Genomic DNA, 57,671 nt, shown 5'->3' with positions numbered 1-57,671 from the left:
TGATGCACAAGATTTACCACGTTTACAGCCGAGTAAGTTTGCTCAAGAATTATTGAAAACAACAAATATTAAAATTGAAAACCCAGATTTAATTCGAATGTTTAATGAAACGACAATTTCGAATGCACCGCTTGCAGTAGGGTACCGAGCGAAAATTTATTTAGGGCAATGGGCATTAAATTATGAGTCAATAGACACATCGATTAATTGGGAATATAAGCAAGTAAATCGAAATGTATATGATAATCGCGGAGGGGATCGCTTATACCCACTTCGCTATAAGCAAGAAACCCAAAAGACAATCGAAGGTGATTTAACAGCAGATATGAAAGATACTACAGATGTGAAAAAAATGATGCTTCTAAAAGCGCTTGAAAAAGTACAATTGCCACTTTCATTTAAAACAACCATTGGTTATGGTACCGGACATGAGCGTGTTTATAATATTAGTCCAAGTCAACTTGGATATTTATATGCGTATACACCAGCAGTAAATGAAAAAGGAAAAGTAACATTTGGAGAAGTCTACCTTGTGTTAAAAGGGAATCAAAAAAAGCTTGTCGTGAAAAATATTACATCTCAAGGAATCGGAGCTGCAATTCCAATTCATGATCATTTATTTTTTAAATTTGTTTCTTCATCGCATGCACAATGAAATAAAAAACGTCAGCCTATAAGCTGACGTTTTTTATTTATAACATAATGTTTGATGTTTTTGATAAGAAATCTTCTTTTGGATAGTAGCTATTTTTTACAAGAACATTCGGTCCAAGGCATTTCACAGCAGGACAATGGCAACTTAATGATTTTGCTGTTTTTGAGTCACACCATTTGTCGTAAGCTTCTTGTAGTGTATTTGTTTGTACATTACCTAGAAGCGGGACATCACCGAAGTCGGTCACGATAATATTTCCATCGAAAATATTTACGTTCAAACGAGAACGACCATCTGGATCATTGCGGACAGTTACATTTTTACTTTCATGTAATTTCTTTAGTGTAGCTAAATCGTGTTCATTATCACTACATGCATAGAAAGGTAATGTTCCGAATAACATCCACACATTTTCATCACGGATCTCTAATAAATGTTCAACTGCATTTCGAATTTCTTCTTTTGTTAAAATTTCAAGTGTGCTAGCGAAGTCACTCGGATACATCGGGTGCACTTCATGACGTTTACAGCCCATTTCTTCAACGATTTGACGGTGAATATGTTCAATATGTGGTAGAGTTCGTTTGTTTAACATAGTTTCGGCTGATACGAGTACACCTGCCTCTGATAGAGCTTTACTATTTGTAATCATTCTTTCAAATAATTTAGCGCGCTGTTCATAAGTAGGCTTACGCTCCATCATTGCAAATCCGCCTTCAACGAAGTCATCGATTGTTCCCCAATTATGTGAAATGTGCAATACATCTAAGTAGGGAATAATTTGTTCGTAACGTGCTAAATCTATAGTTAAGTTTGAGTTGATTTGAGTGCGAACGCCTCGTTCATGGGCGTATTTTAAGAGTGGTGTTACATAGTTGTCGACGGATTTTTTTGAAAGCATAGGTTCTCCGCCTGTAATACTTAAAGAACGTAAATGAGGAATCTCATCTAATCGTTTTAATAAAAGCTCCATCGGAAGCGGGTTTGGATCTTTCGGCTGTAATGTGTAACCAACAGCGCAATGCTCGCAACGCATATTGCATAACGTCGTCGTTGTAAACTCAACGTTTGTTAATAGTAGTTTGCCGTACTCTTCAAGGTCCATATACGCTTCCCATGGATCGTAAGAAGGAGTAATCGGCTTCATTATTTGTGATATCGTCATATGAAATACTCCTTTGACTATTGAAATAACAATTTGTCCATTCTCTATAATAGAAGAATATGTGCTTTTTATAAAGTGAAACTTTTTTGTGAAAAAAGAGAGAGGGCTTACATTATAATGAATTACTGCGACAAAATTGATGAAATTACATGCCCATAGCAATCATTTTTGCGGTATAATAAAAGCAACTCGAATTAAAAGGAGAGTGCCTTCATGGGAAAAGCAATTCAAGGTAAAGATTCACAACTAGTATATTTGAAAGAACGTTTAAATATGTTCATTGAAGTAATTGATACGATTGAACCAGAAGAGGTAGAATTAGAAGATGTAGATCGTCTTCTTGCAATGTTAGATGAATTAGAACTGAAATGTGAGCAATTTAAAAAAGACGAATAATATATTAAAAAGGCTGCCACTACAAAATTGGCAGCCTTTTTCTGTACGGATAATAGAAGGAATATAGAAAAAAAGGTATAATCAAGTTGTGAAAAATTTCATTTAACCTTTAATGGCGTGAAATAAAGTGAAACTTTACTCAGTGGGGAGTTCATTCCCCACTGAGTATTAGCCTTCACCAATCGGGCGTTTACGGGCAGTTGATCTCCAACCTAACTTCTTTGCTCCACCTGAATTTTGAGGTGGGAGTCTTACTGCCCGCAAATAGCGGGATAAATAAACAGCTGAAGAGTATAACAATGGAATTTTCATTTCATAACGTTTTGGTAGCGTTCACAATTGAGGGGGAAGTAACAATGGAAAAGCTTCAAGAAAGCATGTATCAACTAATTGTTGAAACGTCAACGAACTTACCGAAAGATGTTCGTCGCGCAATTCAACAAGCGAAAGAACGAGAAAATGCAGGGACTCGTTCAGCGATGGCACTTGGCACAATTACAAATAACATTAAAATGGCAGATGATAATATCTCGCCAATTTGCCAAGATACAGGGATGCCAACGTTTAAAATTTATACACCAGTTGGTGTGAATCAATTAAAACTGAAGGAAGCTATCTATAGTGCGCTTGAGCGGGCGACAAAAGATGGTAAACTTCGTCCAAACTCTGTTGATTCTCTTTTTGGAGACAATAGCGGAAACAATTTAGGACCAGGTACACCTGTTATTAAGTTTGAACAATGGGAAAAAGATTACATTGATGCACGTTTAATTTTAAAGGGCGGCGGTTGTGAAAATAAAAATATTCAATATAGCCTGCCTTGTGAAATAGAAGGACTTGGACGAGCTGGGCGTGATTTAGAAGGAATTCGTAAATGCCTTCTTCATGCAGTATATCAAGCGCAAGGTCAAGGGTGTAGCGCAGGAGTAATCGGCGTCGGTATCGGGGGAGACCGCACATCAGGTTACGAATTAGCAAAAAATCAATTATTCCGTACATTAGATGATGTAAATCCAGTTCCAGAATTACACAAGCTTGAAGAGTATGTATTAGAGAATGCAAATAAGCTTGGCATTGGTACGATGGGATTTGGCGGAGAAACAACTTTATTAGGTTGCAAAGTTGGAGTATATAATCGTTTGCCAGCAAGCTTCTACGTATCTGTTGCGTATAATTGTTGGGCATATCGTCGTCTTGGCGTAACAATTCATCCTGAAACAGGTGAAATTATGGATTGGTTATACCAAGAAGGTGAAGATACACTTCAACAAGACGCTGCGCAAGAACAAACAGAGCAGCGTGAAATCGTATTACAAGCTCCAATTACAGAAGAGCAAATTCGTGAACTTCGTGTTGGTGATGTTGTTACAATTAACGGCATGATGTATACAGGACGTGATGCGATTCATAAACATTTAATGGATAACGATTGTCCAGTAGATTTAAAGGGACAAATTATTTATCATTGTGGTCCAGTTGTAGTGAAAGATGAAAATGATAATTGGCAAATTAAAGCGGCAGGTCCAACGACAAGTATTCGTGAAGAGCCATATCAAGGCGATATTATGAAAAAGTTCGGTATTCGTGCTGTAATTGGTAAAGGCGGTATGGGTGCTAAAACATTAGCAGCTTTAGAAGAACACGGTGGTGTGTACTTAAATGCAATTGGTGGTGCAGCGCAATATTATGCTGAATGTATTAAAGAAGTGAAAGATGTTGATTTCTTACAATTCGGTATCCCAGAGGCAATGTGGCATTTACGTATCAATGGTTTTAAAGCAGTTGTAACGATGGATTCTCATGGTAAAAGTTTACATGCTGATGTTGATAAAACATCACTTGAAAAATTGGCGAGCTTTAAAGAACCTGTATTTAAGTAAAGAGAAGTGCATCTCGAATTATTCGAGGTGCATTTTTTGGTATATATAGAAAAACATGTTCAGCATGAAAGAAAGCAGGGAAACAGAAACTACAGGTACGATTATATATGGAAAGGAGACTATTTATGAAATATAAATGGTTATATATAGGTCTCATTTTTTCAATTATGATGGCACTTGTTCCAGTTTCAACATTTGCTTATACGAATACATCACATAGCTGGGGAATCCCACGCCCTAAAAATGAAACGGTGCCAGATGCAGGGAAACTATATACAGAATTACTACAAAAAAATGGTGGGTTTTATTTAGGAGATACGAAGAAAAAAGATATTTATTTAACATTTGATAATGGATACGAAAATGGATATACAGGAAAGATTTTAGATGTATTAAAGGAGAAAAAAGTACCAGCAACTTTCTTTGTGACGGGACATTATATAAAAACACAAAAAGATTTATTATTAAGAATGAAAAATGAAGGACATATTATTGGTAATCATTCTTGGAGTCATCCAGATTTTACAACAGTAAATGATGCAAAACTTCGTGAAGAATTAACGAGCGTAACGGAAGAGATTAAAAAAGTAACAGGGCAAAAAGAAGTGAAATATGTACGCCCTCCGCGAGGTGTATTTAGCGAAAGAACGTTAGCTCTTACGAAAGAAATGGGATATCATAACGTGTTTTGGTCGCTGGCATTTCTTGATTGGAAAGTAGATCAGCAAAGAGGATGGCAATACGCTCATAATAATGTAATGACTATGATTCATCCAGGATCTGTTTTGTTACTTCATGCAATATCAAAAGATAATGCAGAAGCACTTGCGAAAATCATTGATGATTTGCGCGAGAAAGGGTATCATTTTAAAAGCCTAGATGATTTAGTAAAAAGCAATCAACCGTAAGCATGTATGCTTGCGGTTTTCTCATGCTATAATGATGTGTAAAAAGGATGGGGAAACGTATGTGGAGCGAACATGTTACGTTAGAATATCCGTACCATTTTGAGGAAGTACTAAAGCGTTTATCTTTCGACCCGTTAAACGTTATTCAATTAGACGAGAAAGTAATTTATGTCCCGCTTTTTATAGACGAAGAACAGATTGTTGTTCGTTTGCAAGGAATTGGTACTATTCAAAATCCACAGTTTTGGATCTCTAGTCAGGCAGGAGATCAAGAGAAAGTAATGAAACGAATGAAATCCATTTTTCACTGGAATGAACCGTTTCAAAATATACAAAATCATTTTTTAAACACATCATTACGTCCACTATTTGAAACATATGCTTATACTCCAATTATTTTAGAATTTGATTATTTCGCTTGTCTTCTTCGCTGTATTATTCATCAACAAATAAATTTGAAATTTGCTACTGTGCTAACAGATCAATTTGTAAAACGATATGGGACAGAGAAGAACGGCGTTTTCTTTTTCCCAACACCAGAAAGAGTAGCAAACATTTCAATAGAAGAATTGAGAGAGCAGAAGTTTAGTCAGCGAAAAGCCGAATATATAGTAGGATTAGCAAAACATGTTGTAGGCGGTACATTAGATTTAGCAAGGATAGAAAACGAAACAGAAGAAGAAGTATCAGCACAATTGTTACCAATAAGGGGTATTGGAGCATGGACAGTGCAAAACTTTTTAATGTTTGGGCTTGGTCTGAAAAATATGTTTCCAAAAGCAGACATTGGAATTCAGCGCGCAGTACAAGGTGTATTTCAATTAGATAATAAGCCTGATGATGCATTTTTAGAAAAAGTGAAACAAGAGTGTGAACCATATTGCAGTTATGCAGCGTTATATTTATGGAAAAGTATAGAGTAGAGGTGTAATAATGATACAAGAGCAACAAGAGAGTAAGTTGGAAGTTGGTCAAACGTTTCCTGTGACAATTAAACGTCTTGGGATTAACGGAGAAGGCGTTGGTTATTTTAAGAGACAAGTTGTTTTCATTCCAGGGGCATTACCAGGAGAAGAAGTTGTTGCTGAAGCAACGAAAATTCAGCGTGGCTTCGCTGAAGCGAAAGTGAAAAAAGTTCGTAAATCATCACCACATCGTGTGAAAGCACCATGTTCAGTATATGAGGAGTGTGGTGGCTGTCAATTGCAGCATCTAGATTATAAAGAACAATTAAATCAAAAGCGTGATATCGTTGTACAAGCATTCGAGAAGTATATGAATGACAGTCTAGAAGAGAAAATTCGCCCGACGCTTGGTATGGAAAATCCATGGCATTATCGTAATAAAAGTCAATTGCAAGTGGGGCGTAAAGACGAAAAGGTTATTACAGGGTTATATAAGCAAAACTCACATCAGTTAATTGATATTTCTCATTGCATGATTCAACATAAAGCAACGAATGAAGCGACAAAAGTTGTAAGACGTATATTAGAAAAATTAAATGTCTCTATTTACAATGAGAAAAAACAAAAAGGTTTAGTACGCACAATTGTGACACGTACTGCAGTTCAAACAGGGGAAGTGCAAGTCACACTTATTACAACAAAAGAAGAATTACCAAATAAAGATCAATTTATCGCAGAAGTACAAAAACAAATGCCAAGTGTTAAATCAATTATGCAAAACGTAAACTGGCGTAAAACATCTGTTATTTTCGGTGATAAAACATTTAAATTAGCTGGAAAAGAAGTAATTCAAGAAACACTAGGTGATTTATCATTTGAATTATCAGCACGCGCATTCTTCCAATTAAATCCAGAACAAACGGTTGTTTTATACGATGAAGCGAAAAAAGCAGCTGCTTTAACAGGAAACGAGAAGATTGTGGATGCGTATTGCGGTGTCGGTACGATTGGACTTTGGCTTGCGAATGATGCAGCGGAAGTACGTGGTATGGATGTAATTCCAGAAGCGATTGAAGATGCAAAGAAAAATGCAAAACGCCACGGATTCACAAATGCAAAGTATGAAGCTGGTAAAGCGGAACAATGGTTACCAAAATGGGTGAAAGAAGGCTGGAGTCCAGATGTCATTGTTGTCGATCCACCGCGTACAGGTTGCGATGATAAATTACTTGAAACGATTTTAAAAGTGAAACCGAAACAAGTTGTTTACGTGTCTTGTAATCCATCCTCATTAGCACGTGATGTGCAAACATTAATGAAGAGTTATGAAGTGGAGTATGTGCAACCAGTTGATATGTTCCCACATACAGCTCATGTAGAAAATGTAGTGAAACTTGTTAGAAAGTAACATTCAATAAGGATATGTCCCTCACAAAGCAGGAGCTATGTGAGGGTATATTTTATTTAGCGAATGGAAGTAAGGAGAATACGATGAACAATTATAAATTGACGATTCAATATGACGGTGCGCGTTATAAAGGGTGGCAACGTCTTGGGAATAATGACAATACGATTCAAGGGAAAATCGAAAGTATAATATCTGAAATGGTCGGAAAAGAAACTGAAATTATCGGCTGTAGTAGAACGGATGCTGGTGTACACGCTTTGAACCAAGTAGCTAACTTTCAAAGTGATGAGAAGTTAGTAGAACATAAAGTGAAAAAGTATTTAAATCAATATTTACCAAATGATATTAGTATTACGAGTGTAGAAGAAGTACCAGATCGTTTCCATGCTCGTTACAATTCTAAAGCAAAAACATATCTTTATAAAATTTGGAATGAAGAGCATACGAACCCATTTATGCGTAAATACAGCATGCACGTGAATAAACAATTAAATGTGAAAAGCATGAAAGAAGCTGCGAAACATTTAATTGGTTCACATGACTTCACTGCTTTTTCAAATGCAAAGTCTAAGAAAAAATCTATGGTTCGAGAAGTGTATACACTTGATGTTTCCGAAGAATCAGGATTTGTACAAATTAGAGTAAGTGGTAACGGATTCCTTCATAACATGGTGCGGAAAATTGTTGGAGCATTAATTGAAGTTGGATTAGGACAATTAGAGGCGGACGCAATTCCAAACATTTTAGAGGAAAAACAACGTAATCAAATTAATTGTCTTGCTGAGGCGAGTGGATTGTACTTGGAGAAGATTGAGTTTTAGAAAAGATATGAATAAGAAAAAAGCACTCATTTGAGTGCTTCTTCTTTTATGCTGATGCAGTAGTCTTATCTTTTCGGAAAATCCCCATTAATCCGCCGATTAATAATAAAACACCTGGTAATAAGTAAACAATAGAAATACAAATAAATCCACCAATGGCAGCGATAGTCATCATAATGCCACCTACTTTAGCTTTGCTCTTAACCATAACACATCCAACAATCCCCAATATTGAAAGAGCTACAGCAGCCCAGCCTAATCCAATAATTTGATTAGCTCCGTCAGCTTCAACTGCTGCTCCTATGCCTCCGATAAATAAAGCAATGAATGCACATAAAATCCCGAATATACCACCAATTAATCCTAATACAAATTCTGCTGTTCTTTTCATAGTAACCACCTTTTAGAAAATATTTATTAGCTTTTTCATCCAACTCACAATTTGTTAGTTCAACAAAATGAACTACATGTTATTAACATAAGTGAAGTTTATATAAACAATCTTCAAAGATGTTGAAATGTCAGATTTAGAACTTACATGATAACAAATATAATGAAAACAGAATGTCGAAATTTGTCGATTTTACTAAAGTACATTTTTTCAGTATATAACTAATTTTGAGTTAAATTTCAAATCATTGAGATAAAGAGAGTAGAATGAAAAAACACGAGAGCGGTAACCGTCTCGTGTTTTTTTATGATAATTAACTTTGTTCGTTTAAGAAGATTTTTCTCTTTTCATACGTAGCTTCAAATTCCAAAAAGCAGCAAGCATAATAGCTGCAAAGGAGCCGCTAATTGTGGCTAATAGCTTTGCATAAGGAAAGCTGTTCATATCAATATTAATGAATAACATCATACATAGAACGGCAGGAAGAAGGTATAAGTATTGTAATAACTTTAATTTTTTATCATTACTCATATATATCGCCCCTTTCTATCATGTCACATGTAAATTATAACATATTTTTCCAAATAGTTACTTGTACTTGGAGAAATATTCATTTCATATGTGTAAGTGCAATTTTTTAATTCGATATTGTAAGTTTTGTCTGCTCAATCCTAAAAACTTTGCGGCTTGTGAGATATTACCTTTATTTTCTTTAAGAATTTGATGGATATATTTCTTTTCCATTTCTTCGATTATACGTTTTAAATTTTGTGGCGTATCAGTATTGTGACTAGTTAGTGGAGTCTGCATATTGAGTTCCTTTTTTGCTAGTTCACGAAAGTGCGTTGGCATATGGAACGCTGTAATGATATCTTCATCTTCTATTAAGTTCATGGATCCTTCAATTATATGTTCTAGTTCTCTCACATTACCAGGCCAATCGTATTTATAGAAGAAGTTATTTACGCTTAAATCTACATCTTTTACGCTAAGATCAAATTGGATATTGTATTTTTCAATAAAGTGTTGAACAAGATATGCAATATCTTCTTTTCGTTCCCGTAAAGGTGGAAGACATAAAGTAACAACGCTTAATCGGTAATATAAGTCTTGCCTTAATCGATTGTACGCTATGGCTTCAAGAGGGTCTTCATTAATAGTTGCTATAATACGAACATCAATTTCTTTTTCTTGCGCGCCCCCAATTCTTCGTATTGTTTTTTCTTGTATAGCACGCAATAGTTTAGCTTGAAGTGCTGGGCTTAATGAGTTGATTTCATCTAATAATAAAGTTCCCCCATTTGCCTCTTCAAATAAACCAGGTTTATCTATTGCTCCTGTAAAAGCACCTCGATTCGTACCAAATAGTAGGCTTTCCATTAAGGTTTCTGGTATGGCGGCACAGTTTTGCGAAATAAATGTCTTTGTTGAACGCTGGCTTTCATTATGGATGCTTTGCGCAAATAGCTCTTTACCAGTCCCTGTTTCTCCGACAATAAGTATGGAGGAGGATGTACGTATTACTCTCTTTGCTTCTGCAATGACCGATTGAATAGCTCTAGAATCACCAATTATGTGATCAAAGGTAAACTTAGTATTTTGTTTTCGAGAAAGGTTCGTTTTCATTGTTTGCTTTAAATGACTAATCTCTTTTGAAATTTCAATAGCGCCTTTAATTTTTCCATTTTCTATTATAGGAAAAGTATCGTTAATCGTCGTAATTTCTTGTCCTTTATTGTTAAAATAAGTTTGTTTTATATTTTTGTTTGTTTTTCCAAGTTTTAACGCCTCTATAAGAGTACTATTTTTATTTTCTTCGAATGCAAATACTTCTAAAGGATTTTTATCTAGCACATCTAAGCGGTCCATTGATTCAATTTCCATCATTTTGCGGTTATAGATAATCGTTTTACTTTCCTCATTAATAATATGAATCCCGATATCGAGTTCATTGAGTAAAGTTTCATATAGCATATTCATTTCAATAATCTTTTTAAAATTGATTTCTTCTGTATGCATGCATTATCTTCTCCTCGTTATACCCTAATGAAGACTGACTTTTTATAATTTTATTAAAATTCATATAAAATCGCAAAATTTTTTTGCTATTTTCTGCTTAAAACTTTTCAAATGATAGAAAAATTTTGCGGTTATGCCGATTTTTTTTGTGCGAAATCCTAATTTTACATAGATATTGAGGTTGGTACGTATCTTGCATGAATAGTAGTTGAAATCTCTAAATTTAAAGAGTAGGGGGATTATGAATCTTTATAGGTTATGCAACGTTTCAGTGCCAATTAATAAAAGGGGGAGTTTATAAAGTGAAGACGGTTATAGAAGGCGTGTATAGTCCTTGTTACGGGAAAGTAGAGAAATTATTTGTTACTGAAAGTTCTTACGTATATGAGTGGGAAAAATTAGCGTTAATTGAAACGATAGATAAACAGAAAGTAGAAATTAAAGTGGGAATCAGTGGTTATATTGAATCATTAGAAGTGGTAGAAGGACAAGCTATCGCTGATCAAAAATTATTAATAACAGTGAGGGATGACCTTTTAATAACAGGTAGTGATTAATAGTAGTAATATGTATTTTGCACTTTTTAATAATTATTTTTACTATGAAGGGTTTTAAAAACGCTTACATTAAAAGGGTTTACTAAGTGAAAAGGGGGGATTTATATGATGGATCAAAACCAGGGATTAAAAAGGGAATTGAAAAGTCGGCACATATTTATGATTGCACTCGGAGGGGTTATTGGTACTGGGCTTTTTTTAGGATCCAGTTATACAATTCATGAAGCTGGACCTGGAGGAGCGATTGTAGCGTATCTTGTCGGTGGATTTGTTATGTATTTAACGATGCTCTGTCTTGGGGAGTTAGCAGTCGCGATGCCGGATGCAGGATCGTATCAAACATATGCTACAAAACATATTTCACCTGCAGCGGGTTATGTAGTGGGATGGATGTCGTGGCTAAACTGGACGGCTACGATAGGCATTGAACTAATTGCAGTTAGTATTTTGATGAAACGATGGTTTCCTGATGTACCGTCATGGATTTGGTGTGTAGTGTTCGCAGTGTTGCTCTTTGCTATTAATGCATTATCTTCAAGAAGTTTTGCGGAAGTTGAATTCTGGTTTGCAAGTATTAAAGTAATTACAATCATTGCATTTATTATTTTGGGCGGGGCAGCAATGTTTGGTTTTCTAGATATGAAAGGAAATGAACCAGCGCCGATGTTTTCTAGCTTTACTGATTATGGTGGATTGTTCCCAAATGGATTATCAGCCATTTTAATTACGATGATTGCAGTTAATTTTTCCTTCCAAGGAACAGAACTAGTTGGTATTGCAGCTGGTGAGAGTGAAAATCCAGAGAAAACTATCCCGAAGGCAATTAATAATACAGTTTGGCGCATACTTATTTTCTTTGTACTATCTATTTTTATTCTTGCGGGACTATTTCCTTGGCAGCAAGCAGGAGTTATAGAAAGTCCATTCGTAGTTGTATTTGATAAAATTGGTATTCCTTATGCGGCTGATATTATAAATTTCGTTATTATTACAGCGGTACTATCAGTTGCGAATTCAGGATTATATGCAACTTCCCGTATGCTATGGTCTATGTCTAATCAAGGAATGATTAGCCCGATTTTTGGTAAGTTATCTAAAAACGGTGTTCCTATTTATGCATTGATTGTAAGTACGTTTGTAGGGTGTCTCTCATTACTATCAGGTATTTATGCGGAAGATACAGTTTATTTATGGCTTCTTTCTATTGCTGGGTTTGGAGCGATATTAGTTTGGGCATCTATTGCTTTATCTAACCTATTAGCTAGAAGGAAATACGTGAAGCAAGGGGGAGCTATTAAGGATTTGAAATTTAAAACACCACTGTATCCATTTGTTCCAATTCTTGCTTTAGTATTAAATTTAACAGTAATTGTAGCTATGGCTTTTATTCCAGAACAAAGAATGGCATTATATTGTGGTATTCCATTTATGATCGTTTGTTTACTGTTTTACCGTGCTACAAGAAGTAAGAAAAGTAAAATAGAACATATCGAAAAGATGAATACAACAGAATTAGAAAGTTTATAGTTGAAATTTAATTTATAATAACAAGGAATTTAGAGACTGTAGAATTGTAAACAGTCTCTTTTTTTGTAAAAATAAAGCTGGAAACATACTACGTATGCAAAGGGGAATTAGCAATGAATCAAGAAGTTTCACAGCTATTAAAACAGATTGATTTACGAAAAGACGAGCTACTAGAACTTACAAAAGCTTTAATTCGCTTTGAAACACCAGCACCACCAGCAAGAAATACAAATGAGGCGCAAGAATTTGTGGCAGAGTTTCTAAAAAAACGAAATTTTAGTATTGATAAGTGGGATGTATATCCGAATGATCCGAATGTTGTTGGAGTGAAAAAAGGGATAGCAAGTGAGTCACATAAAAGTCTCATTATTAATGGACATATAGATGTTGCAGAAGTATCAAAGGACGAACCGTGGGAAACAAAGCCGTTTGAGCCGTTTATAAAAGATGGTTGGTTAGTTGGGAGAGGCGCGGCAGATATGAAAGGTGGACTAGCTGGAGCCTTATTTGCTATTCAGCTTTTAGAAGAAGTGGGGATTGAATTACCTGGAGATTTAATTTTTCAATCGGTAATTGGCGAAGAAGTAGGGGAAGCAGGGACACTTCAATGTTGTAAGCGTGGTTATGATGCTGATTTTGCAGTAGTAGTTGATACAAGTAATTTACATATGCAAGGGCAGGGAGGCGTAATTACTGGATGGATTACAGTGAAAAGCCCGCAAACGTTTCATGATGCAACACGTAGACAAATGATTCATGCTGGAGGCCGTTTGTTTGGCGCAAGTGCGATTGAGAAAATGATGAAGATTGTCCAAAGCTTACAAGAATTAGAGCGTCATTGGGCAGTCATGAAAACATATGAAGGCTATCCATCTGGAACAACAACAATTAATCCAGCTGTTATTGAAGGAGGACGTCATGCGGCATTTATTGCGGATGAGTGCCGATTGTGGGTTACGGTTCACTTTTATCCAAATGAAACGCATGAACAAATAATAGAAGAAATAGAAGAGTATTTAGGAAAAGTGGCAGCAGCAGATCCATGGTTAAGCGAGAACCCACCACAATTTAAGTGGGGCGGAGAATCAATGATTGTGGATCGTGGCGAAATTTTTCCTTCTTTAGAAGTAGATAGCGAACATGTTGCTGTAAAAACGCTAAGTTCAGTACATGAATCTATTTTATCTAAAAATACAATTTTAAATATGTCAGCAACGGTAACTGATGGCGGATGGTTTAGTGAGTTTAACATTCCAGCTGTTATTTACGGACCAGGTACATTAGAAGAAGCTCATTCAATAAATGAGAAAGTTGAAGTTGAGCAGTTAATTGAATTTACAAAAGTAATAACAGCGTTCATATATGAATGGTGTCATACAAAAAAATAGATTAGTATATTGAAATTGTACAGGTATGTACTTGTACGCTTTTTTAGTGAACTATTTCAGAGTTGAACATAAACAACTGAAATAGTTCTTTATTTTTCTATGTTTTTCGTTTTATTTCAATTAATTTCTCTTTAGCTAATTCAACGGCAATCGCATCATCTAAATAGCCGATTGGAAAAAGATAATCGGGGATAATATCTGTTGATAAAATGAAATATAGTAAGGCACCCCCAATAATTGCACGCTCTTCGGTTGAAATGGTTTCTGTACAAAATTGTTGGTACATATTTGTTAATTGCTCAATGAAAGGACCAGCACTATCAATTTGTTCTATTTTACTTTTGAAACTCTCGTGAATACGTTTTTCGCCTTCAGTAGTTTGAGCATAGCGCTCGTAATTTTCAAGTTCTTGTTTCACACGAGTTGTTGTGTATTCGAAGTCGAATAGGTTAGAGGATTGTAATGTTTGCTGAATTGTATCGAGAGATGTGTACATATCTGCTTTTTCCTTATTTATGTGTGGAGAGTCAGGGTACATTTCATCAAGTAATAATTGCGGTGGAACTTGTAGACAGTTTGCGAATTTTTGTAAATGGTTTTGCTTCGGTTGTTGTTTGCCATTAATTATTCTTGAAATTGTTGCAGGATCAATATTTGTAAGTGTTCCTAGTTGGCGCATAGATAGAGCGCGCTCCTTTAACAGTTTCTTTATTAATTTACCGAGCCGCTCATTTGGATTTTCATTGGGCATAATGTAGGCACTCCTTTTCTATTGTCTATCGTTGAAAAAATGTTGAGCATTTATTACAAGTATATGAAACAGACAGGCACAGTTGCTCAACATTTTCATAATATGCAATGAAAAGTGAGAAAAGGGGTGACTGCATGATGAGTACGGCAGGTTTATTTTCAATTTTTTTAATCGGGATTGCGTCTAATTTAGATAATGCAGGTGTTGGGATTGCATATGGCATTCGTAAAATTCGAATTTCGTGGCTTAACAATTTTATCATCGCATTTTTTGGATTTTTATTTACTTTACTAGCTGGATTTTTTGGGAATTGGATCGCATTATTTATTTCAGAGTTCACAGCAAACATTATTGGAGCAATCGTTTTAGGAATAATCGGGGTGTTTATTTTATGTCAGCCTTTCTTGAGTCAAAAAGATACCGTAGAATCTAAAGATAGTAGTGTACTTATGGGGGTTTTACGTGATCCAGAAAAAGCAGATTTTGATGGTTCTAAAACAATTAGTTTTTCTGAAGCAATTGTTTTAGGAGTTGCATTGTCCATAAACAATATTGCAGGTGGATTTGATGCTGGAGTAACAAATTTAAATCTTTGGCTTACGGCATGTATTTCTGGAGTTTTTAGTTTTATTTGTATTAGTGGTTTTACGTATGTTGGTAAAAGATTTTTAGCTGAATACTTAGGGAAATGGGCAACTATAATTGCAGGTGTGTTATTAATTCTTATTGGAATTGATCAATTGTTGTAAGAATGATAGGGAAAACAGTATTCGAGTATTTCCTTGGAAATACACTAAGAAATTGCATATATCGACGTGAAATCTTTTCACGGTAATGAAAGATTGTAAGTATTATACAAATCTTTGTGTGTAAAAAGGTTTAAAAAAGTAAAAGCACCTGCATAGGTGCTTTTTAGCGTATATCTTCAATTAGTTGTGCACATTCATCATCATGCATACTGTACTCACTTAAAACTTGAATACAAAGCCATTTCAGTTCTTCGATACTATGCTCAAGTTCTTCGGGAAGTACATGGTAAATGTCTTCAAGTCCCATTCCGAAATGAATAAGTTCTAGTACTTGATCATCGATGTTCCGATCCATTAATAGTTCAAGCACTTCTAAATTGAATATGTATCGGTGAGCTTCATCGAGTGAAACAACTTTTAGTTTCAAACTTTCTACAATACTCAATATGAAAAGAAGAATTGTTTTTTCGAGAACAGGTTGTTTCTCCATTTGAAATATGAGTTTCATCTTTTACACCTCCACATACAGCGCTAGGTTGTACTATATTATTCAGGAGGGGGGAGCAAATATGCATAATAAAGAGAACTTTTATTACTGTTTTTTGAAGTGTGTTGATGCCTAGTAGAACGGATTTTTGTGAAATAAAAAATCCTGCCAATATAGCAGGATAACTTCTAAATTAAAACATACTCCAACCTTCTTGGGCAGAAAGTAATTCAAGAATTTTAAAACCAGCGATACTATTTCCGTTTGCATCTAAAGCTGGTCCGAAAATACCGATGCCCATTTCGCCTTTTACGCAGCCGAAAATCCCGCCCGCTACACCACTTTTTGCAGGGATTCCAACACGAATTGCAAATTCACCAGATTCATTATACATCCCGCAAGTAACCATAAATGTTTTACAAATTTTCGTAATATGTTTAGGGATGATCTGTTTCTTTTTATAAGGATCATATCCATCCATTGCAAAGATTAGACCAATACGTGCTAGGTCGATACAGTTAACCTCAATTGCACATTGACGCGTATATAAATCCATAAGTTCTTCAATATCGTTATCGATGATGCCATTTTGTTTCATATAGTAACAAAGTGAACGGTTTAAGTAAGCTGTTTCTAATTCAGAAGTGGCAACTTTAGAAGAATAACTAATAGTAGGATTGTCTGTTATATCACGCACAAATTGAAGAATGCGTTCCATCTTCTCCTCGTTATCATTACCAGCTAGCATACTTGTAATAGCTAATGCACCCGCATTAATCATTGGATTAAGAGGTTTGGAAGAACTTGTCGTTTCAAGCTTAATAATAGAATTAAATGGGTCACCAGTTGGTTCCATTCCAACTTTAGAAAATACATATTCTTCACCACGGTCTAAAAGGGCAAGAGCAAGTGTAATTACTTTAGAAATACTTTGAAGAGTAAATAGTGTTTGTGAGTTACCAGCATGGATATATTCTGTTTCTTTATGAAAAATAGCAATCCCTAGATCATCTGGATTTGCATTTCCTAGTTCGGGGATATAAGTAGCAAGTTTTCCTTTTTTCGTATATGGTTTTACTTGTTCTAACAACTGCTGTAAGTTGTTTGTTTCAATGCACTGCATAGTACCAACGCTCCTATTTCGAATTAACTAAGTTTACTTTTCCCGATATGCTCGGAAATAAATAATAACATGAAAAAGTGGAATGATAAAACGAAAATTGAATGTTCTATAGTGAGTCTTCAGTTTCGATTATTCCGTGTTATAAAAGGAAAATTTCCCTTTTATATAACAGTTTGGAAATAGGAGATTTATCCATAAAAAGTTCAGAAATAAAAACTACACATCTATACAACTATATGTTATTATGGTTATGTAATAGAAAGCGTTTTCTAAAGCGTACTTATAATGATAACGATTTCATAAATTGAATTAGGGGGAATTAAAATGTTGCAGTTTTTACAACGTATTGGTAAAGCGTTAATGCTTCCAATCGCAGTGCTACCAGCAGCAGGATTATTGCTTCGTCTAGGACAAGAAGACGTACTAAACATTCCTGTTATGGCACAGGCCGGTGCAGCAATTTTTGATAATTTAGCACTTATTTTTGCAATCGGTGTTGCAATCGGTTTATCTGTTGACGGTAGTGGTGCAGCTGGTCTTGCAGGTGCAATTGGTTATTTAGTTATGAAGAATACAACTAATGCTTTAAGTGTTACTTACTCAACAACAGAACTAAACGATAAATTAAAAAGTGTTCAAGATTTAGTCGGTTCAGTAGATCCAACAAAATTAGCGGATACAATGAATAAAATTTCAAAAGCAGCAGCGTTGACGCCAAAAATAAATATGGCCATACTCGGTGGTATTATTGCTGGGGTTATCGCTGGATTACTATACAACAAATTCCATAAGATTAAACTACCAGAATGGTTAGGATTCTTCGCTGGAAAACGTTTCGTACCAATCATTACGTCTGTTGTAATGCTTCTTTTAGGATTAGTATTCGGTCAAATTTGGCCAACAATCCAAACTGGTATTGATGCAGTATCACATGGTATCGTAAACTTAGGTTCAATCGGTGCAGGGTTATTCGGATTATTAAACCGTTTATTAATTCCAATCGGTTTACACCACGTAATGAACACATACTTCTGGTTCGTACTTGGTGACTTTACAAATGCAGCTGGTGATATTGTTCATGGTGATATCGCTCGTTTCTTTGCAAAAGATCCATCAGCAGGTATGTTTATGACTGGTTTCTTCCCAGTTATGATGTTCGGTTTACCAGCAGCATGTTTCGCAATGATTGCGGCTGCGAAACCAGAAAAACGTAAAATGGTTACAGGTATGTTAGGTGGTCTAGCATTAACTTCATTCTTAACTGGTATTACAGAGCCAATCGAATTCTCATTCATGTTCTTATCACCAGTATTATATGGTGTGCATGCAGTATTAACAGGATTTTCTTTATTCATAACAACGTCACTTGGCATTCATGATGGTTTCACATTTAGTGCTGGTGCTATTGATTATGTTATCAACTTTGGTATTGCAACAAAACCTGTATTATTAGCAGGTATCGGTTTAATTTATGCAGCAATTTACTTTGCGGTATTCTACTTCTTAATTAAGAAGTTCAACTTGAAAACTCCAGGTCGTGAAGATGACGATGAGTTAGTTGAAGATGGTGATGCACCAGTTGCAGGTTCAATTGGTGAAACTTACGTAGCGGCTTTAGGCGGAAAAGACAACTTAACAGTTATTGATAACTGTGCAACACGTCTACGCTTACAAGTGAAAGATGCTAGTCAAGTAAACGAAGCGGCATTAAAACGCGCAGGTGCAAAAGGCGTTATGAAATTAAGTAACACAAGTGTACAAGTTATCGTAGGTACAAATGTTGAATCTGTTGCCGATGATATGAAAAAACACGTATAAATAGTTAGATAAGAGGATATCCAAAAAGATTGATAACACCAGTCTTTTACAGGATATCCTCTTTTATTATGTTGAAATTTTAAAGGGAATCTTACTTTTGTAAATTTTCTTTTTCTTTTTTATACATATAGGTTGGTAATATGTTCAGCGCGTGATAAAGTAGGGATGACATAGAATGGAATGTCTATAATCTATTGAAATGATTTGGAGAAAGTCTTGTGTAGATGAATTAAATTATCGGTAAATAAGGGGAAAAAGGTAATCATGGATCAGGAAAAAAATACTGTTAATGGGAAAGTACGTCGTCCGATTGTATACATAAAAAGAACAATCATTCTCGTCCTACTACTTTCACTTGTATATTTCATGTATACAAAAATTGTTGCGCATAATAAAAAAGAGGAAACTTTAAAAGCAGCAGCAGAAATGAAGAAGCAAGAAGAGATAAAAAAGATAGAAGAAGTGAAAAGGCAAGAAGCTGAAAAACAAAGAAAACAAAAAGAACAGGAAGAACAGATAAAACAGGCGCAAGTTATAGAGAAACCTGCTGAGGGACCGCCTCAAGAAATTAATGAAAACGCTCAATTGGATCAATATTTACAGAGCATGGGATTTAGTGGGACAGCTGTTATTGTGAAGAATGGGAAAGTTCTTGTGAATAAAGGATACGGCATGGCTAATAAAGAGAAGCAAGTACCGAATAATTCAGAAACAACTTTTTATATTGGCTCTATTTCGAAGGCGTTTGTATCGACTGCTATTATGCAATTGAAAGATCAAAATAAATTACAAGTAGAGGATACGGTAGCGAAGTATATTCCGGATTTTCCTCAAGGTAATAACATTCAGCTAAAACATTTATTAACACATACATCAGGGATTCCAGAATACGAGCAGGGAAAAGATGATATTTCTCATGAGGAATTGATAAAGCGAATAGGAAACCAAAAGCGTATTGGGGCTCCAGGAGAGAAATGGAAGTATTCAGATTCGAACTACTCTATACTTGCCTACATTGCTGAGAAGGTAAGTGGACAGTCACTCGAAGAATATATAAAACAACATATTTTTGCGACTGCGGGTATGAAACATTCTGGTTTCGGTACAGCGTTGGAACAAACAAGATTCCCATCAACGGGTTATAAAATAGTGAATAACAATATGACAACACCTAATATTCCGAGCATGTCACAACTATATGGTTGTGGTGATATATATACGAGCGCGCATGATTTATATTTATTTAATGAAGCACTCTTTTCTGGAAAATTAATTTCAAAAGAGAGTTATAATCAAATGTTTACAGCCGTGAAAAAGGATTATGGATTTGGCTGGTATGTAGATCCAGGAAGCTATTCAAATCACGGTGTAATGCCAGGTTGGAATTGCTTAAATGGTTTTAGTAAAAATGGTAGTGTATATGTGGTTTTATTATCTAACATTCAAAATAACATTAAATCATTTGGTAAAGTGAATAACGACATTTATACGATGTTGCGGAATATTGAAGTGTAAGAGGCTATCCTTTTGGATAGTCTTTTTTGTATTGAGGAAATATATGTGCGGTTCGATAATGAAATAAATGGAAAATGGGAGGTTTATGAGTATACATTAGCATCATGCACGCAATGCGAAACGAATTTTGTGTATTACGGCGTAGCTGCCATTGTGACAATTGAAAATTAATATATATATAAAGATAGATGGGAAACCATCTATCTTTTTTTATGCTCTGAAACAATTATTTCTTTTAGAAAATGTATGTCTTACCTATCACAAAAAAAGCCTGCTTTGTATAGATTAAGATGTATGGATGTAAATTTTTATACTTTAAAAATAATAGGAGGAGAAGCATATGTGTCTGTTCAGAAAATATTGGCATAAATTATCCAGACTGTTTAATAGACAATTAGGCTATTTTTTAGATGACAAGTTACTGCCTGCTGTGGAACGACTTTTATTTTCGCAAAACTTTGCAAAGTTTATTCAAAGAAATTCTAAGCAAGCTACGGAAGAGTTTATAGAATCAAGTCAATTTCAATCTATTATTTGTAACATTTTAAAAGAATGCAATACATCACCATTTAAAGAAATTGCAAAGCAATATTTAGGTAAAAACGTAGAAATTACTGTGACAGTTGGACAGTTAACAGGTGTTATTGTAGCCGTTGGTGACGATTTCTTAACGCTGCAAGAAGGAATAGGAACAGAAGTTTTATTACCATTTACAAGTATTATATCAATGAAAGAAGCGTAAGAAAGGAGACTTATATATGTTATTTACTGATGAATTGCGTAACCATGTTGGTGAATTAGTGCAAGTTGTGACAGCTGTAGAAATTGTTGCAGGCATTCTTTTATCTGTGACGGACGGGGCAGTAAGTGTTCGTACAGCTCCTTCTTATGGACCACCTGAAGATGTACTTGTGCGTATTCCTATTATTTCTTATGTTCGCTTGGAAGGGTAAGAGTGATACAAGTATGAGAATATCAGTTGTTATTCCAGCACATAATGAAGCAAGTACTTTATCTCAAGTTTTAGTAGAAGTGAAGAAGCTGAAGCCATATGAAATTATCGTAGTGGATAACGGATCAACAGATGGGACGAAAGAAATAGCATTACAACATCATTGCCACGTGATTTATTATAAGCATTCTCTTGGCAATGATGTTGGACGGGCAATTGGAGCTAGGGAAGCAAAAGGTGACATCGTATTATTTTTAGATGGTGATATTGTCATTGATAATGTAGAGCTACAACGTTTCGTGAAAGGAATTCAGCAGGGTCATCAAATCGTTGTGAATAATTTAACATGGTCTGTGTATTTAAAGATGAGACCACATTATACAACAGTTGGAAAATGTATGTTGAATCGTTATTTGAATAAAAAAGAGCTTGTTGTTGGTTCTTTAATCGCAATTCCACATGCGATGAGTAGGGAAGTTATTCAGAAGCTTGGGTGGTGGAACTTAGCAGATCCAGCACTATTTCAAGCGATGGCGATGTCTAGAGGAGTAGATATTGTCGATATGGCTTCGGTTGATGTAATTCATACAAATAAAGTTCGTCCTGTGCATACTGGTACATCACCTGGTTCTCCTTATCCGAAAGCGACTAGTCGCATTATGGGTGATCATTTACGTGCTTTGCAATACGTAATCGAAACATATGGTAAACGTGGTGGTTTTTCGGAGGGAAACAGGGATAGAGAGTTTATAGGGAAGTATAAGCCAGTTTTATTACAAAAGGAAAAAGCGAAATACAGTGCTATTATACCCGTATCAGAAGAAAAAATGACTATAAGATCTGTCATACAGGAAGTGAAAAAAGCAGGTGTAGATGAAATTATAGTTGTTGCGAATGGAGCAGATGCCGAGACAATTAAACAAGCAAAGCTAGAGAATGTTATTGTAGTTGAATTCGCGAAGGCACTTGGACATAATGTAGCACGAGCGATAGGGGCTATGCATGCTACGGCAGATATTTGTTTATTTGTTGATGGCGATTTTGTTATTCCGGCAAAAAAGCTAATTCCATTTTTGCATGCTATTGAAGACGGAAATGATGTGGCGTTAAATGATTTGCAATGTTTGTTAGATATGTTTCACCCGGCAGATCCAATTAGTATGGGTAAATATTTCGTGAATTTGGTAGCGAAACGACCAGATTTATGGAACAACTCATTGACGGCAGTGCCACATGCTATGCATAAAAAGGTAATAGAGAAAATTGGATATGATTCTCTTATCATTCCACCACTAGCTCAAATGAAAGCTATTTTAGAAGAATGTTCTATTACAACAGTGGAATTCGTAGATGTTATAAAAACAAATCGAGTACGTCCAGAGCAGCATGGGTTTGTAAATGGACGAATTCCTGCATTCGATCGTATTTTCGGTGATCAGCTTGAGGCGATTGCTTATTTATTACAACATACGAATGGGCGCGGGAGTTTTACAGACGGAGAAAGGGATAGAGATATAATACTACAATTGAGAAGGGAAGAAGAGAATATAGATGAATGCTAGTAGTAAAGTAACCATTATTGGATTAGGATATGTTGGCCTTCCTTTAGCGGTCCTTTTTGCAGAAAGAGGACATGCTGTACTGGGATTAGATAAAGATACTAGGAAGATAGAATCAATAATTAAAGGAGAAAGTTATATTCCTGATGTTTCTTCTAAAGTATTACAAGGCTTAATAAACGAAAGAAGATTAATAGTGAATACACCAGATAAAGGTGTTGCGGATTTTAAGCGTAGCGATTATGTTATTGTGACCGTGCCAACCCCAATTAATGAGCAGAAAGAACCAGATTTAAGTGCCCTCATTTCAGCCTCCCATTATATACAACAAAACCTTCAAAAAGGACAAACCTTCATTTTTGAAAGCTCCACATATCCAGGTACACTGGAGGAAGTTATCATTCCGATTATTTCTCAAACAGGTAAAAAGGTAGGAGAAGATTATTATATTGGCTATTCACCAGAGCGAATTGACCCAGCGAATAGCCAGTATTCAGTCGAAACAATTCCAAAAGTTATTAGTGGACAAACCGAGCAGTGTAAACAAAAAGTACAGGATTTGTATAGCACTATATTTGATGTAATCGTTCCAGTTAGCTCCCCGAAAGTAGCCGAGATGTGTAAGCTATTTGAAAATATTCAGCGCTTAGTTAATATTTCATTAGTAAATGAGCTAAATATACTTTGTGAAAGTTTGAATATTAATTTTTATGAGGCACTTGAAGCAGCATCTACAAAACCATTTGGATTTACTCCGTATTGGCCAGGACCAGGAATAGGGGGACATTGTATACCGGTAGACCCTTTATATTTTCAATGGAGAATAAAAAAGAATGGAGCAATTAGCCGATTAATTGAGGCGGCACATGTAATTAATGAAGAAATGCCAGAGAAAATAGTCCGGAAAGTAAAAGACATGGTGCAATCACCCGCAACGGTTTTAATAGTAGGGATTGCATATAAGAAAGACGTAAATGATTTGAGAGAATCACCGGCGTTGCCAATTATTCAATTATTAATAAAAGAAGGATACAAGATAGAATATCATGATCCGTATATTTCTACAGCGAAAATTGGAGATACACTATATCAATCTGTTCCATTAGATGAACAAAGAATTAAACAAGCAGATTGTATTTTAATTGTAACGGATCACTCTAGTATCGATTGGAATCTTTTTAAAGGGATTGAGCGATTAATAGATACACGTGGAATCGTAAAGAAGGTGAGTGTATGAGTGAAAAATGTTTGATTACAGGTGGAGCAGGATTTATTGGTTCGCATTTAGCTGAAGAGTTGGTGAAAAGAGGTTATGAAGTTACTATTGTGGATAACTTCTATAAAGGAAAAAATAAATATCATAATGAGTTAATGAAAGAGCTCCGGGTTATTCCAATAAGCGTTTTAGATAAAAATTCAATTTATGAATTAGTGAATCAACATGATGTGGTGTTTCATTTAGCGGCAATTTTGGGAGTCAAAACTACAATGGAAAAAAGTGTAGAGCTTATTGAAACAAATTTCGATGGAACGAGAAATATTTTACAAGCAGCGTTAAAAGGGAAGAAGAAAGTAGTATTTGCATCTACTTCTGAAGTATATGGAAAGGGAGAGCCACCATTCTCTGAAGAAGGAGATCGTTTATACGGTGCAACTTCCAAAATACGTTGGAGTTATGCAATTTGTAAAACGTTAGAGGAAACATTATGTTTAGGGTACACATTAGAAGGTTTACCTGTAACGATTGTTCGGTATTTTAATATTTATGGTCCAAGAGCGAAAGATGGTCCGTACGCAGGAGTAATTCCACGATTTATTCGTGCGGCTTTGCAAGGTGACGATATTCTCGTGTATGGAGATGGAAAGCAGACACGCTGCTTTACGTATGTAAGTGATGCGGTCGAGGCAACAATTCGTGCAATGGATGAGAAGGTAAATGGTGAAATTATTAATATAGGTTCTGAGAATGAAAAAAATATAAGGGTAGTAGCGGAAGATATAAAAAAATTAACGAAGTCTATTTCCAAAATTGTGCACGTTCCATTTGAGGAAGTATATCCACATGGATTTGAAGAGATTCCAAATAGAAGACCAGACGTAACGAAATTAAGAGAACTTGTTCAGTTTCAAGCGAAAGTAACGTGGGAACAAGGATTGAAAGAAACTATTAAATGGTTTCGTGAAGAAAACAATGGCTAAGTCGTTATCAGTTATTATTCCCGTATGTAATGAAGTGGATACGATTTCAGATGTGGTTCAATCGGTAAAACCATTGAATCCAGTAGAGATTATTGTAGTAGCAAATGGTTGTAATGATGGTACAGAAGCGATTGCTGAGAGCTTAGGATGTACAGTAATCCAGCATAAAGAGTCACTTGGTAACGACGTTGGACGCGCAGTTGGTGCAAAACATGCGATAGGTGATGTATTACTGTTTGTAGATGGAGATTTTGCTATTCAAACTTCAAAATTACAATTATTCCTTAATCCGATTTTACATGATCAGGCGGACATCGTTTTAAATAATTTGGACGCATTATTTTTAAAGAAACAAAAACCGCACTCCGTGACAGTATGGCGCCAAATATTAAATGCAATGTTAGAGCGTGAAGAATTAAAAATTGATTCTTTATTATCTGTACCTCATGCGCTGACGAAGGAAGTTGTGCAAAGTATTGGAGACGAATGTTTTGTTAATCCTATTGTGGCTCATCTACGCCTAGCACAAAGTAAATGGAGAATTAGTCGTCATTGTGCAATTGACGTTATTACGCCAAATAAATTTCGTCCATTCGAGCATGCTGCATATGGCACGGATCTTTCTCAATCTGAAAAACGAATGATAGGTGATCATATAGAAGCTGTAGCAGAGCGGATATTAGGCAGCGATGGGCGCGGAGGATATTATGATGGAAATAGGAAAAGAGAGAGTGTCTATCATACTCTAAATTTTGAAGATTTTTATCAAGGATGGGGCGTTACATCTAATTTGTATAAAGGAGAGCAATTATCGGTAATTATTCCTGTGCAAAATGAAGAGAAAACAATTGGAAACGTTATAGAAGAGCTTCGCAAAATTGAACCTTTTGAAATCATCGTTGTTGTAAATGGTTCGTCCGATAAAACGGCAACAATTGCAAAAGACAAGGGAGCAACAACAATTGTGTATAAAGAAGCACTTGGAAACGATGTGGGGCGTTCGCTTGGAACTTATTTTGCAAAAGGAGAAATTGTTTTATTTATAGACGGTGATTTTGTTATTCCAGCTAGTGAGCTATATCCCTTTGCAAAAGCTATTGCAGATGGAACGGATGTCGCATTAAATGATTTAAATCATTATTTAGATTTGAGAGTACCACTTCATCTTGTAACAGCATTTAAATATGCATTAAATTTAGCTTGTGATAGAAAAGATTTAGGAGTAGGCTCTCTTATTGCTGTACCTAATGCGTTTAGCCGTACATGTTTGCAAGCAATTGGGTATAGATCTTTACTGTCACCTTGCGTAGCGCAAGTGAAAGCTATTCTTTCAGGATTCGAAATCGCATGTGTAAGTCGTGTTGAGGTCGATAAGATGAACCGTATTCGTCCCAGTGAACATTTTGCAAAAATAGGTCATCCTCCAGCTGTCCTTCGAATTATAGGTGATCATATAGAAGGGTTAGAGCAATTAATTGTATTGGAAGGTAGTCGTGGTGGATTCTATGATGGGAATAGAAAAAGAGATGTTTTAGAGTAGTAACAAAAAAAGTGTACAACGTATGTACACTTTTTTGCTCTGTTATAAAAACTATAACAGATTAGGAGATAAGAGTATTACAGATCTACAATGGGTATCGTTCTTATATTACAAAATAGGACTCGTATATAAGAATACCAAAAAAATACAATTAAAGAAAGGGTTAATTCTAAAGAGTTTTATATGAAGTTAACACTATGTATACAGTGGTTTGCTCAATGTTTCACAAACATGTCACAACTATTTCGTTCACTTTCGAAAAAAAGTAGTATTCTAAGTGTGTAAGCTGTTATATAAAAAAACGTAGTCCTGTACTAATCAAAAATGGAGGAGATTAGGATGACTCAAGTATTAGAAAATGTAAAAAACGCGTGGGAAAACTTTAAAGGTGAAAAATGGAAAGCAGAGATTGATGTTCGCGATTTCATTTTAAATAATGTAAACGTTTACGAGGGAGAAGACTCTTTCTTAGCGGAAGCAACTGAAGAAACGAAAAAACTTTGGGATCAAGTAATGGATTTAACAACAAAGGAACGTGAAAACGGTGGCGTTCTTGATATGGATACAAAAATTGTTTCTTCTATTACATCACATGAGCCAGGATATTTAAATAAAGATATTGAAAAAGTGGTCGGTTTCCAAACTGATAAACCATTTAAACGTTCTTTACAACCATATGGTGGTATTCGTATGGCGGAACAAGCGTGTGAAGCGTATGGATATGAAATGGATAAAGAACTTAGCAGTATTTTCAGAGACTGGCGTAAAACTCATAATCAAGGTGTATTTGATGCATACACACCAGAAATGAAAGCGGCTCGTAAATCAGGTGTTATTACCGGTCTTCCAGATGCATATGGACGTGGACGTATTATCGGTGACTATCGCCGCGTAGCGCTATATGGTATAGATCATTTAATTGAAGCGAAAAAAGCTGATTATAATTTAACTGGTGGTGTAATGAGCGAAGATACAATGCGTTTACGCGAAGAATTATCTGAGCAAATGCGTGCACTTCAAGAGTTAAAACAGATGGCTGCTTCTCATGGATTCGATATTTCTAAGCCAGCTACAAATGCACAAGAGGCTTTCCAATGGTTATACTTTGCTTATCTTGCAGCAATTAAAGAGCAAAACGGGGCAGCAATGAGCCTTGGACGTACCTCTACATTCTTAGATGTTTACATTGAAAGAGATTTAGCAAATGGTACTTTAACAGAAGAAGCAGCACAAGAAATTGTGGATCACTTCATTATGAAATTACGTCTTGTGAAATTTGCAAGAACACCTGATTACAATGAACTATTCTCTGGAGATCCAACTTGGGTAACTGAATCTATCGGTGGTATGGCGTTAGATGGTCGTCCGTTAGTAACAAAAAACTCATTCCGTTTCTTGCATACATTAGATAATTTAGGACCAGCTCCAGAACCAAACTTAACAGTTCTTTGGTCTAAACAATTACCAGAGAACTTTAAAAACTACTGTGCGAAAATGTCTATTAAAACATCGGCAATTCAATACGAAAATGATGACATTATGCGTCCTGACTACGGTGATGACTACGGTATTGCTTGTTGTGTATCAGCAATGAGAATCGGTAAACAAATGCAGTTCTTCGGAGCACGTGCAAACTTAGCGAAAGCATTACTATATGCGGTTAACGGTGGTAAAGATGAAAAGTCAAAAGCACAAGTTGGTCCTGAATACGCACCAATTACTTCTGAAGTATTAGATTATGAAGAAGTTATGCGTAAATTCGATATGACAATGGAATGGTTAGCTGGTCTATACTTAAATACATTAAATGTAATTCACTATATGCACGATAAATATAGCTATGAACGTATTGAAATGGCACTTCATGATACAAATGTTCTTCGTACAATGGCAACAGGTATCGCTGGATTATCTGTAGTAGCAGATTCTTTAAGTGCAATTAAATATGCACAAGTAAAACCAATTCGTGATGAAAATGGTATTGCAGTTGATTTCGAAATTGAGGGAGATTTCCCTAAATACGGTAACAATGATGATCGTGTAGATGAAATTGCAGTAAATCTTGTGAAAACATTTATGAACAAGCTTCGCAAACATAAAACATACCGTAATTCTGTTCATACAATGTCAATCTTAACAATCACATCTAACGTTGTATACGGTAAGAAAACTGGTAACACTCCAGATGGACGTCGTACTGGAGAACCATTTGCACCGGGCGCAAACCCAATGCATGGCCGTGATACAAAAGGTGCATTAGCATCATTATTATCTGTAGCTAAATTACCATATGAAGATGCACAAGATGGTATTTCAAATACATTCTCTATTATTCCAAAAGCACTTGGTAAAGAAGATGATGTACAAGTACGCAACTTAGTATCTATGCTTGATGGATATGCAATAAAAGAAGGACACCACTTAAATATTAACGTATTTAACCGTGAAACATTAATGGATGCAATGGAGCATCCTGAAAAATATCCACAATTAACAATTCGTGTATCTGGTTACGCTGTTAACTTTATTAAATTAACTCGTGAACAACAAATTGATGTAATAAACCGTACAATGCATGAAAGCATGTAAGTGAAAAAAGTGTCCCTCCGCTTTTAATATATAGCGGAGGGAGGCTGTTTCAATAAAGGAGGAAGTAACATGGTAAAAGGAAGAATACATTCTGTAGAGTCTTGTGGTACTGTTGATGGCCCAGGGATTCGTTATGTCATATTTACACAAGGGTGTTTATTACGTTGTCAATATTGTCATAATGCTGATACATGGGAAATCGGTAAAGGTAAAGAAATAACAGTTGAAGAAGTGATGCAGGATGTGACATGTTACCTTCCATTTATTGAAGCTTCTGGAGGCGGTATAACAGTTAGCGGTGGAGAGCCACTATTACAGCTAGACTTCTTAACCCAGTTGTTTAAAAAGTGCAAAGAAGCTGGTATCCATACAACAATCGATTCTTCTGGCGGTTGTTATTCTGAAGAACCAGAATTCCAAAATAAGCTAGATATTTTAATGGAGTATACAGATTTAGTTTTATTGGATTTGAAGCATATTGATTCAAAGAAACATCGTAAATTAACAGGGAAACCAAATGAACACATTTTACAATTTGCTCGTTATTTATCGGATAGAAAGAAACCAATTTGGGTAAGACATGTATTGGTTCCCGGTGTTACCGATGGTGAAGAGGATTTGCAAAAATTATCAAACTTTATTCAAAGTCTATCTAATGTTAAGAAAGTGGAAGTGCTGCCATATCATAAGCTCGGTGTTTATAAATGGGAGGCACTTGGACATAAGTATCCACTTGCGGATGTGAATCCACCGACAGAAGAAAATGTTGAACATGCAAAACATATTTTACAAGCAGTCTAACCTAAACATTTGGTTAGGCTTTTTGTTTCTTCATAATAAAATCTAGAGTATATATTTAGAAAAGAGTATACTGAAAAGGGAATATCCATATTTTTGTAAAGAATAAGCGGAGAAATTTACATAATTGTAAAGGGAAATCAAAATAGTAAAAAGAATTAAGAAGTAAAAGAGTGAGTATTATGGAATATAGAACATTTGTAAGTTATTGCGAAAGCTCTTATAGGAAAGTATAATGTAAAGATATGAGCACAGATAGGATTAAGGGGTCAATCTTATATGCTTTGCATATCCACGACAGATACATAGCTAACAGGAAAGTATTAGAATCCGAGTATGTAGTTTTTAAGGAAAATGTTTTTCCTATTGTCGTATATGCAATATGGAGAAACAAAAAGCTAGGAGTGGATTTGTTTGATAAAAAACCCCAAGGTTTTAATATTAACTGCACATTACGGTAACGGTCATGTGCAAGTGGCAAAAACATTAGAACAAACATTTCGCCAAAAAGGAATCGAAGATGTAATTGTATGCGACTTGTTTGGAGAATCACATCCAGTTATAACCGATATTACAAAATATTTATATTTAAAAAGCTATACGGTAGGAAAAGAATTATATCGTTTGTTTTATTATGGTGTAGAGAAAATTTACGATAAAAAAATAGCATCTTGGTATGCGAATTTTGGGAGAAAGCGTTTGAAGACGCTATTACAGGTGGAGAAACCGGATATTGTTATTAATACCTTTCCAATCATCGCTGTACCAGAATTGAAAAAGCAAATAGGTATTTCTATTCCTGTTTATAACGTATTAACGGATTTTTGCGTGCATAAAATATGGATCCATCGAGAAGTAGATCGTTATTTTGTAGCAACCGATCATGTGAAAAAAGTGATGGTTGATATCGGTGTACCTGCAGAACAAATTGTTGAAACAGGGATTCCGATTCGTAGCAGTTTTGAGCTAAAGATAAATCCAGCAATTATATATAATAAATATCAGTTATGTAAGGATAAAAAGATGTTACTAATTGTAGCAGGTGCTCATGGTGTGCTAGGGAGTGTAAAAGAGCTATGCCAGTCATTTATGTCAGTACCAAACTTACAAGTAGTTGTCGTTTGTGGGAAAAACGAAGCTTTAAAGCAGGATTTAATGGAACTACAGGAACAAAGTTCTGATGCTTTAAAAGTATTTGGTTATGTTGAAAACATTGATGAATTGTTCCGTGTTACTTCTTGTATGATTACGAAGCCAGGTGGTATTACATTAAGCGAAGCAGCAGCATTACAAGTACCTGTCATTTTATATAAACCTGTCCCAGGACAAGAGAATGAAAATGCGTTGTATTTTGAAAAAAAAGGAGCTGCAGTTGTAATTCGTGATGATAGTGAAGTTTTTGCAAAAACAGAGGCGTTATTACAAGATGATATGAAGCTTCTTCAGATGAAAGAAGCAATGAAAAGTATTTATCGTCCTGAGCCAGCTGGTCATATTGTGGATACAATTTTGGCAGAAAATCATGCAGAGCCGAATCATATACCTATTAAATCACCAGTTCTTGCCGAATCTTTTACTTAATATGAAACCCTCTTTTAAGCATTTAAAGAGGGTTTTTTTATTGTTGTAAAAAAAATAAACGTGAATTATTAACTTATCCCGCTATTTGTGGGCAGTAAGGCCCCTACCTCAAAATTCAGTGAAAGCAAAGAAGTTAGGTTGGGGTCGGGCTGCCCGTAAAAGCCCGATTGGTGAGGGCTAATAATCAGTGGGGATAAACAAAACGCCCACTGATTAAAGTTGCACTTTATCCACAAAGGATTGCGCTTCTATTAGACAGTAAAGTCGAAATATTAACAACTATATCCACATAGTCCACAATTTTTAGAAAATTATCCACAATTCTCACGTTTAGAATTCATTTAAATAAATGAATTCGTAAAATACTTTTGTAATTTATGCACAATTCTACGGTTTTTGTGGATAAGGTTGTCCACAAAAAAGGTTCCTTATAAATAAGGAACCTTTTTTGCTAATTCATTGGAAAATCTTATGTAATGAAACTGAATAATTAGGGTGGAAACCTTCTAATTATTCAGTTTCACTTTAAATACTTTTTGAGCGATAGCCCGCTGCACGATCTGCTTTTCGAAATTCTCGCTGATAGAGAACTTCTTGTGTACTAGATAATGTGTTTTTTGCTTTATCACGTTTCTTTTTATCCATTACAAATCACCTCGTGTCCTAAAGTCACTATCTATCGTTTCCAAAGACATGGGGTGATATACATATATGTCAAACTAGCAATGATTAATTATCATTTCTGAATTTTTAGATTACGCCTCTTTTAATTGGTGTGCTTCTTGGAATGTTGTATCGCGCATTGTTGCAAGTGTATACTGATCTTTTGGAATTTCATATAAATTATATACTTCTTCATGCGCGTTAATTTCATCATAAACGGCTTTTCTTGTTTCGTTTGCTAGATTTACATATTGTAGTTTTTCGGCAGCTTTAATAGACCGAATATTTATTTTACGAATACGCATAAAAATCGTTTCAATATCTAATTCATAGAAAAGTTCGCTAAAAAATGAATCTTTCGCCAATTTATTATATCCTTTACCATGATATGGTTTGCCAAGCCAAGTTCCGAGGAATCCAGCTTTTTCTTGCACATCAAATAAAGTAATTGTGCCGATGGGGTTACCCCATTCATCTAAAATTGTGCGTGAGATTAATTCTCCACGCTCTTCGGCTTCGATTGTTTGTTTCGTTAAAAATAAATATTCTTCATAAGAATAGGCCTTTTGACGCACAAAAGGGAAGACAGCAGGATCCACCATTAATTCGTATAGAACGTGGCTGTCGTGTAAGTCGCGTTTTTTCAACACACTAACTCCTCCTCACACGAGGGTAGCATGACGAAAAAGCACCCACCCTCGAAATTTTTATATCAATCTTTAAAAAATTTCGGGGTGGGAATCGAACCCACTAGAACCAGTTTCTAACGCTGGTGGCGCACCATTTGCCTTCCCCATTCATCAATTTGAAAATGATAATCACGACACAAATTGATTATGGTTTCATTCAGTTTATAATCGTATAATACTGTATCTAGTCAAAAAAATAAACTAGTTTTTTTTATTTTTTTTGTAAATTATTTTTCCGTCAATCATAGTGAGTACAGGCTTGGCTAAATAATGGAAAGGATGATGTGTCCATAACACGAGGTCAGCATCTTTTCCAACTTCAATGCTTCCAATTCTATCCTCCAAACGTAAATTTCGAGCTGGGAAAATAGTGATTCCTTCCAACGCTGTTTTCTCATCTAATCCTTCTCTTACTGCAATAGCAGCGCAAACATTTAAATATTGAATTGGTGTATAAGGGTGGTCGGTTGTAATAGAAACTTCTACTCCATTTTTCGATAAAATATGATAAGTATCCCACGTTTTGTTTTTTAATTCGATTTTCGAACGTCGTGTAAGAGTAGGTCCAACTGAAACTTTTAAATTGTGTTTCGAAAGCTCTTCAACAATAAAGTGTCCTTCTGTACAATGTTCAATACGTAAATCAAGATTGAATTCTGTCGCAAAGCGTAAAGCTGAAGTGATATCATCTGCGCGGTGAGCGTGGATACGTACCGGTATTTCTCGGCGGAGTGCTTTTAAAATAGGTAGCATTCGAAAATCAGCTTCATGCCCGTAGTGTTGTGCGTCGTAGAATGATTCACGAAGTAAACCCATAATTCCCATACGTGTTATTGATTCTTTTGTGCCGTTGCTATGGAACTTTTTAGGATTTTCTCCAAAGGCAATTTTTAAACCAGCAGGTTCCTGAATAATCATATGATCAATACAAGTTCCAGCAGTTTTTATTACACAAGTAGTACCGCCGATAATGTTTTGGCTTCCAGGCATCACGTGAACAGTCGTAACACCATTTTGTACAGCGTCTTGAAATGCAATATCAAAAGGATGGATCCCGTCTAAAGAACGGATATGTGGTGTTGAAACTTCGGATGTTTCATTTGCATCATTACCAGCCCAACCAGTACCTTCATCGTAGAGGCCAAGGTGAGTATGAACATCAATAAATCCAGGCAAGAGATGAAGAGCTCGTGCATCTATAACGGTCATATCCTGAGTAGTATCAATATGAGGTTTGACCGCGGCAATGCGTTCTCCTATAACGAGTACATCTCCTTGAAACTTTTGGGATGTAATAGGATATACAATGGCTTGTTTGAGCAATATTTTCATAGATACCTCATTTCTGTTACTTTACAAGGTTAATGGAATTTAAGGGAAAGTAACTGAAAGGTTATTTGTGTAATAATGCTCCGGATGCTAGAAAATGAAAGTTTTGAAAGGGGCCCCTGTAAAACTGTGTTTTAGAAGTACTATATTGTATGCGAAAGTATATTTTGTAATGCATGGTCTATTGCCGGAAATGTGTATTGATACCCATGTTCAATGGCTTTACTAGGTAATACATGTTGTCCTTCTAGTACGAGTATACTCATCTCACCTAATAAAGTGTGAAGCATAAATGAAGGGACAGGTAACCAATGAGGTTTTTTCATTATAGTTGCAATGGTTTCGCCAAATTCCTTCATTCTTATAGGTAGGGGAGCTGTAATGTTAAGAGGTCCATCAATTTCTTCTTTGTGTATGATGAAATCAATTAGGCGAACTACATCGTCTATATGAATCCATGATAACCATTGGTTTCCAGATCCGATTGTACCTCCGATATAGAATTGATAAGGGAGTAGCATTTTTGGAAGAGCTCCTCCGTCTGCGCCTAATACAACTCCAAGTCTTGCGTAGATTGTTCGTATTCCAAGAGAACGTGCTTTAGATGCTTCTTGTTCCCATGAATATACTGTATTTGCTAAAAATTCACTTCCAGGAATCTCATGCTGTTCTGTAAATGACTCAGTTTCAGACGTTCCATAGTATCCAATAGCACTCGCGTTAATAAATGTATTTGGTTTTGTACCAAGTGTCTGCAATTGTTTAATGAGCCCTTTTGTTGTTTGAATTCGACTGTTTAAAATGGAGTCCTTTTGTTTCTTTGTCCATCTACTATTAATAGACTCTCCAGCTAGATTAATAACTACATCAATAGAAGAGAGGGGAAAGGTTTGTAAATCTGGTGTCCATTGTACATACCGAAGGTTAGGGTGGGAAGTTTCAGTAGTTTCGTTTCGAGTAAGAATGGAAACATTATATCCTTTTTGAATAAAAAAAGTAGAAAGGTATGTACCGATAAAGCCAGTACCACCAGAAATTGCGATTCTCACAATTATTTCCTCCTCATTATATATATTCTTGAAAAGCAAAAACGTTCCTTGACTATGGTGAACTACCTACCACTTAGTATCTCTTACGAGCTTACCCCGAAGTGGGGGCTTCTCGGTTCATCGCTACTTTTGATAGCTAACGAATTTGTCTTAAGACAGCCGAGCTAACTCCCTTGTTCCAAAGGTTATTTCTTACGGTTTATATCAATGCGAATAACCGCATCGCTTCCTTTTTGATATTGATAGCTGCGTTATAGTCACGACTGATTGTTAGTCCACACGAACACGCATACGTACGTTCAGATAGTGACATTTCTTTTTTGTTTCCACAACGACTACACATCTTTGTAGAAGGAAACCATTTATCTATTTTCACAAGCTGTTTTCCTTGTTCTTGTAGCTTATATGCTAAAAATGTCGTGAACATCCCCCAGCCGTTATCAGCTACACTCTTACCAAAGCGAAGTGCTCGTGACATTCCTTTCATATGTAAATCTTCGATTGCTACAACGTCAAAATGAGTAGCCAATTCTTTAGACTTGTGATGAAGGAAATTCTTACGTTGATTTGCGACCTTTTCATGCAACTTCGCTACACGAATGCGTTGTTTATTCCAGCGTACCGAATCTTTCACACGTCTGGCTAATACTCGTTGTGCCTTCGCTAATTTGTCTAACATCTGATGATAAAAGCGAGGATAATTGGCTTTCTCATCTTCGCTACTCACATATAATTCAGCCATTGCGAAGTCTAATCCAACTACACTTTGTACTTCTTTTTGTACAATTTCTTTTTCATATTCAGTCAAGATGGACACATAGTATTTACCAGTAGGTGTCAGCGAAATCGTACACGATTTGATGATATGTTTTGGCGGGAGTTCTCTATGTTGCTTCAGTTTCACCATTTTCAACTTTGGTAATTTGATATAACCATGAAATAACATAATATTTCCGTTTACTCGATTCGTTGTATAGGATTTTCTACTCTTTTTACTTTTGAATGTAGGAAAATCACTTTGACCACTAAAAAAGTTCTTATACGCAGTTTGCAAGTTTAATTGCGCGTTAGCCAATGCTAAGGAATCGACCTCTTTAAGCCATTCATACTCCACTTTGTATTTCGCAGGAGTAGGGAATTTTTGTTTCTTCAGCTCTTCCTTGTTCACTTTATATGTTTCGTATATTTCTTTTCGCTCAGCCAGCATTTTATTATACACAAAGCGTACACATCCGAACGTTTTACGTATGAGATGTGCTTGTTCTTCTGTAGGATACAGACGAAATTTGTACGCCTTATTCTGCTTTAGCATTTCCATTCACCTCAGTTTTCGCTTCATTTCCCATAAGCTATGACGGTGATCACACAACCTGAACATTACATTATTATTATTATCTACTTTCATTGTTATACCAAACTTTACCTCTTATAAGAATGATTATATCAGAGGCGAAATAAAGAAGAAAACCAAATTTCTGACTACGCCAAACCGAAATTCATCCCCCACCTACCGCTAGACTATCGTCTTTCACACGCCCCAGGAAGGAGACTTCTTTCGGATAATACGTTAAAATAATAGAGAGGTGAGAGTATGGCTGTCATTACAAAAATAGAAGTGCAAAAACGATCGAAAGAACGATTTAATATTTATATTGATAAAGGTCAAGGTGAAGAATACGGATTTAGTGTGGATCAAGTAATCTTAATGAAACATGGATTACAAAAAGGCTTAGAAATTGATGAAATGGCGTTAGGAAATATTTTATACAATGAAGAGGTACAAAAAGCATATTTACAAGCAATTTCCTATTTATCCTATCAAATGAGAACGAAACAAGAAATAGAAGATTTCTTACGAAAAAAAGAAGTGGGACAGGCCGTCATCTCTGAAGTCGTTTCGAAATTATTACATGATCGATATATTAATGATAAAGAGTACGCTGTTTTATATATGAGAACGCAAAGTAATGTGAATCGAAAGGGTCCAACTGTTATTAAAAGAGAGTTATTAAATAAAGGTGTTCAGGATCTAATTATTACGCATAGTTTACAAGAATATCCGAAGGAAAAGCAAATTGAGAATGCTTTAATTCTTATAGAAAAGAAGAAAAAATCTTATCAAAAGCATTCCTTTTTACAAATGAAGCTAAAGTTAGACGAAATGCTCGTTCGTAAAGGATATTCTAGAGATGTGATTCAAATTTGTTTGGAAGAATTGAAAGACGAAAAAGATGACGAACAGCAACAAGAAGCGTTACACTATCATGGGAATAAATATTATGAGAAATATAAGAAGTATGATGGTTGGACATTCGAAAATAAGGTGAAGCAAGCGTTATATCGAAAAGGATTCTCTATTGATGAGATAGATATATTTTTACAAATGAAACGTGAAGAGGGATGAGGAAATAAGATGGGTATGCCAAAACGCTACAGTGAAATGACACCACATGAGCTAAGGGAAGAAATTGGGGTTTTGAAGGAGCAAGCAGTAAAGGCTGAGCAACTTGGAATTGTAAATGAATTCGATGTATTAATGAGAAAAATGGCTATGGCTCGTGCTTATATGATAGATATAAATAAATTCCATATTGGTGAGACATATGAATTAGTAGAAGAACCTGGTGTGGTATTTAAAATTACGTATTTCAATGGGGTATTTGCTTGGGGATATAAGCAAAATGATAAGGAAGAAATTGGAATACCGATTTCCCTATTGCAAGAAAAATAAAAACCAGAGAGTGAATCTCTCTCTGGTTTTTATCTTTGGTAGGCGTTAAAGGAGATAGGAGATTCTAAAATTGGCGTTTTTTACATTCGTTTGCCAATATAATGAGAGACTGGGTTTGTTGCGTCTGTCCGTTAACTTGCGCTTTCGCATGTTTCGGACGAGTCCACGTATGGTTAAATAATTCAGAACGACTATCTAAACGATCACGGTAGCTCATCTTTATCACCTCGTGTAGGAATTTAATTTGTACTACTCTTCCTGCTGATTTGCAGCACGCATACGTTCTTGTGGGTGCGTGTTAATTGTGCCGTTAGGTCGTTTCGAAGCGAAGCGTGATTTCGCTTTCGGTTGACCGTCGATTTTGCTGTTGTTTTTTGACTCAGACCAAAATTCGGCTTGTCTACCCATTAAGAACGCCCCCTCATTATCAGTTGATACCTCTTTAAGAAGTATCACTTATAGAATGTGCAAAATAGAAGAAACTATCCTTTAGAAATTAAGGGAATAAATAGGTAAAAGGAGAATAGAACATGAATGATATTTATGAAACATTAACGAAAGAATTATTAGATAAAAATGACAACCTTTCTTACGCACAAGCTCGTGCATGGGTTGAATTACTGTGGGAAGACTTCCGAACAACTTATGCTAAATCAGGTCGTTACCAAGGTGAGGAAATGACTGAACAAGTGGTACGAACATGGGTTAATAATCATGGAGGGCGCCTTCATGAAATGCGTACAAATAATCCGAAGTATAGCCATTTAATCAATCAAGAAGATCATTTGAAACATTAAAAAAAGCGACGTAGGTCGCTTTTTTTAATGTGGAAGCAATTCCAGTTTCTTTCGAAGTTTCTCTTCGCTGAAAATCCATCCTGTATATGAACTAATAATATTCAAATTTTGATCGAGCTGAACGATTGCGACGAATGGATAATAATCTTTACTTCGATACCGCAAATCAATAAAGCGAACTTCATAATAGTTATCATAATCGAAAATATCCCAGCGATATACAGGCGAGAAAGATAAGAAAGCAGATATATTTTCATCTCGCACAGCAGCTTGCATAATGGCGGTATTCGGGAACGGTACGCGATCGAATTTGTCATATACAAGGATGTTACCGCGGTGCCATCTTGCGACGTAGTAATGTTCAGTTGTAACGACGGCTAAATGATAATGATAAAACTTGTAAGAAGGAGAGATAATTACTTTCTCTACATTTTTGAAACGTTTGTATACTACACTTTTGATATTTCGATGCATCATAATGCGGCCAATGTAGTAAACAAACATTAATATATACGCTGCTAAAGCAGTATAGCCTTTATGTGCTCCGACAAGCATACAGGCGATAGCTAGTATATGGATAAAGAAAATGACAGTATCAAACGTATTAATTATGCCGAGCGCTACCCATTTTTTTGTGAAGGGCCTTAATGCCTGTGTACCATAGGCATTGAAAATATCCACAAAGACATGAAGAAAGACGGCAATAAATGACCAAAGTAGCAGATGCAGATAGGGAGCGTCTGAAAAGAAGGCGAAAGAGATGCCACTTATAAGGAGTGACCAAAGGATCACTGCAGGGATGGAATGAGTAATCCCGCGATGATTTCTTATATATTTAGCGTTATTACGCAATTTTAAAACTGTATCGATGTCAGGAATATTGGAACCGGCAATTGTTGCAAGCATTACTGCTTGTGGCCCAATATCACTTTGTGCTATAGCTGGATCTAATGTTGCCAAACTGCCTAGAGTAACGCCCATAACAAGGTGAGTGGCTGTGTCCATAGAAATCCACCTCCGTTTTTTATTAATGTAACTCTTTTTATTCGATACCTCAAGTCCTTTGCCTTCTATTTCCTATGTCATCTTACTTAAATTTTTTCCTAAAATCTTTATAATAGTACGTATATGCAAAAAAATGAGGGGGATCAAGTTTGACACTTGAAATATTAAATGAGTTTAACATAGAACAGTTTCAAAATGATTTAATTGGTTGGTTTGAAAAAGAACAACGTGATTTACCGTGGCGAAAAAATAAAGATCCATACCGTGTTTGGGTTTCAGAAATTATGTTACAGCAAACAAGGGTAGAGGCTGTAAAACCATATTACGCAAATTTTATGGGGAAGTTTCCTACGCTTGAAGCGCTAGCAACTGCCGATGATGAAGAAGTATTAAAAGCATGGGAAGGCTTAGGTTATTATTCTAGAGCACGAAATTTACATGCTGCAGTAAAAGAGGTAAAAGAAGTATACGGCGGGACAGTACCGAGCGATGTAAAGAAAATTGAAAAATTAAAAGGAGTGGGACCATATACAAAAGGTGCCATTTTAAGCATTGCATATGGAATACCAGAGCCAGCGGTTGATGGAAATGTTATGCGCGTATTATCTCGTATTTTATCAGTGTGGGATGATATTGCAAAACCGAAAACGAGAAAAGTTTTTGAAGAGATTGTGCGTGAAATTATTTCTATAGAAAATCCATCTTATTTTAACCAAGGTTTGATGGAATTAGGGGCATTAATTTGTATACCGAAAAATCCATCTTGTTTACTTTGTCCTGTACGTGAACATTGCAGAGGGTATGCTGAAGGTGTTCAAAAAGAACTACCAGTGAAGAGTAAAGCGAAAGCACCTACAATGGTACCGCTCGTTGCAGGAGTACTTCAAACTGAAGATGGCCGTTACGTAATTAATAAACGCCCAAGTACGGGATTACTGGCTAATATGTGGGAGTTCCCGAATATTGAACTAAGTGAAGGTATTCGTAATCAAAAACAACAGCTTACGGATTATATGAAGGAGAGCTTTGATCTCTCTGTTTCTATTGATGAATACGCGATGAATGTACAACATACTTTTACACATCGTACTTGGGATATATTTATATTTTACGGAAAAGTAACAGGTAATATTGTCGAAACGGATACATTAAAGTTTGTGTCGAAAGAAGCGTTTGAACAGTTACCTTTCTCGAAATCACATCGTACAATTTACGAAAAGTGTGTTGAGAAAATTACAATGCAGTAAAGTGAAAATTTAATCAGTGGGGGTTTTCTTCATCCCCCACTGATTATTAGCCTTCACCAATCGGGCTTTTATGGGCAGCAGGGCTCCAACCTACCTTCTTTGCTTTCGCTGCATTTTGAGGTGGGGTCTTACTGCCCGGCAAATAGCGGGATAAATAATAAATTTGTATTTTGAGATTGAAAATCCACGCGTTTATAATCCGCCCCGTGACTCGATTTCTTTCACAACTTCTTTATAAATCGTTTGGCCCTCTACATTTAGATAAGGCATAATTTGCTGAAATGAATGATGAAAATAAGCTAATTCATCCGCTTTCCATTCATTTTTGGAAATCATAGTTAGCTCAGTCATATCACGTCCAGTATACATATTCCCACCTCCATCATATGTAGTTTGAATGAGTGATAAGAGATATATGCGTGAATTTTTTAAAAGAAAATTAAGGATAACTTCTAAGTGAATTGGTTACATTATTGATTGTGGAGGTGAGAAAGATGAGTAAAAAACAACAAGGTTATAATAAGGCAACTTCTGGTGCTAGCATTCAAAGTACAAATGCTAGCTATGGTACAGAGTTTGCAACTGAAACGAATGTACAAGCAGTAAAACAAGCAAACGCACAATCAGAGGCACAGAAAGCACAAGCTTCTGGTGCTCAAAGTGCAAATGCTAGTTATGGTACAGAGTTTGCAACTGAAACAGATGTGCATGCAGTGAAAAAACAAAATGCACAATCAGCTGCAAAACAATCACAATCTTCTAGTTCAAACGAGTAATGAAAGAAAAACACTTCTCCAATTCGAGAGAAGTGTTTTCTTTGTGTGCGTGTCACTGTAATGAAAATAAAGGGAACGACATAACTTCTAATAAGTCAACAAATGTAGTCAAAGGAGAAAGAAGTTCACGATTAGAAATATGCAATAGGAATTATAATTGGCGAATGAATCAAAAAGGGGGTAAGTGATGAACGATTTTGATAAGTTGGTAGGAGAGCAGTTGGAAACGATGGATGAGCTTTTAAAGTTACAATCACATTTAGAGAAGTATCAGCAAATTGAAATGAGTGGAAGGGATACATGCGATAAAAAAGAATTGCATTTTATCCGTCAAGAAATATACAGAACAGAAATAGCATTAAAACTTTTGCATGAAAAATTTGAACAGCAAACGAATAATGTGATTCAATCTTTTGAAACCGAAAAAATAATTTGAAATTAAGGGTGAGATATGTTGTTGATTTTAGGGGAAAGTCCTTTCTTAAACAGAGATGAGGGGGACTTTTCTTTTTGTTATATCTTCGTTTAATCTTCTAAAATACGTATTGCTAATTCATAGGAAATGTTCCTTAGTTAAAAGGGTTAGTGATGTGGTATTCAATAATACAAACTTCATTATATTCCTCATGAAAACAAGTGTCCCATCGCTTTAGTTTTAAAATTTTGACAAAAAAGTTATAATAGAAAAAAAGTGAATGCAGTTCAAGGGGTAGTTAAGACAACTTAAGAATGGCATTTGCAGTTGAAAGAAGGGAGCATATATGGGATTTCCCAAAGAAGGAGAAAAGGTACAAATACATAGTTATAAACATAATGGCGCCATTCATAGAATGTGGGAAGAGACAACGATTTTAAAAGGGACGCAGAGTCTTGTGATCGGAGCGAATGATCGTACAGTAGTTACTGAATCAGATGGCCGAACATGGGTTACTCGCGAACCTGCGATTTGTTACTTCCATGCTAATTATTGGTTTAATGTAATTGGAATGCTGAGAGAAGAAGGAGTATATTATTATTGTAATTTAAGTTCTCCTTTTGCATATGACTCTGAAGCATTAAAGTATATTGATTACGACTTAGACATTAAAGTGTATCCAGATATGACATATACACTTTTAGATGAAGATGAGTATGAGAAGCATAGTCAAATCATGCAGTATCCACCTGTTATTGATACAATTTTAAAACGAAATGTAGCGCATTTAACACAGTGGATTCATCAAAGGAAAGGTCCATTCGCACCGGATTTCGTAGATATGTGGTACGAAAGATATTTAATGTACAGAAATTAAAACAAACCTGCAGGGAATTTCCCGGCAGGTTTGTCCTATTAGAGGGGGGATTATGTGCAAGGTATAAAAAGATATTTACAATTTGTTAAACCATATCGATGGCTTATTGCTATTACAATTATTATTGGTCTTGTGAAGTTCGGTATCCCGCTTATTATGCCATGGTTATTAAAGTATATTATTGATGATGTTATTCAAGGCACGGGATCGCTTCAAGAAAAAACGTCTCAATTAATAACCGCAATTGGGATTGCTTTTTTTATTTTTGCAGTAGTAAGACCGCCGATAGAATATTATCGTCAATATTTCGCACAGCGCATTGCCAATACAATACTATATGATTTACGAAAATACATTTTTGGGCACTTGCAAAAATTGAGCTTACGTTATTATTCGAACACAAAAACAGGGGAGCTTATTTCACGTGTAATCCATGATGTAGAACAGACGAAGGACTTTGTAATTACTGGTCTTATGAATGTCTGGTTAGATACTGCAACAATTGTTATTGCCATTATCGTTATGTTTTCTATGAATATAAAATTAACCTTTGTTGCTTTATTAATTTTACCTATTTATGTAGTTGCAGTGAAATATTTTTTCGGGCGCCTTCGAAAATTGACGAAAGAGCGCTCGCAAGCGTTAGCAACTATGCAAGGGTATTTACATGAACGTATTCAAGGAATGCAAGTGACACGTAGTTTTGCATTAGAAGAGTATGAAAGAGGACAGTTTGAAAAGAGAAATAATGAATTTTTAACGAAAGCACTAACTCATACGAGTTGGACGGCGAGAACGTTTTCGGTAGTGAATACGTTAACGGATTTAGGGCCGTTACTTGTTATTGGTTTTGCGGCATATGAGGTAATTCAAGGGTCGTTAACACTGGGCACGATGGTTGCTTTTGTTGGATATATGGATAGTTTATATAGTCCGCTTCGTCGCCTTGTTAATTCATCTACAACATTAACACAGTCCTTCGCCTCGATGGATCGAGTGTTTGAATTGTTGGATGAAAAATACGATATTGTTAATGTGCCAAATGCGGTGCAAACGAAAAGGCTAGATGGGGAAGTTATATTTGATAATGTTTCTTTTCGTTATAATGCGGATGAAAAAGAAATATTGCATAATCTGTCATTAACTATGCGCCCGGGAGAGAAGGTTGCGCTTGTAGGGGCAAGTGGAGGAGGAAAGTCATCTCTTGCTAGTTTAATCCCGCGTTTTTACGATGTTTCTGAAGGTGCAGTTTATATAGACGGGATAGATGTAAGAAAGTATAATATGAGAAATTTACGTAGTCATATTGGAATTGTGCTACAAGATAATTTATTATTTAGCGATACAATCGGGGCTAATATTTTATATGGCAATCCGAAAGCTACAGAGGCGGAAGTGATTTCAGCTGCCAAAGCTGCACAAATTCATAATTTTATTACAGAGTTGCCAGAGGGCTATGATACTGTCGTTGGGGAACGTGGTGTGAAATTATCTGGTGGACAAAGACAGCGTGTAGCAATCGCACGGGTTTTTCTAAAGAATCCGTCTTTACTTATATTAGATGAAGCAACTTCCGCTTTAGATTTAGAAAATGAACGATATATTCAAGAGGCACTGCAAACGTTAGCTGCAGATCGGACAACAATTATTATTGCACATCGATTAGCGACGATTACGCATGTTGATACAATTATTTATGTTGAAGATGGTGAAATAAAAGAAAAGGGTTCTCATGAAGAGTTAATGAAAAAGAGGGGATTTTATTACAATCTATATCAACTTCAGCATATAACAGAAACAGCTCCTTTAGCGTAAAAGGAGCTGTTTTTTATTCGTCTTCTTTTTTATCTTCGATTTGGAGTTCGCTTTCTGGTTTATGGTATGTGTAGAAGCTATCCACAAGTAAATCTAAATGCTCTACTTCCTCACTGTAGTTAATAATTGAAGAAATAAGAGGGAAGAGGTGTAACCATATTTTATATGCTTCCTCATCGTCCTTATTTTGATAATCCATAAAGATATCAATCAATTCTTGTTTACCTGTTTCAACTTCATCAAGCATCTCAACGGATTGTTGTTTCTTTGCTTTACCAATAAATTTTAATAACACTTGTTCGTGATAATGCGTCAATGAATCAAGTTCGTTTTGAATAGATTCCTGAAACTCTTCTGGCATATAGCGCAGTTCATTTTCGGTGCGATGTAATGATTTTAACGTGCTTAAAGCGCGGCTTGTTGTCGCTAACATTTGTCTGAATAAAACGAGCTTACGAATTTTCGCGAATTGTATTTTTTTCGTATAGCTTCTTTCTTCTTTATACAGCAAATAGTAATGATTTAGTTTAATCATTTTTTCTTTCATGCGATCAATATCGGTTTTTAGCGTTGTAAAATCAGAAGCTTGCCTACTGTTCATACGAATCCATTTAACAATTTCCTCTGTATTATCAACGATGCGATGGTAAAGTTTTGTTTCATATTTTGGCGGCATAAATACTAAATTTACAAGAGAAGCCGCAATAATTCCAATCATAATCGTCGCGAATCGAAGTAAGGCAAAATTAAAGAAATCTTCGCCTTGATACTCCATAATGGCGATAACTGTTACTAAAGCGAGTGATATTGTTTTTTCTAAGCGTAATTGCAAAGTAAGAGCAATTACTAATATACACGTTAATCCAATAATAAAAGGATTATGTCCAAAAGCAGTAGCAAATACGATAGCGAATACAGCACCAATTACGTTTGCTTGAATTTGCTCAAGAGCAGTTAAATACGAGCGGTATACAGACGGTTGAACAGCAAAGATAGCTGAGATTCCCGCAAATACAGGACTCGGTAATTGAAGTAAAATACAAGCAAATAAAGCTAATGTAATGGCAATACCCGTTTTTAAAATGCGAGCACCAAGTTTCATACCCTTATTGATATCCTTTCTCTTGTCATAATGAATGTACAACATGATACTATACATTCATTACAATATGTTAGCAAGTGATATTTTAGTGACGTTAAAAAGTTTAATAAATAAATTACAATCAATTTATAATTTCTCCAAATTCTCTTTAAACATCTATTCTTTAATAAAAAAACCTGCTGAATTTCAGCAGGTTTCAAATTGTTATTCTAGATTACTATGCGATGCTCGCTTCGTCAATTTTTTTATGAAAATAAATATTGTACATGTCATTCAGTTGAAATAGATGGATCCGCCTGTTCTTTTTTTGGGATAATTTCATAGAAGTGAAGCTGGATATCATCTAATAATGGTGTTAACAAAGCGACTTCTTCATATTGTTCGTGCTCATTTAATACACGAATGTAGTCTAATAATAATTCATTCACATCTTGCAAACCATTTTTACTAATTGGCTGCAATGTTACATTTGCACCTTTAGCAATTCTTCTTTTTAAAGCGTGTTCTGTTAAACCTAAGTTTGGATCATGATGTAAATAAACAACGCCACCAGTCATACCGGCACAAATCCATGGACCAGGATCTCCTAAAACAAGAGCGCGACCATTTGTCATATATTCAAAAGCAAATCCTTTTATATTAGAATATACTCCGATATTTCCTTGTTCTTTTTCGCGGAGTGGTTTTGTAATTCTGCCGCCAATTATCATATCTGCTCCAGAAAGGCGAATGCCAGCACGAGCATCAGCGTTACCTTGCACGTATAATGCACCTTTTTGAGCGCCGTATCCAAATCCTTTTCCGACAGAACCGTTATAATATGTTCCATCTGTTCCTTTTGCTTTCGTTATATAAATGCCACCGCCAAATGAAGTTTTTCCAATTCCATCTTGCGCGCCACCATTTACGTGTATAAATAAGTTCTCACTATTGTACGCGCCTAATCCGTTTCCGGGAACAGAACCGTTTGTATACTTTAATGTAAGTGGTTCAAGATGAGTGTTTTCATATAATTTACTACGAATACGATAACAGGATTCTAGACCGCCCATTACGCGTTGCTCTACGCCGACGCTTACTAATTCTTTTGACTGGAGAGAATTTGTTGTTTCAAATTGTTTTTCTTGTACAGATGCCGTTATTTTCACAGATGAATCTTCTATCGTGTGTATTAAATTACGTAAGTCTAATAAGTCTTTGCCTCGAGTTTGTTCTAATAAATCTGATCGTCCGATAATATCTTGCAAGTTTGTGTAACCGAGCTGCCCTGTTAAACGTTTCAATTCTGTACCGAAAGTAGTGAATAGGCTTAATAGCCCTGTAACTGCGCTTTCTAATTCACGTGGAACGAAACGGCGCAGTCCATGTTCTTTCGCTTGAGCTTCAGATTCAATTTGTGTTGCAATTCCGACGTGGCACGTATCAAGATGACAACCACGGCAAGTTGTACAGCCGATTGCAATCATTGATAATGTGCCAAATCCGATTCGGTTTGCTCCGAGAAGCATGATTTTTAAGGCGTCATTTACACTTCGAATACCGCCATCTGCCCAAATCTCTACTTTATGTCTCATATTTGCTTCTAGTAACGCATTGTGAGCAGCTTTAACACCAATCTCTACAGGAAGACCAACATGTTGCAATGCGTGAATACGCGCAGCACCTGTTCCGCCATCAAATCCACTAATGTTAATAAAGTCAGCGCCAGCTTTTGCGATACCAACAGCAATTGTTCCGATGTTAGGAACGACAGGAACTTTTACAGCTACTTTTGCAAGATGATTAGCCGTTTTAATTTCTGTAATCATTTGAGCTAAGTCTTCAATTGAATAAATATCATGGTTGTTAGAAGGTGAAATTAAATCCGAACCAATTGTAGCATTACGTGCTTCCGCAATTTTGGCAGTCACTTTTGAACCAGGTAAATGTCCACCTTCACCAGGCTTCGCTCCTTGACCTATTTTAATTTCAATTAAATTTGATGAATTTAGTAGTTCAGCGTTTACTCCAAATCGGCCAGATGCAACTTGTTGTCCGCGTGTATGTGGGTACTTACCAATCATATCTTTAATTTCGCCGCCTTCACCGTTCAAACTAATCATATTTAGCTGATCGGCAGCTTCTGCATACGCGCGAAAGGCAATTTCATTTTGAGAACCAAATGACATAGAACTAATAATAAATGGTAAATCATGATTGTGAATGCCGATGGACACTTCTTCAGTCGGAACTACATGCTGTGCTTGTTTTGTTTGAACAAGGTGCCTGATTGCGATGGGAGTGTTTTCTTCTAATTCACTTAACTTGTCGCGGTAATCATCATAAGAGTTTCCTTTTGCAACATCACCAATTGCTTTCCAAATCCGCGGGAATATATGAAATGATTTTCGCATTCTAACTTTTGGATTGTTAAAATCCTCAGCTCGAATTTTTGCATCTTCAGCAAGTGATTCAAGTGAAAAAGCTAAATTATTTGAACCGCAGAAGTTTGTAATTTGTAATATATTTGCGATTTCCTCATGTAATCCAATAGAGGAGAAGAGGCGACCGTAACCGCGTAATTCATGAATTCCAATCGTTGAAATTACTTTCTCTAGTCCTTTATTAAGTGCGGTATACAAATTAGTAATTGGTACTTTTGTTTCATCATTTACCGTTGCGAACAATAAATATGGATTAATACCATCTGCCCCTAATCCGTATAGCGTGACGATATCGTGTAAGGAGCGAAGGGCACCGGAACGTATAACGAGAGAGCATTTCCGGCGTAATTTATTTTTAGTTAATGCTTGATGTACTTTGGCAGTAACTAAATGTGGGTCAATCCATAACAGTTCATTTTGATGAGATTTAGCATCATCTAATAATAGTAGGGAAGCACCATTTTTAACGGCTGCTATCGCTTCGGAACTAATTCGATTTAATGCGATTTTTAGAGTTTCTGATGGACTAAATGTAACAGAAATTGTAGAGACCGAGCTATGAGTAATGAATAGCTGTATAAGTTGTTCGTACGTAATCGTGTGTAAGTCTGCCGCGATAGATTGAGCTAAATTCCCTTCTAAAATAATGGGTGAAAGCATCTCGATTACAAATGGTTGTTTAGAGTTATCTAATAAACCCGGACGCTCTCCGAGTACAGTACGTGTGGAGAAGTGTTCAACTTCTCGATCGCGATCGATTGCTGGATTTGTAACAACGGCTACACTTTCCTTAATGAAATCAGCAATATTTCGTCTATCTGTATCAAGTGCGGCAAGTGGTGAGTCATGCCCAAGTGAACGAATTGGTTCGACGCCTTTTGTCGCCATTTGTTCAAGGAGCTGAATATGTTCTCGATCCCAGCCGAAAGCGACGTATTGATTCGTTTCAACTTGAACCGAATCACATAATCCCTCAGTTTCTTTCGTTTCAGGGATAGATAAGTTTACATGATAATTGGTAACATCGATTCGTTTCTTAAAACGGTTATATACTTCAATTTGATAATTGTCGTATTCATAGAGAACGAGCTCATCTTGTTGATTCCATTTTAATCCAACTTTTTCTCCAGGAGCGAGTGGTTTCGGCTCTGCTACATATTCAGTTGGTGATACAACTCCAGGTTCAGAAGAGAAAATATAGGAGCTCTCTGTCTCTACTTTCCAAACTGGGCGTAATCCAAGGGAATCGACACTGAAAACAGCTTCATCTTTATAACGTGAAATAATACCAGCTGGACCTTGTGCGAAATGCCCCCAAGCCTCACGTATATAAGTGTATAAGTTTTGTAAGTTTGTTTCGTAAAGCTTTATTTCATTAATAATTGGTGGAAATAATATATCCATTGCTTCAAATAAACTGTAGTTATACTGAACGAGAAGGGTTTCTAAGGTGCGGTTTAAATCTTGGGAATCACTGCCCCCGGCAGTAAGTGGTACATTAATCATTTCAGCTTGATCGCGTAATTTTGCAATCGTGTTAATTTCGCCATTATGTCCGAGAATGCTAAATGGTTGTACACGAAAAAAATTAGATAACGTATTAGTAGAATAGCGATTATGTCCTAGTGTCATAGTTGAAGCGATAAGTGGGTGTTGTAAATCATTGTAATAAGCAACGAGTGTATCGCCAGCACCGAGAACTTTATATACAACATGTTCATGACTTAATGAGGCAACATGAATTGCTTCATTTTCTTCGATTTTTATTGTTACAGAAAATAATGTTTGCTCAATATTTTTAACTTCACTTTCGGCGATAAGGGCAATTTGCCAAAATAAAGGTTCTTCTTGTTTACCAAGAGGACCGAGTGCATCTGAGTTTATTACATCATCATTTTCGAAAACAATTGTAAAGCTTTCATTGTTTAGTTGCGTACGAATGTAATCTTTTAACTCGGCAATGTTTTCTTTTTTATTTAGAAAAAAATGTCCAACGATAAAGTGGGGATGATCCACAATCGTTGGATTATATCCGCTACTTTTCAGTTTTTCATTCCAAAGTGCTTTTGGCATGTCGATATGAATTCCGATACCATCTCCTTCTCCGTTAATGAAACCAGCTCTATGATTCATTTTGACTAGAGATTGTATACAAAGATCGATGTTTTCTTTTGTAGGAATTCTTCGTTTTTCCATAACGGAAACGATTCCACACGCATCATGTTCTGCATTTTTATAATTCCGAAATAAAGACGGTGTCCATTTATTTTTTTTATTGAGCATCCGTCAATCCCCCCTCTGGAAAATAAATTTTGAATAATCTTACTATTTAAGGCGTGAACTGCCTTGTATACATGGATAGTAAAGATATAAAAGGATATAAAACAGATAATTATGAATAATTATACTATTAATGAGGGATTTATGAAATAGAAAAAAGGAAAAAAGAAAGATGGGCTTTCTTTTTTCCTTTTGTAATGAAGAGATTATTTATTGTTCGCTAGGGTAGAAAATGCTCTGCCAACAGCTTCAATTGTATATTCAATATCTTCTTTTGTATGTTCTGTCGTTAAGAACCATGCTTCATATTTAGAAGGTGCTAAATTAATACCTTCTTGAAGCATCAGCTTGAAGAATCTACCGAACATTTCACCATCTGTATTTTTGGCTGCATCGTAATCTTCAATTGTATTTGTCGTGAAGTATACAGTTAATGCACCCTTTAGACGGTTTACTGTAATATCAATGTTATGTTTTGTAGCTTGATCTAAAATTCCTTTTTCAAGCATTGCGCCAAGTGCATCTAATTTCTCGTATACGCCTTCTTGTTGAAGTACTTCTAGACAGGCAATCCCTGATGCCATAGAAGCAGGGTTCCCAGCCATTGTACCAGCTTGGTATGCAGGGCCGAGCGGTGCAACTTGTTCCATAATTTCTTTCTTACCACCGTAAGCACCAATTGGAAGTCCACCGCCGATAACTTTACCAAGTGCTGTTAAATCTGGGGTTACGCCAAGTAAGTCTTGAGCGCCGCCATACATAAAGCGGAAAGCAGTAATAACTTCATCATAAATTACTAGTGCACCAGCTTCGTGAACGAGTTCATTAACTTTTTCAAGGAAGCCAGGTTTTGGCTCAACAATACCGAAGTTTCCAACGATTGGCTCTACAAGGATAGCTGCTACTTCGTGTCCCCATTTATCTAACGCTTCTTTTAAAGTTTCTACATTATTAAATGGAACAGTAATAACTTCTTGAGCGATACTTTGTGGCACACCAGCTGAATCAGGAATTCCAAGAGTAGAAGGACCAGAGCCAGCTGCTACAAGTACTAAATCGGAATGACCGTGGTAACAACCAGCGAATTTCATAATTTTTGTGCGGCCAGTGTAAGCACGAGCAACACGAATGGTTGTCATAACGGATTCTGTACCAGAGTTCACGAAGCGAACTTTATCTAAAGCGGGCATTGCTTCTTTTAACATTTTTGCGAATTTTACTTCTAGTGCTGTTGGAGTACCGTATAGTACGCCGTTTTCAGCCGCTGTTTTAATTGCTTCTGTTACGTGTGGGTGAGCATGTCCAGTAATAATAGGGCCATACGCTGCTAAATAGTCGATATATTTATTTCCATCTACATCCCAGAAATAAGCACCTTTTCCGCGTTCCATTGCAACAGGAGAACCGCCTCCAACTGCTTTAAAAGAACGGGAAGGACTATTAACACCACCAACGATATGTTCTAAAGCTTCTTTATGTAACGCTTCTGATTTTGTGAAATTCACTACAATTCATCTCCTTACAAAAATCTATGTATTATTCTAACATGTTTTTTGAAAAGACGTATTGTTTGTGATAGAAGGAGCAGTTGGGTAAACTATTCGTTGTGACATTTAGGAAGGGGGTCCGATTATGAAATCGGTAATTGAGGTACAAGGGTTACGTAAAGAGTTTACAGCTTATTCAAGTCGTCCGGGCTTAAAGGGTGCATTTCGCGATTTATTAAATCGTAATTATAAAATAGTACCAGCAGTAAATGATGTTTCTTTTACTGTAAAGCAAGGTGAAATGGTTGGTTATATTGGTGAAAATGGTGCTGGTAAATCAACGACAATTAAAATGCTGACGGGGATTTTGACTCCGACATCAGGGCAAATTACAGTGAACGGAATGAACCCACACAAACAGAGAGAAGAATTTGTAAGAACAATCGGTGTTGTGTTTGGTCAGCGTTCTCAGCTTTGGTGGGATATCGCTGTACAAGAATCATTTCGTTTATTGAAGAAAGTGTACGGTGTATCGGATGCTCAGTATAAGGAACATATGGAACATGTTATTGAAACGTTAGATATTGGTCCTTTGTTAGATAAACCGGTACGGAAATTATCTCTTGGTCAAAGAATGCGTTGTGAATTAGCAGCGGCGTTAATTCATAATCCGCCGTTATTATTTTTAGATGAGCCAACAATTGGACTAGATGTTCTTGTGAAATTGAAAATACGAGAATTCTTAAAAGAGATGAATGAACGTTATAAAACAACAATTTTGTTAACAACACATGATATTACTGATATTGAAGCTTTATGTGAGCGCGTCATTATGCTTGATGAAGGAAGCATTATGTATGATGGATCTTTAGGTAACCTTCGCACGCAGTGGGGAGCGGAGAAGGAAATACATTTTCAGTTTGTTGCTCCGGTTTCATACCAGGCGTTATCAATGGTTATGCCTGATAGTCATGTCGTTTGGTCAAAAGCAAAAGAGGAAAATGCGTGGGTTGCAAAAATACCGAATGAAGAAGTTATCATTTCTATGCTGATTTCTAAAGTGGTACAAGCTTTTCAAATTAAAGATTTAAAAATTAACGAAGTGTCTACAGAGGAAATTATTCGTAACATTTATGAAGAAGGTATTATGCATGGGTAAGTATATTGAAATGATTCGGATTCGCTTTTTAATGATGCTTGCCTATCGTACAAATTATTACAGCGGGATTTTAATTTATACGATTAATATCGGTGCGTATTATTTTTTGTGGCAAGCGATTTATAGCGGGAAAGAGAACATTGAAGGTTTATCTATTTCACAAATGACTACTTATATTGCGATCGCATGGATGGCACGTGCTTTTTATTTTAATAATATAGATAGAGAAATTGCGATGGAAATTCAGGAAGGACGTGTGGCGGTAGAGCTAATTCGTCCGTATAACTATTTAGGTATGAAAGTTATGCAAGGTCTTGGAGAAGGGATATTTCGTTTTGCTTTCTTTTCAATTCCAGGTATGGTTATTGTTACGTTATTATTTTCATTACAAATTACAACGAATTTTCAAACATGGTTATATTTCTTCTTATCTTTAATATTTAGTTTTATCATTAATACACAAATAAATTTAATGACAGGGATGCTTACATTCTTCTTATTTAATAATAGTGGAATTATGTATGCGAAACGTGTCGTGATTGATTTATTTTCTGGTTTATTATTACCGATTAGTTTTTATCCGTTATGGGCCCAAAAAACAATGATGTTTTTACCGTTTCAAGCAATTAGTTATATTCCAAGTATGATTTTCTCTGAAGGTATACAAGGAAGTAAGTTATATGAAGCTTTATTATTTCAAGTGATGTGGGCAATTATACTTATTATTCCAATTGTACTCATGTGGAAAACGGCGAGAAAACGTCTAATTGTACAAGGGGGATGATGAGATGATATATATAAAATTGTTTTTGCAATATGCAAGTCAATATATAAAAACAAAATTGGAGTATCGTGGCGATTTTATCGTCGGATTACTTTCAGATTTATCACTACAAGCTGTTAATTTAATCTTCATTCTCGTTGTGTTTGGGCATACTCAAGTACTAAAAGGGTGGAGCCGAGAAGAAGTAATCTTTATCTATGGGTTCTTTTTAGTACCGTTTGCCATTTTTTCAGCTTTCTTTAATATATGGGACTTTAATGATCGTTACATTATTAAAGGAGAAATGGACCGTATATTAACGAGACCGATTCATAGTTTATTTCAAATTATATTAGAAAGAATGGAACTTGAATCTTTAATTGGAGCTATTACGGGGATTATTGTGATGGGTTATGCAGCAATGGAGCTGCAACTATCTTTTTACTGGTATGATTTCTTCTTATTCCTACTTATGGCAGGGGGAGGAGCACTTGTGTACGGTGGGATATTTGTTACGCTTGCAAGTCTTGGCTTTTGGTCGGATGCGAAAAGTTCCATTATGCCGCTTATGTATAACATAGGGAATTATGGACGCTACCCTGTTGATATTTATAACCGTGTTATTCGCTTTGTTTTAACGTTTGTTTTACCGTTTGCATTTGTTGGGGTATATCCAGCGGCATACTTTTTAAGAAAAACAGAGTGGAATAGCTATGCTTTCGCAACACCAATTGTTGGTGTTATCTGTTTTACTATTGCAATTACCCTCTGGAATCAAGGGGTTAAACGATATCGTGGTGCGGGAAATTAATTATAGAAGCTTGTTCGTTTCTAAGGGATAAATCCGCTATAGTCCTCATACATATAAAATGAGGTGGAGGACATGTTATGGGGATTTATTCTATTAATTGCGGCAATCGCTATTTTGAGAAGTGTCCAATTATTATGGAGTTCATATTCAAATTCCAATCGTTTCTTTTCGCTGTACAATTTAGCTACGTTGTTTTTAATTTATACAACGGTACTGATTGCGTTTGGATTAAGTTATGTTGTGCTAGAGGAAATGGGTTTTGCGGTTTTAAAAGAAGATGGGGATAGGCTAAGTGCTCATTCCTTTCAACTCGTTGAAATATGTTTATATTTTAGCGCGGTTACTTTATTGTCCGTTGGATATGGTGATATAGCTCCGATTGGAATCGGAAGATGGATTGCAATTGGAGAAGCATTAATTGGATATACATTACCGTTTGCTTTTGTGGTAAGGACTGTAATGGACAATGAAAAATAAGGTAGCATTTGTTATAGTAATAGAAAAGAAAAGGAGTGATAACAATGATCACAGTAGGAAAAATAGCACCGGAATTCACATTAGAGGGAAGTACCGGAGAACAAATTCGCTTAGCTGACTTCCGAGGTAAAAATGTAGTTTTATATTTTTACCCGAAAGATATGACTCCAGGGTGTACAACTGAAGCATGTGATTTTCGTGATGCATATGGATTATTCCAAGAGAAGGACACAGTCATCCTTGGTGTAAGTCCTGATTCGGTGAACAGACATATGAAATTCATCGAGAAGCATGAGCTTCCATTTGTACTTTTAGTAGATGAAGATCATAAAGTAGCAGAATTGTACGATGTTTGGAAGTTGAAAAAGAACTTTGGAAAAGAGTACATGGGAATCGAGCGTTCTACATTCCTTATCAATAAAGATGGTGAACTTGTAAAAGAATGGCGTAAAGTGAAAGTGAAAGGACATATTGAGGACGTTCTTTCTTATATAAAATAAATCTATATTAATGTGGAAAAAAATACATATGTAAGGCATGCGTCTATACATATTTTCTTGCGATACATAAAGTGAAAGTGTAGGGCATACCTCCTCAGATGATAGTATTCCAAGTGCGATTATGTCGCACTTTTTTCTATGTAAATGTATAGGAAATACGGGAAGTTACATAAGAATAAGGCTATATACAAAAATAAACCACATACTTATAGTAGAAATATTGACGATTTATAAGAAAAGGAGTACACTCTTTATAAGAATTATAAAATAATAATCCGTATAGAATCGGGGTGCATGACGGTGGTCAAAGAAGAATTAAAAGAAGCGCTAGAAATGCTGAAAAATACGGGTGTACGCATTACTCCACAGCGTCATGCTATTTTAGAGTACCTTGTGGAATCTATGACGCACCCAACAGCGGATGACATTTATAAAGCATTAGAAGGTAAGTTTCCAAATATGAGTGTTGCAACTGTCTATAATAACTTACGTGTGTTTAAAGAAGTTGGACTTGTAAAGGAATTAACTTATGGGGACGCTTCAAGTAGATTTGATTATGTTACAAGTCAACATTATCATGTGATTTGCGAAAAATGTGGTAAGATTGTTGATTTTCCTTATGGAGGTTTGGAACAGCTTGAAGAGGAAGCTGCGAAAACGACAGGATTCATTATTAATAGTCATCGTTTAGAAATTTATGGCGTTTGTCCAGAGTGTCATAAGGCGTAATATATAATAAAGAAAGAGGGTGACGATTAAGTCACCCTCTTTCTTTATTATATAGGGATGAAAAAATACTAAAGTGAAAGTACGTGTTATCCTTTATAGCTTTTTTTATTGTACTTCTCATTAAATTCTTTTCCTTCTAAACTCGGATCCAGTGTTAAAGGTTGGTTGCAATGCATGCATGCGTCGACACGACCAAGCATTTTTGTTGGCTTATCGCAGCTTGGACAAATAATTTGTACAGTCTTAGTAGATAACATACCAATCCAAAAATAAACGACAGTACTAGCGATAACAGCTAAAAAGCCAACCATCATAAATGTTGTCATAATAATAATGTTGTCACGGAAAAAGACTCCTAAGTATGCAATGAAGAGGCCGATAAATACTAAACTTAATGCAAAGGTCCGAATTTTATTGATTTTGTTCGAATATTTAATGCTCATTCTTAGCACCTCCTATAATAATAATATAACATAAAATTTAGAATTTTCACTCGTTCAGAAACGTGATAAAGCGATAAGATATGAAATGTGGAGTATGATGAAGAATGAAGGGAGGCTATAATGATTTTTGAAACGAGTTTTTTAACATTTAACGGGATGTGAAATTTTTTTTATAAAAAGTATTGACCCTACATATACTGCATGATATATTAATAAACGTCGCTGATGCGGAAACGCAGTGAACGACAAAAAAAGAAACTTGAAAAACTTAGTTGACATCGGAATACGAAGATGTTAACATAAGAAAGTCGCAATTGAGCGGCGAAGTAGTTCTTTGAAAACTGAACGAAACAAACAACGTGAACGTCAATTTTTATTTTTAGATGCTAGACAAACTAACTTTATTGGAGAGTTTGATCCTGG

The 57,671-nt window shown here is 35.8% G+C and carries 57 protein-coding genes (1 of these 57 running past the window's edge); 37 read left to right on the top strand and 20 right to left on the bottom strand.

Going from position 1 to position 57,671, the window contains the following annotated elements:
* Positions 1-655, top strand: the 3' portion of a protein-coding gene (locus DET63_RS23170) for a YfkD famly protein (RefSeq protein ID WP_002091172.1). 143 nt of this gene lie to the left of the window's left edge; only the last 655 of its 798 coding nucleotides appear in the window; its start codon lies off the left edge, out of view; its stop codon occupies positions 653-655.
* A 37-nt stretch (positions 656-692) separates the two neighbouring features.
* Here the strand turns inward: DET63_RS23170 and yfkAB are convergent, their stop codons facing one another.
* Positions 693-1,820, bottom strand: a complete 1,128-nt coding sequence (gene yfkAB / locus DET63_RS23165; RefSeq protein ID WP_002125019.1) for a radical SAM/CxCxxxxC motif protein YfkAB — start codon at positions 1,818-1,820, stop codon at positions 693-695.
* A 213-nt stretch (positions 1,821-2,033) separates the two neighbouring features.
* On the opposite strand from yfkAB, the gene DET63_RS23160 reads away from it, so the two are divergent.
* The 6 genes from DET63_RS23160 to truA all read left to right on the top strand — a co-directional run bounded on the left by DET63_RS23160 (position 2,034) and on the right by truA (position 8,138).
* The gene (locus tag DET63_RS23160; protein ID WP_002010264.1) at positions 2,034-2,216 is read left to right on the top strand and encodes an SE1561 family protein; all 183 of its coding nucleotides are present in this window, start codon (positions 2,034-2,036) and stop codon (positions 2,214-2,216) included.
* Between the two features lie 356 nt (positions 2,217-2,572).
* Positions 2,573-4,096, top strand: a complete 1,524-nt coding sequence (gene fumA / locus DET63_RS23155; RefSeq protein WP_181777952.1) for a class I fumarate hydratase — start codon at positions 2,573-2,575, stop codon at positions 4,094-4,096.
* Between the two features lie 125 nt (positions 4,097-4,221).
* Positions 4,222-5,004 (top strand): delta-lactam-biosynthetic de-N-acetylase, encoded by a 783-nt coding sequence (gene pdaA, locus DET63_RS23150; protein ID WP_002091167.1) that lies wholly within the window; start codon positions 4,222-4,224, stop codon positions 5,002-5,004.
* A gap of 59 nt (positions 5,005-5,063) precedes the next feature.
* On the top strand, positions 5,064-5,927 hold the full coding sequence (locus DET63_RS23145; protein WP_113937969.1) for a DNA-3-methyladenine glycosylase family protein: 864 nt from the start codon (positions 5,064-5,066) through the stop codon (positions 5,925-5,927).
* A gap of 10 nt (positions 5,928-5,937) precedes the next feature.
* Complete coding sequence (gene rlmD, locus DET63_RS23140; protein WP_016103455.1) at positions 5,938-7,317, top strand: 23S rRNA (uracil(1939)-C(5))-methyltransferase RlmD; 1,380 nt, start codon at positions 5,938-5,940, stop codon at positions 7,315-7,317.
* Between the two features lie 83 nt (positions 7,318-7,400).
* Positions 7,401-8,138 (top strand): tRNA pseudouridine(38-40) synthase TruA, encoded by a 738-nt coding sequence (gene truA, locus DET63_RS23135; protein WP_113937968.1) that lies wholly within the window; start codon positions 7,401-7,403, stop codon positions 8,136-8,138.
* Between the two features lie 46 nt (positions 8,139-8,184).
* Here the strand turns inward: truA and DET63_RS23130 are convergent, their stop codons facing one another.
* The 3 genes from DET63_RS23130 to DET63_RS23120 all read right to left on the bottom strand — a co-directional run bounded on the left by DET63_RS23130 (position 8,185) and on the right by DET63_RS23120 (position 10,548).
* Positions 8,185-8,529 carry a DUF4064 domain-containing protein gene (locus DET63_RS23130; protein ID WP_002091161.1) on the bottom strand — a complete coding sequence of 115 codons (345 nt, stop codon included), beginning with the start codon at positions 8,527-8,529 and terminating at the stop codon, positions 8,185-8,187.
* Between the two features lie 327 nt (positions 8,530-8,856).
* Positions 8,857-9,060: a hypothetical protein gene (locus tag DET63_RS23125; RefSeq protein ID WP_002091158.1), complete on the bottom strand. Its 204-nt coding sequence runs from the start codon at positions 9,058-9,060 to the stop codon at positions 8,857-8,859.
* 84 nt (positions 9,061-9,144) lie between these two features.
* Positions 9,145-10,548 carry a sigma-54 interaction domain-containing protein gene (locus tag DET63_RS23120; RefSeq protein WP_113937967.1) on the bottom strand — a complete coding sequence of 468 codons (1,404 nt, stop codon included), beginning with the start codon at positions 10,546-10,548 and terminating at the stop codon, positions 9,145-9,147.
* A 302-nt stretch (positions 10,549-10,850) separates the two neighbouring features.
* On the opposite strand from DET63_RS23120, the gene DET63_RS23115 reads away from it, so the two are divergent.
* The 3 genes from DET63_RS23115 (at position 10,851) to DET63_RS23105 (ending at position 14,020) form a co-directional block, all read left to right on the top strand.
* Positions 10,851-11,105 carry a biotin/lipoyl attachment domain-containing protein gene (locus tag DET63_RS23115; RefSeq protein WP_000859494.1) on the top strand — a complete coding sequence of 85 codons (255 nt, stop codon included), beginning with the start codon at positions 10,851-10,853 and terminating at the stop codon, positions 11,103-11,105.
* A 105-nt stretch (positions 11,106-11,210) separates the two neighbouring features.
* A complete protein-coding gene (locus DET63_RS23110; RefSeq protein WP_113937966.1) occupies positions 11,211-12,632 on the top strand; it encodes an amino acid permease in 1,422 nt (473 codons plus the stop codon).
* A gap of 113 nt (positions 12,633-12,745) precedes the next feature.
* Positions 12,746-14,020 (top strand): acetylornithine deacetylase, encoded by a 1,275-nt coding sequence (locus DET63_RS23105; RefSeq protein ID WP_113937965.1) that lies wholly within the window; start codon positions 12,746-12,748, stop codon positions 14,018-14,020.
* A gap of 97 nt (positions 14,021-14,117) precedes the next feature.
* Here DET63_RS23105 and DET63_RS23100 read toward each other — a convergent pair whose 3' ends face one another.
* Positions 14,118-14,771: a helix-turn-helix domain-containing protein gene (locus DET63_RS23100; RefSeq protein ID WP_002091151.1), complete on the bottom strand. Its 654-nt coding sequence runs from the start codon at positions 14,769-14,771 to the stop codon at positions 14,118-14,120.
* Between the two features lie 137 nt (positions 14,772-14,908).
* Here DET63_RS23100 and ytaF point away from each other — a divergent pair, with 137 nt between their 5' ends.
* On the top strand, positions 14,909-15,520 hold the full coding sequence (gene ytaF / locus DET63_RS23095) for a sporulation membrane protein YtaF (protein WP_002091150.1): 612 nt from the start codon (positions 14,909-14,911) through the stop codon (positions 15,518-15,520).
* Positions 15,521-15,683: 163 nt separating this feature from the next.
* On the opposite strand, the gene DET63_RS23090 is transcribed toward ytaF, so the two are convergent.
* Positions 15,684-16,028: a DUF3969 family protein gene (locus DET63_RS23090; protein WP_002091149.1), complete on the bottom strand. Its 345-nt coding sequence runs from the start codon at positions 16,026-16,028 to the stop codon at positions 15,684-15,686.
* Positions 16,029-16,200: 172 nt separating this feature from the next.
* Positions 16,201-17,130 carry a glutaminase A gene (gene glsA, locus DET63_RS23085; protein WP_002151698.1) on the bottom strand — a complete coding sequence of 310 codons (930 nt, stop codon included), beginning with the start codon at positions 17,128-17,130 and terminating at the stop codon, positions 16,201-16,203.
* A gap of 324 nt (positions 17,131-17,454) precedes the next feature.
* Here glsA and nagE point away from each other — a divergent pair, with 324 nt between their 5' ends.
* The 12 genes from nagE to DET63_RS23025 all read left to right on the top strand — a co-directional run bounded on the left by nagE (position 17,455) and on the right by DET63_RS23025 (position 31,681).
* Positions 17,455-18,948, top strand: coding sequence for an N-acetylglucosamine-specific PTS transporter subunit IIBC (gene nagE / locus DET63_RS23075; protein ID WP_002139540.1), 1,494 nt, complete (start codon positions 17,455-17,457; stop codon positions 18,946-18,948).
* A gap of 264 nt (positions 18,949-19,212) precedes the next feature.
* On the top strand, positions 19,213-20,463 hold the full coding sequence (locus tag DET63_RS23070) for a serine hydrolase domain-containing protein (protein WP_113937963.1): 1,251 nt from the start codon (positions 19,213-19,215) through the stop codon (positions 20,461-20,463).
* 12 nt (positions 20,464-20,475) lie between these two features.
* Positions 20,476-20,634: a hypothetical protein gene (locus DET63_RS30385; RefSeq protein ID WP_162617014.1), complete on the top strand. Its 159-nt coding sequence runs from the start codon at positions 20,476-20,478 to the stop codon at positions 20,632-20,634.
* A 169-nt stretch (positions 20,635-20,803) separates the two neighbouring features.
* Entirely contained in the window at positions 20,804-21,205 is a 402-nt protein-coding gene (locus tag DET63_RS23065) for an LSm family protein (protein ID WP_033715617.1), read from the top strand.
* Positions 21,206-21,221: 16 nt separating this feature from the next.
* Positions 21,222-21,416: an LSm family protein gene (locus DET63_RS23060; protein ID WP_002091140.1), complete on the top strand. Its 195-nt coding sequence runs from the start codon at positions 21,222-21,224 to the stop codon at positions 21,414-21,416.
* Positions 21,417-21,429: 13 nt separating this feature from the next.
* On the top strand, positions 21,430-22,977 hold the full coding sequence (locus DET63_RS23055; RefSeq protein WP_113937962.1) for a glycosyltransferase family 2 protein: 1,548 nt from the start codon (positions 21,430-21,432) through the stop codon (positions 22,975-22,977).
* Positions 22,967-24,211: a nucleotide sugar dehydrogenase gene (locus DET63_RS23050; RefSeq protein WP_113937961.1), complete on the top strand. Its 1,245-nt coding sequence runs from the start codon at positions 22,967-22,969 to the stop codon at positions 24,209-24,211. Before DET63_RS23055 ends, DET63_RS23050 begins: the two co-directional genes overlap by 11 nt.
* Positions 24,208-25,173 carry an NAD-dependent epimerase/dehydratase family protein gene (locus DET63_RS23045; protein WP_113937960.1) on the top strand — a complete coding sequence of 322 codons (966 nt, stop codon included), beginning with the start codon at positions 24,208-24,210 and terminating at the stop codon, positions 25,171-25,173. Before DET63_RS23050 ends, DET63_RS23045 begins: the two co-directional genes overlap by 4 nt.
* A complete protein-coding gene (locus DET63_RS23040) occupies positions 25,166-26,713 on the top strand; it encodes a glycosyltransferase family 2 protein (protein WP_113937959.1) in 1,548 nt (515 codons plus the stop codon). The genes DET63_RS23045 and DET63_RS23040 overlap by 8 nt, the downstream gene beginning before the upstream one ends.
* Before the next feature lie 339 nt (positions 26,714-27,052).
* Positions 27,053-29,302: a formate C-acetyltransferase gene (gene pflB, locus DET63_RS23035; protein ID WP_113937958.1), complete on the top strand. Its 2,250-nt coding sequence runs from the start codon at positions 27,053-27,055 to the stop codon at positions 29,300-29,302.
* Positions 29,303-29,371: 69 nt separating this feature from the next.
* Positions 29,372-30,103: a pyruvate formate-lyase-activating protein gene (pflA, locus tag DET63_RS23030; RefSeq protein ID WP_002010313.1), complete on the top strand. Its 732-nt coding sequence runs from the start codon at positions 29,372-29,374 to the stop codon at positions 30,101-30,103.
* Between the two features lie 411 nt (positions 30,104-30,514).
* Entirely contained in the window at positions 30,515-31,681 is a 1,167-nt protein-coding gene (locus tag DET63_RS23025) for a diglucosyl diacylglycerol synthase (RefSeq protein WP_002139554.1), read from the top strand.
* 525 nt (positions 31,682-32,206) lie between these two features.
* On the opposite strand, the gene DET63_RS23020 is transcribed toward DET63_RS23025, so the two are convergent.
* From DET63_RS23020 to DET63_RS23000, 5 genes are all read right to left on the bottom strand, one after another.
* Complete coding sequence (locus DET63_RS23020; RefSeq protein ID WP_000358484.1) at positions 32,207-32,326, bottom strand: YfhE family protein; 120 nt, start codon at positions 32,324-32,326, stop codon at positions 32,207-32,209.
* 110 nt (positions 32,327-32,436) lie between these two features.
* Positions 32,437-32,994, bottom strand: coding sequence for a GNAT family N-acetyltransferase (locus DET63_RS23015; RefSeq protein ID WP_002091129.1), 558 nt, complete (start codon positions 32,992-32,994; stop codon positions 32,437-32,439).
* Positions 32,995-33,234: 240 nt separating this feature from the next.
* Entirely contained in the window at positions 33,235-34,365 is a 1,131-nt protein-coding gene (locus DET63_RS23010; protein WP_113937957.1) for an amidohydrolase, read from the bottom strand.
* 140 nt (positions 34,366-34,505) lie between these two features.
* A complete protein-coding gene (locus tag DET63_RS23005) occupies positions 34,506-35,411 on the bottom strand; it encodes a TIGR01777 family oxidoreductase (protein WP_113937956.1) in 906 nt (301 codons plus the stop codon).
* A gap of 199 nt (positions 35,412-35,610) precedes the next feature.
* Positions 35,611-36,723: an RNA-guided endonuclease TnpB family protein gene (locus DET63_RS23000; RefSeq protein WP_113937955.1), complete on the bottom strand. Its 1,113-nt coding sequence runs from the start codon at positions 36,721-36,723 to the stop codon at positions 35,611-35,613.
* 279 nt (positions 36,724-37,002) lie between these two features.
* Here DET63_RS23000 and recX point away from each other — a divergent pair, with 279 nt between their 5' ends.
* Complete coding sequence (gene recX / locus DET63_RS22995; RefSeq protein WP_113937954.1) at positions 37,003-37,815, top strand: recombination regulator RecX; 813 nt, start codon at positions 37,003-37,005, stop codon at positions 37,813-37,815.
* Positions 37,816-37,824: 9 nt separating this feature from the next.
* Positions 37,825-38,142, top strand: coding sequence for a YfhH family protein (locus tag DET63_RS22990; RefSeq protein ID WP_002139556.1), 318 nt, complete (start codon positions 37,825-37,827; stop codon positions 38,140-38,142).
* Positions 38,143-38,206: 64 nt separating this feature from the next.
* Here the strand turns inward: DET63_RS22990 and DET63_RS22985 are convergent, their stop codons facing one another.
* Positions 38,207-38,359: a YpzG family protein gene (locus DET63_RS22985; protein ID WP_000122093.1), complete on the bottom strand. Its 153-nt coding sequence runs from the start codon at positions 38,357-38,359 to the stop codon at positions 38,207-38,209.
* 32 nt (positions 38,360-38,391) lie between these two features.
* A complete protein-coding gene (locus DET63_RS22980; RefSeq protein ID WP_002010326.1) occupies positions 38,392-38,550 on the bottom strand; it encodes a small, acid-soluble spore protein K in 159 nt (52 codons plus the stop codon).
* A gap of 122 nt (positions 38,551-38,672) precedes the next feature.
* Between DET63_RS22980 and DET63_RS22975 the strand changes: the two genes are divergently transcribed.
* Entirely contained in the window at positions 38,673-38,939 is a 267-nt protein-coding gene (locus DET63_RS22975) for a YfhJ family protein (RefSeq protein WP_002010328.1), read from the top strand.
* Positions 38,940-38,963: 24 nt separating this feature from the next.
* On the opposite strand, the gene DET63_RS22970 is transcribed toward DET63_RS22975, so the two are convergent.
* Positions 38,964-39,944: a metal-dependent hydrolase gene (locus DET63_RS22970; protein WP_002010329.1), complete on the bottom strand. Its 981-nt coding sequence runs from the start codon at positions 39,942-39,944 to the stop codon at positions 38,964-38,966.
* Between the two features lie 149 nt (positions 39,945-40,093).
* Here DET63_RS22970 and mutY point away from each other — a divergent pair, with 149 nt between their 5' ends.
* On the top strand, positions 40,094-41,191 hold the full coding sequence (mutY, locus tag DET63_RS22965; protein ID WP_002091125.1) for an A/G-specific adenine glycosylase: 1,098 nt from the start codon (positions 40,094-40,096) through the stop codon (positions 41,189-41,191).
* A 192-nt stretch (positions 41,192-41,383) separates the two neighbouring features.
* On the opposite strand, the gene DET63_RS30380 is transcribed toward mutY, so the two are convergent.
* Positions 41,384-41,560 carry a hypothetical protein gene (locus tag DET63_RS30380; RefSeq protein ID WP_181777951.1) on the bottom strand — a complete coding sequence of 59 codons (177 nt, stop codon included), beginning with the start codon at positions 41,558-41,560 and terminating at the stop codon, positions 41,384-41,386.
* Between the two features lie 125 nt (positions 41,561-41,685).
* On the opposite strand from DET63_RS30380, the gene DET63_RS22960 reads away from it, so the two are divergent.
* The 4 genes from DET63_RS22960 (at position 41,686) to DET63_RS22940 (ending at position 45,074) form a co-directional block, all read left to right on the top strand.
* The gene (locus DET63_RS22960) at positions 41,686-41,967 is read left to right on the top strand and encodes a gamma-type small acid-soluble spore protein (protein WP_002091122.1); all 282 of its coding nucleotides are present in this window, start codon (positions 41,686-41,688) and stop codon (positions 41,965-41,967) included.
* A 187-nt stretch (positions 41,968-42,154) separates the two neighbouring features.
* On the top strand, positions 42,155-42,403 hold the full coding sequence (locus tag DET63_RS22950; protein ID WP_002091121.1) for a YgaB family protein: 249 nt from the start codon (positions 42,155-42,157) through the stop codon (positions 42,401-42,403).
* Positions 42,404-42,728: 325 nt separating this feature from the next.
* Positions 42,729-43,259, top strand: a complete 531-nt coding sequence (gene ntdP / locus DET63_RS22945) for a nucleoside tri-diphosphate phosphatase (protein WP_113937952.1) — start codon at positions 42,729-42,731, stop codon at positions 43,257-43,259.
* Between the two features lie 54 nt (positions 43,260-43,313).
* Positions 43,314-45,074: an ABC transporter ATP-binding protein gene (locus DET63_RS22940; RefSeq protein WP_002091119.1), complete on the top strand. Its 1,761-nt coding sequence runs from the start codon at positions 43,314-43,316 to the stop codon at positions 45,072-45,074.
* Between the two features lie 13 nt (positions 45,075-45,087).
* On the opposite strand, the gene DET63_RS22935 is transcribed toward DET63_RS22940, so the two are convergent.
* From DET63_RS22935 to hemL, 3 genes are all read right to left on the bottom strand, one after another.
* Positions 45,088-46,176 (bottom strand): aromatic acid exporter family protein, encoded by a 1,089-nt coding sequence (locus DET63_RS22935; RefSeq protein WP_002063696.1) that lies wholly within the window; start codon positions 46,174-46,176, stop codon positions 45,088-45,090.
* A gap of 269 nt (positions 46,177-46,445) precedes the next feature.
* Complete coding sequence (locus tag DET63_RS22925; protein ID WP_113937951.1) at positions 46,446-50,882, bottom strand: glutamate synthase-related protein; 4,437 nt, start codon at positions 50,880-50,882, stop codon at positions 46,446-46,448.
* A 203-nt stretch (positions 50,883-51,085) separates the two neighbouring features.
* Positions 51,086-52,384, bottom strand: coding sequence for a glutamate-1-semialdehyde-2,1-aminomutase (gene hemL, locus DET63_RS22920; protein WP_002010346.1), 1,299 nt, complete (start codon positions 52,382-52,384; stop codon positions 51,086-51,088).
* A 127-nt stretch (positions 52,385-52,511) separates the two neighbouring features.
* On the opposite strand from hemL, the gene DET63_RS22915 reads away from it, so the two are divergent.
* The 6 genes from DET63_RS22915 to perR all read left to right on the top strand — a co-directional run bounded on the left by DET63_RS22915 (position 52,512) and on the right by perR (position 56,805).
* Positions 52,512-53,525, top strand: coding sequence for an ABC transporter ATP-binding protein (locus DET63_RS22915; protein ID WP_113937950.1), 1,014 nt, complete (start codon positions 52,512-52,514; stop codon positions 53,523-53,525).
* Positions 53,518-54,309, top strand: a complete 792-nt coding sequence (locus tag DET63_RS22910; RefSeq protein ID WP_113937949.1) for an ABC transporter permease — start codon at positions 53,518-53,520, stop codon at positions 54,307-54,309. Before DET63_RS22915 ends, DET63_RS22910 begins: the two co-directional genes overlap by 8 nt.
* A gap of 4 nt (positions 54,310-54,313) precedes the next feature.
* Positions 54,314-55,099 (top strand): ABC transporter permease, encoded by a 786-nt coding sequence (locus DET63_RS22905; RefSeq protein WP_113937948.1) that lies wholly within the window; start codon positions 54,314-54,316, stop codon positions 55,097-55,099.
* Positions 55,100-55,171: 72 nt separating this feature from the next.
* Positions 55,172-55,576 carry a potassium channel family protein gene (locus DET63_RS22900; protein WP_002091112.1) on the top strand — a complete coding sequence of 135 codons (405 nt, stop codon included), beginning with the start codon at positions 55,172-55,174 and terminating at the stop codon, positions 55,574-55,576.
* 44 nt (positions 55,577-55,620) lie between these two features.
* Positions 55,621-56,076: a thioredoxin-dependent thiol peroxidase gene (gene bcp, locus DET63_RS22895; RefSeq protein ID WP_113937947.1), complete on the top strand. Its 456-nt coding sequence runs from the start codon at positions 55,621-55,623 to the stop codon at positions 56,074-56,076.
* A gap of 300 nt (positions 56,077-56,376) precedes the next feature.
* Positions 56,377-56,805 (top strand): peroxide-responsive transcriptional repressor PerR, encoded by a 429-nt coding sequence (gene perR, locus DET63_RS22890; protein ID WP_165762387.1) that lies wholly within the window; start codon positions 56,377-56,379, stop codon positions 56,803-56,805.
* A gap of 86 nt (positions 56,806-56,891) precedes the next feature.
* Here the strand turns inward: perR and DET63_RS22885 are convergent, their stop codons facing one another.
* On the bottom strand, positions 56,892-57,248 hold the full coding sequence (locus DET63_RS22885) for a YgzB family protein (protein WP_002063699.1): 357 nt from the start codon (positions 57,246-57,248) through the stop codon (positions 56,892-56,894).
* Positions 57,249-57,671: the final 423 nt, after the last annotated feature.

Origin of the sequence: Bacillus sp. DB-2 (assembly GCF_003315125.1) — a bacterium.
Classification (GTDB): domain Bacteria; phylum Bacillota; class Bacilli; order Bacillales; family Bacillaceae_G; genus Bacillus_A; species Bacillus_A mycoides.
The sequence above is the reverse complement of the archived record's forward strand: the minus strand, read 5'-3'. Positions and strand labels throughout refer to the sequence as shown.

What these genes read in the sequence shown, in the direction of transcription:
- DET63_RS23045 (WP_113937960.1), top strand. Translation starts at nt 24,208, where the DNA reads ATGAGTGAAAAATGTTTGATTACAGGTGGAGCAGGATTTATTGGTTCG.
- DET63_RS22960 (WP_002091122.1), top strand. Translation starts at nt 41,686, where the DNA reads ATGAGTAAAAAACAACAAGGTTATAATAAGGCAACTTCTGGTGCTAGC.
- DET63_RS22950 (WP_002091121.1), top strand. Translation starts at nt 42,155, where the DNA reads ATGAACGATTTTGATAAGTTGGTAGGAGAGCAGTTGGAAACGATGGAT.
- DET63_RS23040 (WP_113937959.1), top strand. Translation starts at nt 25,166, where the DNA reads ATGGCTAAGTCGTTATCAGTTATTATTCCCGTATGTAATGAAGTGGAT.
- DET63_RS23090 (WP_002091149.1), bottom strand. Translation starts at nt 16,028, where the DNA reads ATGAAACTCATATTTCAAATGGAGAAACAACCTGTTCTCGAAAAAACA.
- truA (WP_113937968.1), top strand. Translation starts at nt 7,401, where the DNA reads ATGAACAATTATAAATTGACGATTCAATATGACGGTGCGCGTTATAAA.
- DET63_RS22985 (WP_000122093.1), bottom strand. Translation starts at nt 38,359, where the DNA reads ATGAGCTACCGTGATCGTTTAGATAGTCGTTCTGAATTATTTAACCAT.
- glsA (WP_002151698.1), bottom strand. Translation starts at nt 17,130, where the DNA reads ATGCAGTGCATTGAAACAAACAACTTACAGCAGTTGTTAGAACAAGTA.
- pflA (WP_002010313.1), top strand. Translation starts at nt 29,372, where the DNA reads ATGGTAAAAGGAAGAATACATTCTGTAGAGTCTTGTGGTACTGTTGAT.
- DET63_RS23060 (WP_002091140.1), top strand. Translation starts at nt 21,222, where the DNA reads ATGTTATTTACTGATGAATTGCGTAACCATGTTGGTGAATTAGTGCAA.
- DET63_RS22975 (WP_002010328.1), top strand. Translation starts at nt 38,673, where the DNA reads ATGAATGATATTTATGAAACATTAACGAAAGAATTATTAGATAAAAAT.
- DET63_RS23070 (WP_113937963.1), top strand. Translation starts at nt 19,213, where the DNA reads ATGGATCAGGAAAAAAATACTGTTAATGGGAAAGTACGTCGTCCGATT.
- DET63_RS22935 (WP_002063696.1), bottom strand. Translation starts at nt 46,176, where the DNA reads ATGAAACTTGGTGCTCGCATTTTAAAAACGGGTATTGCCATTACATTA.
- DET63_RS23010 (WP_113937957.1), bottom strand. Translation starts at nt 34,365, where the DNA reads ATGAAAATATTGCTCAAACAAGCCATTGTATATCCTATTACATCCCAA.
- yfkAB (WP_002125019.1), bottom strand. Translation starts at nt 1,820, where the DNA reads ATGACGATATCACAAATAATGAAGCCGATTACTCCTTCTTACGATCCA.
- DET63_RS22885 (WP_002063699.1), bottom strand. Translation starts at nt 57,248, where the DNA reads ATGAGCATTAAATATTCGAACAAAATCAATAAAATTCGGACCTTTGCA.
- DET63_RS23020 (WP_000358484.1), bottom strand. Translation starts at nt 32,326, where the DNA reads ATGGATAAAAAGAAACGTGATAAAGCAAAAAACACATTATCTAGTACA.
- DET63_RS23160 (WP_002010264.1), top strand. Translation starts at nt 2,034, where the DNA reads ATGGGAAAAGCAATTCAAGGTAAAGATTCACAACTAGTATATTTGAAA.
- DET63_RS22915 (WP_113937950.1), top strand. Translation starts at nt 52,512, where the DNA reads ATGAAATCGGTAATTGAGGTACAAGGGTTACGTAAAGAGTTTACAGCT.
- DET63_RS22900 (WP_002091112.1), top strand. Translation starts at nt 55,172, where the DNA reads ATGTTATGGGGATTTATTCTATTAATTGCGGCAATCGCTATTTTGAGA.
- fumA (WP_181777952.1), top strand. Translation starts at nt 2,573, where the DNA reads ATGGAAAAGCTTCAAGAAAGCATGTATCAACTAATTGTTGAAACGTCA.
- DET63_RS22925 (WP_113937951.1), bottom strand. Translation starts at nt 50,882, where the DNA reads ATGCTCAATAAAAAAAATAAATGGACACCGTCTTTATTTCGGAATTAT.
- DET63_RS23120 (WP_113937967.1), bottom strand. Translation starts at nt 10,548, where the DNA reads ATGCATACAGAAGAAATCAATTTTAAAAAGATTATTGAAATGAATATG.
- DET63_RS23125 (WP_002091158.1), bottom strand. Translation starts at nt 9,060, where the DNA reads ATGAGTAATGATAAAAAATTAAAGTTATTACAATACTTATACCTTCTT.
- bcp (WP_113937947.1), top strand. Translation starts at nt 55,621, where the DNA reads ATGATCACAGTAGGAAAAATAGCACCGGAATTCACATTAGAGGGAAGT.
- rlmD (WP_016103455.1), top strand. Translation starts at nt 5,938, where the DNA reads ATGATACAAGAGCAACAAGAGAGTAAGTTGGAAGTTGGTCAAACGTTT.
- DET63_RS22980 (WP_002010326.1), bottom strand. Translation starts at nt 38,550, where the DNA reads ATGGGTAGACAAGCCGAATTTTGGTCTGAGTCAAAAAACAACAGCAAA.
- DET63_RS23055 (WP_113937962.1), top strand. Translation starts at nt 21,430, where the DNA reads ATGAGAATATCAGTTGTTATTCCAGCACATAATGAAGCAAGTACTTTA.
- DET63_RS23100 (WP_002091151.1), bottom strand. Translation starts at nt 14,771, where the DNA reads ATGCCCAATGAAAATCCAAATGAGCGGCTCGGTAAATTAATAAAGAAA.
- pflB (WP_113937958.1), top strand. Translation starts at nt 27,053, where the DNA reads ATGACTCAAGTATTAGAAAATGTAAAAAACGCGTGGGAAAACTTTAAA.
- DET63_RS23105 (WP_113937965.1), top strand. Translation starts at nt 12,746, where the DNA reads ATGAATCAAGAAGTTTCACAGCTATTAAAACAGATTGATTTACGAAAA.
- DET63_RS23050 (WP_113937961.1), top strand. Translation starts at nt 22,967, where the DNA reads ATGAATGCTAGTAGTAAAGTAACCATTATTGGATTAGGATATGTTGGC.
- pdaA (WP_002091167.1), top strand. Translation starts at nt 4,222, where the DNA reads ATGAAATATAAATGGTTATATATAGGTCTCATTTTTTCAATTATGATG.
- DET63_RS23000 (WP_113937955.1), bottom strand. Translation starts at nt 36,723, where the DNA reads ATGCTAAAGCAGAATAAGGCGTACAAATTTCGTCTGTATCCTACAGAA.
- DET63_RS22970 (WP_002010329.1), bottom strand. Translation starts at nt 39,944, where the DNA reads ATGGACACAGCCACTCACCTTGTTATGGGCGTTACTCTAGGCAGTTTG.
- DET63_RS23065 (WP_033715617.1), top strand. Translation starts at nt 20,804, where the DNA reads ATGTGTCTGTTCAGAAAATATTGGCATAAATTATCCAGACTGTTTAAT.
- nagE (WP_002139540.1), top strand. Translation starts at nt 17,455, where the DNA reads ATGTTGCAGTTTTTACAACGTATTGGTAAAGCGTTAATGCTTCCAATC.
- DET63_RS30380 (WP_181777951.1), bottom strand. Translation starts at nt 41,560, where the DNA reads ATGTATACTGGACGTGATATGACTGAGCTAACTATGATTTCCAAAAAT.
- DET63_RS22990 (WP_002139556.1), top strand. Translation starts at nt 37,825, where the DNA reads ATGGGTATGCCAAAACGCTACAGTGAAATGACACCACATGAGCTAAGG.
- DET63_RS22910 (WP_113937949.1), top strand. Translation starts at nt 53,518, where the DNA reads ATGGGTAAGTATATTGAAATGATTCGGATTCGCTTTTTAATGATGCTT.
- DET63_RS23145 (WP_113937969.1), top strand. Translation starts at nt 5,064, where the DNA reads ATGTGGAGCGAACATGTTACGTTAGAATATCCGTACCATTTTGAGGAA.
- DET63_RS22905 (WP_113937948.1), top strand. Translation starts at nt 54,314, where the DNA reads ATGATATATATAAAATTGTTTTTGCAATATGCAAGTCAATATATAAAA.
- ntdP (WP_113937952.1), top strand. Translation starts at nt 42,729, where the DNA reads ATGGGATTTCCCAAAGAAGGAGAAAAGGTACAAATACATAGTTATAAA.
- DET63_RS23110 (WP_113937966.1), top strand. Translation starts at nt 11,211, where the DNA reads ATGATGGATCAAAACCAGGGATTAAAAAGGGAATTGAAAAGTCGGCAC.
- DET63_RS23130 (WP_002091161.1), bottom strand. Translation starts at nt 8,529, where the DNA reads ATGAAAAGAACAGCAGAATTTGTATTAGGATTAATTGGTGGTATATTC.
- ytaF (WP_002091150.1), top strand. Translation starts at nt 14,909, where the DNA reads ATGAGTACGGCAGGTTTATTTTCAATTTTTTTAATCGGGATTGCGTCT.
- recX (WP_113937954.1), top strand. Translation starts at nt 37,003, where the DNA reads ATGGCTGTCATTACAAAAATAGAAGTGCAAAAACGATCGAAAGAACGA.